This is a genomic window from Actibacterium mucosum KCTC 23349 (genome assembly GCF_000647975.1).
Taxonomy (GTDB): Bacteria; Pseudomonadota; Alphaproteobacteria; order Rhodobacterales; family Rhodobacteraceae; genus Actibacterium; species Actibacterium mucosum.
This window is the reverse complement of the sequence record NZ_JFKE01000002.1, coordinates 281,854-335,428: the sequence shown is the minus strand read 5'-3', so window position 1 is coordinate 335,428 and position 53,575 is coordinate 281,854. Positions and strand designations below refer to the sequence as shown.

Here is a 53,575-nt window from a genome sequence, read left to right as displayed (position 1 = left end):
CGCCCACGGAACGAAAGGGCGCTGGACATCCTCCGGCGCCCTTGCCAGTCTCCGCCCGGTAACGCAGGAGACCAAAATGCCCACCCCCCGCAAGATCATCATCGACACCGATCCCGGTCAGGACGACGCCGTTGCCATCCTTCTGGCGCTGGCCAGCCCGGATGAGATCGACGTGCTGGGCATCACCGCCGTGGCCGGCAATGTGCCGCTGTCGCTGACCCAGAAAAACGCGCGGATAATCTGCGAACTGGCCGGCAAACCCGACGTCAAGGTCTTCGCCGGCTGCGACGCGCCCATCGCCCGCAAACTGGTCACCGCCGAACATGTGCATGGCAAAACCGGGCTCGACGGCCCCACGCTGCCCGACCCCATGATGCCGTTGCAGGACGCCCATGCGGTTGATTTCATTATCGAAACCCTGCGAGCGCAAGAGACCGATACCGTCACGCTCTGCCCGTTGGGGCCGCTGACCAATATCGCCACCGCCTTCGCCAAGGCCCCCGATATCATCCCCCGCGTGCAGGAGATTGTCCTGATGGGCGGCGCGTATTTCGAGGTTGGCAACATCACACCCGCGGCCGAGTTCAACATCTTTGTCGACCCCGAGGCCGCCAAAGCCGTTTTTGCTGCGGGCGTGCCCATCGTGGTGATGCCGCTGGACGTCACCCACAAGGCGCTGGTCACCAAGCCGCGCAACGACGCCTTCCGCGCGCTGGGCACGCCGGTGGGCCATGCGGTGGCCGAGATGACGGATTTCTTCGAACGGTTCGACAAAGAGAAATACGGCTCGAACGGCGCACCGCTGCACGATCCTTGCGTGACCGCCTACCTGATCCGGCCCGAGCTATTCACCGGCCGCCATATCAATGTCGAGGTTGAGACCGGGTCCGAGCTGACCCTGGGCATGACCGTCGCCGATTGGTGGCGCGTGTCGGGCCGCACACCCAATGCCACCTTCATGGGGGATATCGACGCCGACGGCTTCTTTGCCCTGCTGACCGACCGTCTGGCGCGGCTATGAGCCTGATCCGCCTGGCCACGGTCGACGACATCCCCCGCCTTGCCCCGCTGGTCGCGGCCTTTCACGACCACCACCAGATCGAGCAATCCGACGATGACCGCATCGCGGTGCTGACCCAGATGCTGTCTGATGACATCCACGCGGCGATCTGGCTGATCGGCCCGCCGCGCGCGCCGGTGGGCTATATCGCCGTGGCCTTCGGCTTTTCCATCGAGTTGGGCGGGCGCGACGCGTTCATCGACGAGTTCTTCATCCGTCCCGCCGTGCGTGGCCGCGGCATGGGCAGCCAGACATTGATGGCCCTGCTGCCCATGTTGGCGCAGATGGGGGTCAAGGCGATCCACATGGAGGTTGAACGCGCCAACGACGCCGCCAAGCGCCTATATACCCGCATGGGGTTTAACGCCCGCGACACCTATCACCTGATGACCCGGATTCTTGCATGATTGCCTTCGACAACAGCTATGCCCAATTGCCCGAACGGTTCTTTACCCGCATGACGGCCACCCCGGTGGCCGCGCCCGGTCTGGTGGCGGTGAACGACGCTTTGGCCGCCGAACTGGGCATTGACGCGGCGTGGCTGCGCAGCGCCGATGGCGTTGCGGTTCTGGCCGGCAATGCGGTGCCCGATGGCGCCGCGCCCTTGGCGCAGGTTTATGCCGGGCATCAGTTCGGTGGCTGGTCGCCGCAGCTGGGCGACGGGCGCGCGTTGCTGCTGGGAGAGGTTATTGATACCAATGGCTTGCGCCGCGATCTTCAACTAAAGGGCTCTGGCCCCACACCCTATTCCCGCCGCGGTGACGGGCGCGCGGGGCTGGGTCCGGTTATTCGCGAATACGTCGTGTCCGAGGCCATGCATGCAATGGGCGTGCCCACGACACGCGCCTTGGCCGCGGTCACGACAGGCGAGGCAGTATATCGGGAAACCACCCTGCCCGGCGCGGTGCTGACCCGCGTTGCGGCCAGCCATATCCGGGTGGGAACGTTTCAGTATTTTGCCTCGCAGGGCGATACCGAGGCCCTGCAAGCCCTGACCGATCACGCCATCGCCCGGCACTATCCACAAGCCGACGGCGCGCTGGAGTTGCTGCGCGGTGTGGTCGCCGCCCAGGCGCAGCTGATCGCCCAATGGATGGCCCTTGGCTTCGTGCATGGGGTGATGAACACCGACAATATGACGATCTCGGGCGAGACCATCGACTATGGCCCCTGCGCCTTTCTGGACGGGTATGATCAGGGCAAGGTCTTCAGCTCGATCGACCATGGCGGGCGCTATGCCTATAACCGTCAACCCGATATCGCGTTGTGGAACCTGGCACAGCTGGCCTCGGCCCTGCTGCCGGTGATCGACGAGGATCAGAACACCGCCATTGCCGTCGCCGGGCCGGTGCTGAACGAGTTTGCCGGGCTGATGCAGGCGGCGTGGCTGCGCGCCTTTCGCGCCAAGCTGGGGCTGAACCGGGCCGAGGATGGGGATGAGGCGCTGATTGGTGGGCTGCTGAAGATCCTGCAAGCGGACCACGACGATTTCACCAATGTTTTCCGCGGGCTGGCCGATGGAACGGCGGCGGAATGGGTGACGAACCGGCCTGCCTTTGACGCTTGGGCAGCGGAATGGCAGGCGCGCCGCGACCGGGATGGGGCAACGGCGGATCAAGAGGCGCTGATGACCCGCGCCAACCCGGCCGTGATCCCGCGCAACCACCTGGTGGAACGTGCCATCACGCAGGCGACCGAGGGTGAACTGGATTTCTTCCATGACATGCTCAGGGCCGTAACACACCCGTTCACCAAACCCGATGATGCCCTGTGGACCACCCCGCCTGAACCCGGTGAAGAGGTGCGTCAGACCTTTTGCGGCACCTGAGGTTTGGGGCGGTTGATCAGGATGATCCCAACCGCCACCAGCACCAGCGCGATCAGCATCGACCAGCCCACCGGTTCGTCCAGCAACAGCCAGCCAAGCGCCACGCCGAAAACCGGGCTGAGGAAGGAAAAGCTGGCCACGCTGGCGACCGGATAAACCGAGATCAGCCACAGCCACAGCAGGAATGCGGCGGTCACCACCACGACGATCTGAAAGGCCAGTCCGGCATAATGGATTGGCTGCGGATCGCGCAAAAGCTCTCCGAAAGCGAGGGAAGCCAGCAACAGGATTGGTGCCGACACCGTCACCTGCCACAACAGTTGTTCGCGCGGGGATACGCGGGCCAGCGACGTACCGCGGGCGCACAGGGCGATACCGGCCCAGGTCAACGCACCGCCAAGCGCACAAAGGTCGCCAATCAGGCTGGCCTGCCCCTCTGCTCCGCCGCGCCCGACAATCGCCACGACAACTCCGGCAAATGCAGCCGCCAAGCCCGCGGCCTTAACCGGAGTGATCCGTTCGTCCGGCAAAAGAAAGTGCGAGATCAGCGCCAGCCACAAGGGCATGGTGTAGAAAATGACTGACGTGCGCACCACGGTGGTCAGATCCAACGCGATGAACAGAAAGATGAATTCCAACGCGAACACCGTGCCAATCAGCAGCCCCGCGGGCCATTGGCCGGGGCTGAACCACGTGCCGTCACGGCGCAACCGAAACCAGACGACCAGGCACAGCGCCCCGCCCAGCGACCGCAGCCCGGCCCAGAACACCGGCTGAAAGCCCTCGTTCACCACGCGGATCACAACTTGGTTGTAGGCCAGCAAAGCCGAAAACCCGATCAGCATCAGGGCGCCGGACAGGTCAATATGGGGTTTTCGCGCCATGGGGCCCTCTTTGCGAATTTCCGTGCCACGTTCTGCGCAAGCTGCGGCAACGTCAACGCCAATTCCCCTCTGGCCATGGCGACTTTGGTCGCGTTATACCGCCCGTGACCTTGCATACCGGAGGCCACATGGGCGACACGATCATTTCACGTTGCGAAGCCAAGGGGCTGCGCATGACAGGCCCGCGCCGTGTCATCGCGACGGTTATGCAGGAAAGTGACGACCATCCGGACGTGGAGCAGCTTTATAACAGGGCTGTGGCGCGCGACCCCAAGATCTCGATTGCGACGGTCTATCGAACGGTGAAACTGTTCGAAGAGGCCGGCATTCTGGACAAGCTGGAATTTGGCGATGGCCGCGCACGGTACGAAGATGCCGAGCGGGATCATCACGATCATCTGATTGACATGACCACCGGTGAGGTGATCGAATTTGTCGATGCCGAGATCGAGGCGCTGCAGGAAAAGATCGCGCAGAAGCTGGGGTTCGAGCTGAAGGACCACCGGTTGGAACTGTATGGTGTTCCGCTGAAACGCAAATAGAGCTTTTACCAAAGGGTAAAACCAGATACGGCGGTTTCCGAAGAAGGGATCGCCAATGGAAAACCTGCGCGGAATCACGATGATGGTGGCCTCGATGGCGCTGTTTGCCGTTGAAGACACATTCATCAAGATTCTGACAGCGCAGATGCCGATGGGACAGGTTCTGGTGATTCTGGGCGTTGGGGGCGCAGCGGTATTTGCGGCGCTGACGCGCCTCAGCGGCCGGCGTGTGTTCACGCGCGCGATGCTGCACCCCGCGCTGATTGCCCGAAACCTGGGCGAGATCTTTGGCACGCTTTGCTTCGTATCCGCCATTGCGCTGACGCCGCTGTCCACCGCCGCCTCGATCCTGCAGGCCATGCCATTGGTTGTGACCATGGGGGCCGCGATGTTTCTGGGGGAAACCGTGGGTTGGCGTCGTTGGACCGCGATTGGCACAGGTTTCGTTGGCGTCCTGATCATCCTGAAACCGGGGTTGGACGGGTTTGACGCCAATGCACTTTTTGCCGTCGGCGGCGTGCTGGGGCTGGCCGTACGCGACCTGGCCACGCGTGCGGCACCGCCAGAGGTTTCGGCAGTACAGATGTCAACCTTTGGCTTTGGTCTGATTGTACCCCCGTCGGCGATCCTGATGGTCGCGACGGGGCAGGATTACGTGGCAGTTACGCCCGATCTGGCTTTGCTTTTGTCGATCAGCGTGGTTGTCGGTGTTGCCGGGTATTATGCCATTGTCGCGGCGATGCGGCAGGGCGATGTCGCGGTGGTGACCCCGTTCCGTTACAGCCGCCTGTTGTTCGCGATGGCGCTGGGCATAATTGTTTTTGGCGAACGCCCGGACACCGCAACCTATCTTGGCGCGGCTGTCATCATCGGGTCGGGTCTGTACACGCTGGCACGCGAGAGGGCGCGGATCAGGCCTCGACCGGCCTGAAGTTCAGCGCTTTGCCGTTGATGCAGTGAATGACCATCAGGTTGATCATCAACGTGTGACCCAGATGCGAACCGCAGCGACGGCAATGGGTTTCGATCAGCGCACGTTGGGCATTGGGGTTGGCCATGCCGTTGCCACCATACGCGGGTGGGATCACCCGGTCGATCGCGGTCATCGTGGCATTGCCCTCGCTGTGACGAAAGAACACCCAGCCCTTCGATTTCCAGACCACTTTCCATTCCGACGAATAGACATGCAGGTCACACCCCTTGCAGTGATAGGTGCCATCGGGGTTGTCGGCCCAATAGAGGCTGGTACGAGGTTGCTCTGTCTGGCCTTCGCGCAGGATGCCATATTCCTCGTCGGTCAGCATCGCGCGCCATTCGGCATCTGATCGCTGAACCTCGTAGGAATAACCGGTTTCGGCGCTGGCCAGGGCCGGTGCAGCGCCGAGCCCGGCGGCGCCCATCGCCGCGCTGCCCAGAAAGGCCCGGCGCCCGAATTTGATATCTTCTGCCATTGGCCTTCCTCCATCCAAGGGCGGTTTAAGTGCTTGATGAAAAGGCTATCACGCGGCACATTCTGCGCCGACAAAACTCATTTCACGTCACTGTCAGCGCCCGTGTGCGCGCCGTCAGGCAGGAGCCACCATGACCGCCGATCAAATCATCGAAACGCTGCAGCTTGCCCCCCATCCCGAGGGCGGCCATTACCGCCAGACATGGGTGGCCGAGGGGCCGGGCCGTGCCGCGGGCACCTGCATCTATTTCCTGCTGAAAGGCGATGAGCGCAGCCATTGGCACCGCGTCGATGCCGCCGAGATCTGGCATTTCTATGCCGGTGCGCCGCTGATCCTGTCGATGGCCGAGACCGAGGCCGGCCCCGCCCGGGATCACCTTCTTGGCCCCGATCTGGCCGCCGGCCAGGCGCCGCAACGGGTTGTGCCGGTGGGCCATTGGCAGGCCGCGCGCAGCACCGGTGACTATACGCTGGTGGGCTGCACCGTCAGCCCCGGTTTTCAGTTTGAGGGGTTCGAACTGGCCGCTCCGGGGTTCGACATCCCGCGCAGCTAGGGGCGGCTGATCTGCCCGCCGCCAACGGCGGCCATCACGCCGGTTGTACCGGGGGCCGAGGTCGGCAGCCCCCGCAGCACCCGGATGGCGAGGAAGGCAAAGGCCTGCGCCTCTAACATATCGCCATCCAGCCCGGCCGCCTCGACCGGGTCCACCGGGCAATCCAGCCCCGCCGCGATCATCGCCATCATCACCTTGTTGTGCCGCCCACCGCCGGTGACCAGCAGCCGCGTGGGCGGGACGGGGCAATGGCTGATCCCCTGCATGACCGCGGCCGCCGCCATCGCCGTCAGCGTCGCCGCCGCGTCGGCATCATCCAGTTCGCGCACCAGGGCCATCATTTCGGAGAACGCGTCCCGGTCCAGCGATTTGGGCGGGATGCGGCCAAAATACGGATCCATCAGGAACAGCTCTAACGCGCTGTGGGCCACCTTGCCCGCTGCAGCCAGCGCGCCGTTCCTGTCCATGTCTGCGCCCAGCCGCGCCTGCACCAGATCGTTGATCGGCGCGTTGGCCGGTCCGGTGTCAAAGGCCAAAAGCGCCCCATCCGCCTCGGGCGCGGGTTTGGTTGGGTCCACCCATGTCAGGTTGCCCACGCCGCCCAGGTTCAGAAACGCGATGGGCGCCGTTGCCCCCATCCACTGCGCGCAGGCAAAGTGGTAAAACGGCGCAAGTGGCGCACCCTGCCCGCCCATCTGCACATCGTTGCTGCGAAAATCCCAGACAACCGGCCGGCCCAGCGAATGCGCCAGCAGCGCGCCATCGCCCACCTGATGGGTGCCGCGCCCGCCGGGATCATGCGCCAGGGTCTGGCCGTGAAACCCGATCAGATCGGGCGAGAACTGCGCCGCCAGATCGGCATGCGCCGCGTCGATCACCGCACCGGCCCCTGCCACGCCATCGTCGCCGGGCCAAAGGCCCAGACCCGCGCGCAGCGCGGCCCCCTCGGCCGCCGAATAGGCGCGATAGGCGCTGTCGCCGAACTCAAGAATGCGCGTGCCGTCACTCAGCAGCATCGCCGCATCCACCCCGTCCAGCGACGTGCCCGACATCATCCCCAACGCCCAAAGCGGTTCGTTGCCCTGCATCCTCTTTCCCTTCCACGCACACACCGCTATAGGAGTGTCCGAAACTGCGCCCGTGGACAAGAGACCGATGACCTATCACCCCAAATCAGATTTCATGCGTGTGATGATCGAACGCGGCTTTCTGGCCGACTGCACCGATTATCAGGCGCTCGATGACGCCCTGATTGCTGGCGTGGTCCCGGCCTATATCGGCTTTGACGCCACCGCGAAATCGCTGCATGTGGGCAGCCTGATCCAGATCATGATGCTGCGCTGGTTGCAGAAAACCGGGCACCAGCCGATCACCCTGATGGGCGGCGGCACCACCAAGGTGGGCGATCCCAGCTTTCGCGCCGATGAACGCCCGCTGCTGACGCCCGATGCGATTGACGCCAATATCGCCGGGATCAAGCAGGTCTTTGCCAAATACCTCGATTACGACACCGACGCGCCCAACCGCGCGCTGATGCTGAACAATGCCGAATGGCTGGACGAGTTGAACTATCTCGATTTCCTGCGCGACATTGGCCGCCATTTCAGCGTGAACCGGATGCTGAGCTTTGAATCGGTGAAGTCGCGGCTGGACCGCGAGCAATCGCTGAGCTTTCTTGAGTTCAACTATATGATCCTGCAAGCCTATGATTTTCTGGAGCTGAACCGCCGCTATGGCTGTCTGCTGCAGATGGGCGGCTCGGACCAGTGGGGCAATATCGTCAACGGGATCGACCTGACGCGCCGGGTGCTGGATCATGAGATCTTTGGCCTGACCTCGCCGCTGCTGACCACCAGCGACGGCAAGAAGATGGGCAAAAGCCAGGACGGCGCGGTGTGGCTGAACGCCGAGATGCGCAGCACCTACGAGTTCTGGCAGTTCTGGCGCAACACCACCGATGCCGATGTGGGCCGGTTCCTGAAGCTGTACACCGAACTGCCGGTTGACGAATGCAACCGTCTGGGCGCGCTTGAAGGGTCCGAGATCAACGCGGCCAAGGTGATCCTGGCCAACGAGATCACCACGCTGTGCCACGGGGCGGAGGCCGCGGCGGCGGCCGAGGCGACCGCGCGCGCGGTGTTCGAAAAGGGCGGTGTGGGCGATGATCTGCCCACGCTGGACCTGTCGGCCGCGGATCTGGGCGATGGCATTTCCATCGTGCAGCTGATCGTACGCTCGGGTCTGACCAAATCGGGCAAAGAGGCCAAGCGCCTGATCGCCGAAAACGGCGCGCGCCTGAACGACGCACCGTTGACCGAGGCCGGGCTGATCATCGACGCCGCCGCGCTGGCCGAGCCCATCAAGCTGAGCGCCGGCAAAAAGCGCCACGCGCTGGTGCGCCTAGCCGACTAAGGCCAGCACCGCCAGAAAAAGCACCGACAGCCCCGTCGCCAATAACAGCCCCGCCGCAAGGCTGGGCCGCGATGGCGGGGCGGTTATGCCCAAAACTTTGCTCTGATCCCGTTTCATCGCCCCATTAACCACGCCTTAGCTTGCGATAGGGTTAATGGGCGCCATGAGCACCGAGCTGATGCAGATGCCCGCCTTTGCCGCCGCGCTGAACACGCTGGGCGTGGCCACGCGCGCCCTGCCGCTGGGCGATTGGCCAGATGCGCAGATGGTGCTGCGTCGCGTGCCGGGGCTGGGCCGTATCGGGCTGATCTCGCGCTCTGACGCACCGCCCGAGGCGCTGCGTAACGCGGCCCGCCGCGCCGGCCAGCGCATGGTGCTGCTGAACCCAACCTTTCCGGCGCCGCAGGCCTGCCGCGATGCGGGGTTCTTCCCACTCTATACCCCTGCGCGCCGCGCAATGCTGGACCTGACGGGACCCGCGCAGGACCGTCTGGACGCGCTGCACCAGAAATGGCGCAACCGCCTGCGCCACGCGCAAAACGCGCCCCTGCGCGTCACCCGCCACCCCCTGCCTGACACCCGCGCCCAATGGCTCTTTCGGGCCGACACCGCGCAGGCCCGAACCCGCGGCTACCGCCCCCTGCCCCCGCAAGTGATCGAGGCGTATGCCCTTCAATCCCCCGGCGACGTGCAGCTGTTTCTTGCCACGCAGGCCCACACCACAGTCGCCGCCATGTTGTTCACCCTGCATGGCGACGGGGCCAGCTATCAGACCGGCCACATCACCGCCGCAGGCCGCGCCGCGTCGGCCCATAACCTGATCCTGTGGCAGGCGGCGGAATGGCTGTCGCAAAACGGCGTTTCAACCCTAGACCTGGGCCTGATCGACACGGAAAACACCCCCGGCCTGGCGCGGTTCAAACTGGGCACCGGGGCCAAGGTCGCATCGCTGGGCGGCAGTTGGGTCCGCGCTCCGGGCCTCAGCCTGATCGCCCGCAACCTGCCCCGCAGCCTGCTGATCTGACGCCACGGCTGCCCCGCGCGCCAATCAGAATGTCGTGCGGCCGCAGGCCGCTCAATTTGGTAACATCCACCTGCCGTCGGGCCAAAACGCGTGAAAGGCAAAGGCGAACATCACGTCATGGGGCACATCCGCCCCGCTGGCGTCCCGCACCCGGATTGTGCCCACATCCTTGCCCTGCCCGATCCGCGCGCTATCCAGCGCCGAGGCCTGGCCCGCCGCCCAGCTGATCACCAGCCCCGCCTCGGCCACCTCGCCCTCGTCGCGCAAACGGCCCAGCGTCCAGGCGCGATCACCCACGCGCACCACGCGCATCAGCGCCGGAATGTCGTGCGGTGGCGGCTCGCCATTGTAAAGAAATGGCCGGGTCGAGCCGTCATAGCCCACGTAAGGGTTGCGCCCATAGGCGCGCCGCCAGGCCGGTTCATCCATCACCAGCCCATCGGGGTTGCGGGTGCGAAACTCGTCCCAGCTTTCCATCCACGTGGCCAGCTGCACCAGTTCGCGCCCGGTGAAATGGCCAACGATTCCGGTGCCAATGGCCTGCTGCCACCAGCTGTCGGTTTGGCGGTCATACATCACCATGTCGGAATTGCGCAGCTTGCCCGAGACGCCAAATTCCAGCACCCCCTCGTCGACCCGCCGGTCAAACACCATGCCCGAGTTGCACAAGGGGCAAAAGGTCACCGCGACCGGCACGCCGTCCACCACATCGTTCACGATCTCGTGCCAGGTCAGATAGCGGATCGGATAGGCGCGCGGCACCCCGCCCAGTTCCAGCGTGATCACCGGCTCGCGCCCTTCCAGCCGTGTCTCGTCTGTCACCGAAATGAATCCCGGATCCGTCAGCGCCGGAATACCATCCTTGGGGGGGCCACCCGACAGGATCTCGCCCCAGTTTTCAATCGTGGTGGTTTCGAAATCGGTATTAGGCCATTCCTGCCGCCAGAAATCGGGGCTGGCCAGCGCCAGACCGGTCGACAGGATCAGGGCCAGGGCAGCCAAGATGATGCGCATGCGTTCCTCCTCAAAAGAGTCAAAGGCAGCATGACGCAGTAAGGCCCCCACCGCATAGGGGGCCTCACCATTCTGTGAGAGGTGTTTATTCGGTGACGGTGACCAGAACCATGCGGTCCGGCTCGCCCAGAACAGCGCCGTTCGGACCGGCACCGCGTTTGATCGCGTCCAGTACGTCCAGCCCCTCGGTCACACGGCCTACCACCGTGTACTGACCGTTCAGGAAATACCCTTCGTCAAACATGATAAAGAACTGGCTGTTGGCGGAATTGGGGTTCTGGCTGCGCGCCATACCAACCACGCCGCGGTCATAGGGCACGTCGGAAAACTCGGCCGGCAGATCGTCATAGGTCGAACCGCCACGGCCAGCCAAACGCATATCCTCGCCCAGCTTGCCAAATTCGACATCGCCGGTCTGCGCCATGAAGCCATCGATCACGCGGTGGAAGACCACGTTGTCATACTCACCCTCCGTTGCCAGCGTGGTGATACGCTCCACATGGGCGGGCGCAACATCTTCCAGCAGATCGATCTTGATCACACCATTGGCCTCGCCGGCCACGGTGATCTCGATCCCGGCGGCGTGCAGCGGGGTGGCGGCAATGGCCGCCAGCAGGGCCAGTTTACGCAACATCGGCGGCCACTTTCATGCTTATCATCTTGTCGGGGCTCGCGGGCGGCTCGCCACGCGTGATGGCATCGACATGGTCCATACCGTCCACCACACGACCGTAAACGGTATATTGGCGGTTCAGGAAGTGGTTGTCCTGGAAGTTGATGAAGAACTGGCTGTTGGCCGAGTTCGGGTTCTGGCTGCGCGCAGCACCCAACGTACCGCGATCATGCGGGATGCCCGAGAACTCGGCCGGCACGTCCTTCAGCTCGGACCCGCCGGTGCCCGCACGGCGCAGGTCAAAATCCTTGTCGGCATTGCCGTGCTGCACATCGCCGGTCTGGGCCATGAAACCGTCGATCACGCGGTGGAAGACCACACCATCATAAGCACCCGCACGAGCCAGCTCTTTGATCCGGTCGCAATGCATCGGCGCGATATCGGGCAGCAGTTCGATGGTCACCGTGCCATCCTTCAACTCGATCAGGATCGTGTTCTCGGGGTCTTTGATCTCGGCCATTTTGGGCTCCTGTTAATAACTCTTGGCGCGGACCCTAGTGCGACAGGAAGGTGAAGAAAAGGGGTGCAGGCGCAATCTCGGTTGACGATAGGGCGAGCGATAGCGTCTATAGGCGCGAAACTGCCAGCGGAGTACGCAAGATGTCGTGGAAAACCCTTGATGATCACGAATTGTCCGGCAAGGTCGTTCTGACCCGTGTGGACATCAACGTTCCTATGGCCGATGGCCAGGTTACTGATGCCACGCGCATCACCCGGATCGTGCCGACCATCAAGGATATCCTGGCCGGCGGCGGCAAACCGGTGCTACTGGCGCATTTTGGCCGGCCCAAGGGCAAGCCGGTGCCCGAGATGAGCCTGAGCCAGCTGGTGCCGGCCCTGGAAGAAGCGTTCGGCACAGCGGTTACATTCGTGGAACGTCCCAGCCGCGAGTTTATCGACGAACAACCCTTCGGCGCGGTGATCCTGGTGGAAAACACCCGCTTTACCACGATGGAAGAGGCCAACGACCCGCAGATGGCCGGGTTCCTTGCCACGCTGGGCGATATCTACTGCAATGATGCGTTTTCGGCCGCGCACCGTGCGCATGCCTCGACCGAAGGGGTTGCGCGCCTGCTGCCGAACTGCGCCGGCCGCCTGATGCAGGCCGAGCTGGAGGCGCTGGAGGCTGCGCTTGGCGCGCCTGAGCGTCCGGTTGTGGCGGTTGTCGGCGGCGCCAAGGTGTCCACCAAGCTGGAGCTTTTGGGGAACCTCGTGGAAAAGGTCGACTACCTTGTGATCGGCGGCGGCATGGCCAACACGTTCATCGCCGCGCATGACCTGCCGATCGGCAAATCGCTGGCCGAGCTGGACATGACCGACACGGCGCTGGCGATCATGGACAAGGCGGCGAATGCGGGTTGTAAGGTGGTTCTGCCAACCGACATCGTTGTGGCGCGCGAATTTGCGGCCAATGCGCCAAACGAGGTTCTACCCGCAGACAGCTGCCCCGAAGACGCAATGATTCTGGACGCTGGGCCTGCCACTGTGGCCTATTTCGCCGAGATTCTGGCCGACGCCAAAACGCTGATCTGGAATGGCCCGTTTGGTGCGTTCGAGATCGAACCATTCGACGCCGCCACCAACGCCGCGGCGCTGAAGGCCGCGGAACTGACGCGCGCCGGCAGACTGACCTCGGTCGCCGGTGGTGGTGACACTGTGGCGGCGCTGAACACCTCGGGCGCGGCGGGGGATTTCACCTATATCTCGTCGGCTGGCGGCGCATTCCTGGAATGGATGGAGGGCAAAACCCTGCCCGGCGTCGCGGCTCTGCAAGGTTAACCAAAGACCTTCTTTGAATTGCCAGTCTCGTGTTAGGCTCCCCCTGAAATTCATTTTAGGGGGAGCTTTTTCATGAGACATACCGCATCCATTTTAGCGGCTGCCACGATCAGTCTTGGCGCCGTGCCATCCCAAGCCGACAGTTGGGGCGAGTGGCTGGACCTGATCACGCCCGAGCAACTGATGCAGCGCATGCTGCAAACCGGTATCATGGCAGCGCGTACGCAGCTGGACATTCAATATGGCGACATGGTGGTTTCGCCCCTGTCCGGCACCGTCTCGATCAGCGACGTTGCCATGTGGCCGCTTCCCGACTGGGACGACAACGGTGACTGTTTCATCGGGCTGGACAAGCTGGCGCTGCGCACTGCCCCGCCACAAGACCCCTCGCAGATCCGCTTGAAGGTGCAGGCCAGCGGGTTGTCGGTGCACGGCGCCTGCCTGCCACCGGATGCGCGCCAACCGCTGCAAATGGCCGGACTGACCGAGGTCTTTGTACCCCGTGCAACCATCGACATGGATTATGACATCGCCAGCGCCGGAGCCTTCGTTCACGTGTTCGCCGAGATCGACGATGTGGCGGCCGTGTCTGCCAGCGGCGACTTCACCTATGTGTGGTTTGACGGCCGTGACGACATGGACAATCCCGACCCTGTCGTTTTCATGTCCTCGGCCACGCTGTCGCTTGAAAACTTGGGCATCTGGGAGCAGCTGAAGGCCTTTGCGCCCGAACCCCTGACCAACCCGGAAACCGCAAGCGGCATGGTCAATGGCATGTTGAGCCAAGCCATGATGGGCATTAACGCCGATGCCGCACCCGAAGGTGGTCAGCCCGAACCCATCAGCGAGGCGCAGGCGGCTTTTGTGAATTCGACCGTCGAAGCTTGGCAGGGCTTTCTGGCCAATCCGAACCGGCTGGTTCTGGAAACCGGGTACGACAGCGACAGCGATATTTATGTAGACTTCATCGGCTACGAAGATGACCCGCTGCTGATGTTCGAAGATTTGCAGCCGCGCGTCGCGCTGGCACCGGCGGCCGCGCGTGGCGCATTGCCGGTGGCGTTGCTTCAGGCCGCGCTGAACGATGCCGCATCGCTGTCAGCAGATGATGCGCTTACTGTGGGCGAGGCCCTGGTGTCGGGTAACGGAGTGCCACGGAACATGGCTGCCGGCACCGCGATCCTTGAGGGGCTGGCACGCAACGGAGACCCGGACGCCGCCGTTATCCTTGCCGAAGCAATGGAAGATCGTGCCCCGGAACAGGCCTATTTCTGGGCCCTGCTGGCAGGGTCGGGCGGCGTAGCGTCTGCGCAGGCGCAACTGGACCGTTTGGAACTCGAATTGCCGGTTGAACGTATTCTTGCCCTTCAGGCAGATGCCGAGGCGAACGCGCAATTGCCTGTTTCAGCGCTTGCAAACGTCAACCTGATCCGGATGCAGGCCGCAGAACGGCTGAGCGGTCTTGGCCAAACCCGGTCCTACGGCACGGCTGCGGTCTGGGCGATGCTGGCTGCCGCCGCAGGCGATCCGGAAGGCGCCGACATTCTGGCCGAGATCGATGCGCGCATGTCGGGTGCATCGGGCGATCCGTCGGCCTGGGCAGCGCGCGAAGCCGAGGCAAGCGCCCTTGCAACCGAAGCATGGATTGGTCGCAATTTGGCCGATGCGCTGTCAAAATAACTTTGACGACTAAATAAATGTAATCTTTCAGTAAGTTAGCGCCAACAAAGTTGCACGAACCCCGGGGCCGCTCTAAGCCCCGGGGTAAGTTATTGCAGACAAGGGATTGCGCTTATGAGAGCCACCGAAACCGTTCAGAAAATCCTCGCCAATTACGAAGGCGAAACGCCGGGCGTAAAGGCCAACCTCTGCCGCATCCTGATGCACGGCAAGCTGGGCGGAACCGGCAAGATGATCATCCTGCCGGTGGACCAGGGGTTCGAACATGGGCCTGCGCGCAGCTTTGCCCCCAATCCCGGCGGCTATGACCCGCATTACCACTATCAACTGGCAATCGACGCCGGCATGAACGCCTATGCCGCCCCCTTGGGCATGATCGAGGCCGGGGCCGACACGTTCGCCGGTCAGGTCCCTACGATCCTGAAAGTGAACTCGGCCAACTCGCTGATGTCGGACACCGCGGGCAAGAACCAGGCCATCACCGCCAGCGTCGATGACGCGCTGCGCCTTGGTTGTTCGGCCATCGGGTTCACCATCTATCCCGGTTCGGACGCTGCACTGGACATGTTCGAAGAGATCGTCGAGATGCGCAAGGAAGCCGCGGCCAAAGGGATTGCCACGGTGATCTGGTCGTACCCGCGCGGCGAGGCGATCACAAAAGAGGGTGAAACCGCCATCGACGTGGCGGCCTATGCGGCGCAGATTGCCGCCCTGATCGGCGCGCATATCATCAAGATCAAGCTGAGCACCGATCACCTGATGCTGGGCGCGGCCAAGACCGTGTACGAAGACCAGGGGATCGACATCGCCACCCAGGCCGCACGGGTGCGCCATTGCATGGATGCCGCCTTTGGCGGGCGTCGGATCATGGTGTTCTCGGGCGGTGCCAAGAAGGGCGCCGACAGCGTCTATGACGATGCGCGCGCCATTCGCGATGGCGGCGGCAACGGGTCGATCATCGGACGCAACAGCTTCCAACGTTCGCGCGAGGACGCGTTGGAAATGTTGGGCAAGCTGGTCGATATCTACAAGGGCGCCGAATAAGGCAGGCCCATTCATCGCCCTGCCGCGGCTTGCGCCTTGGCGGGGCTTTTCATGGCGCTCCGGCGGCGCGTTCAGCCGCGGAACGCGCGCCCCTGCACCACCATCATCGACGCGCTGAGGCGGGCGATTTCCGTGTGCACGCCCTGGCCGTCTTCGGCCATGGCGGTGGCCTCGGTAAAGATGATGGTGCGGCCCGGTTTGACCACCTGACCGGTGATGTGGAACCGCACCCCCGCGGCGGGCCGCAGAAGCGAGGATTTCAGTTCAACCGTCAGCACCGCCGCATCCTCGGGCATCAGCGTATAGGCGGCAAAGCCGGCGGCCGTGTCGAGCACCGAGGTGATCGCGCCGGCATGCATAAACCCGTGCTGTTGGGTCAGATCGGGGTTGAAGGGCAGCGTCAGGCGCACCTGCCCCGGTGCCACATCGGCGATCTGCGCCCCAAGCGTGGTCATCATCGCTTGCCTGGCAAAACTCGCGCGGGCGCGTGTCGCGTAATCGCCATGGGTCTTAAACGTCATTGCCGATCCTTTCCAAAATCGCGGCGTGGTTCAGCCCGGCCACCGCGCCGGTCACCCGGCCATGCCGACCGGCCACGCGGGTGGCGACATAACCGTCAGCCACCGCGCCCGGCGACTGCCGGATCAGGACCGAGGCGGTCAAAAGCACGGCCAACCGTTCGGCAAACCAGCGCGCCTGATCTTCGGCCGGCAGGCCGGGCCAGCGGGTTTGGTGGTCGTGCAGGGCGGTGTCGTAGTGGCGGTCGGCGCCTTTGGCTGCCTCAAGTTCGCCTTGCAAGGCATTGGCAGCAATGGGATCTTTGGCCAAGGTCCGCAGGATATCCAGACAGATCACATTGCCCGAACCCTCCCAGATCGAGTTCAGCGGCGCTTCGCGATAGAGCATCGGCAGGGGCGTGTCTTCGACATATCCCATACCCCCCAATACCTCCATGCATTCATAGGTGAAATTGGGGGCCAGCTTGTTGTTCAGGAACTTGGCCAATGCCACGGAAATCCGCGCAAAGCCGGCCTGGTTGGGGTCGTCAAATGCGGCGGCTACCCGCATGCCCAAGGCCGTTGCCCCCTCCCAATCCAGCACAAGGTCCGCCAACACGGCGCGCATCAGCGGGGCATCGATAAGGTTGCGCTGAAAGGCACGGCGATGGGTGGCCCAATAGTGCGCATGACACAGGGCGGCGCGCATCAACCCGGCAGGCGCCACCGCCGTGTCCAGCCGTGTGTGGTGCACCATCCGAATGATGGTGCGCACACCGTCACCCTCGTCGCCGATGCGTTCTGCAAAGGCGTTTTGGTACTCTATCTCGGCGGACCCGTTGGACCGGTTGCCCAATTTGTCCTTCAGACGCATCAAGTGGATGGCATTGCGTCCGTCTTCCAACCATCGCGGCACAAGGAAACAGGTCAGCCCCCCAGGTGCTTGAGCAAGGGTCAGGAAACCGTCCGACATTGGGGCCGAGCAAAACCACTTGTGCCCGGTCAGGCGATAGCCTTCGCCGTCGGGCACCGCCAGTGTGCTGTTTGCCCGGACATCCGATCCCCCCTGTTTCTCGGTCATGGCCATTCCCAACGTTGCGGCGCGTTTTTGGCCAATGGGAAGGATGCGGGGATCATAGTCAGGGGCGGTTACGCGGCTCCTCCAAACAGGAACGTCGTTCAGAACCGGGGCCGCGGCATATGTCATGGTCATCGGGCAGCAAATGCCGGGTTCTACCTGGCTGAACAGATACACCATCGCCGCATGAGACAAATGGCTGCCGCCGGTCCACGGCGCGACTGCATAACCGGCCTGCAAGCCGAGCGTCATCAGGTCGTGATACGCCGGGTGAAACCGCACTTCGTCCAGACGCCGCCCTGCGGCATCAAACAGAACCAGTTCAGGCGGATGGCGCTGTGCTTCGCGGGCGGTTTGCCGCCAACGCGCCTGTCCAAGCGTGCGTGCCAAACTGTTGACCGACACGCGATCAACAGCGGCCAGATGGGACTGCAATACCGGATCCGATTGCAAAAGATCGATATCCCCGCGAACCGGTGGTTGGTTTTCAACCTGATGCGTGGGCAGATCACTGCGTGGTTCTGACATGTCTGACCCCTCCTCCACATGCAATTAGAGCACGTCCCCGCTGTTTTTTCTGCGAAATTCTGCATTGTAGGGATTCACAGGCGAATCAAAATATGCCACTGTGTTTGCACCCGCCCACCAAAGAGGCGGACAGAGGCGAGAAAATGAGCGGTTCTCAGAAACGACCCAGGTTTGGTGTTTTGGTGTATTTTTGTCTGGCGTTCCTGCTGGGCATCTATTTCACCTTTGCCGCTGTGCAGGGCGACTATGGACTGTTTCGCCGCATTCAGGCCGAGGCACAGATACGCACCCTGGAGGTGGAGCGCGATCACTTGCAGGCGCAGCTGGCCGTGATGTCGAACAAGACACGTCGCCTGTCGGATGATTTTCTTGATCTTGATCTTCTGGATCAGCAAGCGCGCGAGGTTCTTGGCCTGTTGCGCGCCGATGAAATTGTGATCCGCTAATTCCTGTTAAATTGAGTGCCTTGCGGCACAAGATATATCTCACTTCACCGCCTTTGGGCGGCTTGCTCGGGTTTGGCGCGTGGGGCTGCCGGATTTCTGGGTGCAAAGCGATTGCGGCTTTGCTAGGGTTTGTTTAATATTAAACAATCACGTCATTCCGGGGGAGGCCGACGCATGGCAGCGCGCAAAAGCACACGCAAGCCAAACACGTCCAAAGACGAACTTCTGCATTATTACCGCGAGATGCTTTTGATCCGCCGGTTCGAAGAAAAAGCCGGCCAGCTTTATGGCATGGGTCTGATCGGCGGGTTTTGTCACCTGTATATCGGGCAAGAGGCCGTGGTGGTCGGGCTTGAAGCTGCTGCGAAAGACGGCGACAGCCGCGTGACATCCTATCGCGATCACGGCCACATGTTGGCTTGTGGCATGGATCCCGGCGGCGTGATGGCCGAGCTGACGGGCCGCGAGGGCGGATTGTCCAAGGGCAAGGGCGGCTCGATGCATATGTTCTCGAAAGAGAAGGATTTTTACGGCGGTCACGGCATTGTTGCCGCCCAGGTACCGATTGGTGCGGGGCTGGCCTTTGCGGCGAAATACCGGGGCAGCGACAATGTCTGCTTTACCTATTTCGGCGACGGCGCGGCCAACCAGGGCCAGGTTTACGAGACCTATAACATGGCGCGCCTGTGGGACCTGCCGGTAGTTTTTGTCATTGAAAACAATCAATACGCCATGGGCACCTCGGTGCAGCGGTCAACCAAATCGCCCAGCCTTTGGGAACGCGGCGTGGCCTATGGCATTCCGGGTGAAGAGGTTGACGGTATGGATGTGCTGGCGGTTAAGGCGGCCGGTGACAAGGCCGTGGCGCACTGCCGCGCGGGCAAGGGGCCCTATATCCTGGAGGTAAAGACTTATCGGTATCGCGGCCACTCCATGTCGGACCCGGCCAAGTACCGTACCCGCGAAGAGGTGCAGAAGATGCGCGAGGAACGCGACGCCATCGAACATGTGCGCGAGCTGCTGATCTCGGGCAAACATGCCTCCGATGACGATCTCAAAGCCATCGACAAAGAGATCAAATCGGTGGTGAACGCCGCGGCCGATTTCGCCAAGGAAAGCCCCGAACCGGCGCTTTCCGAGCTTTACACCGACATCTACGCGTAAGGGAGGTCAGACCATGGCAACCGAACTGCTTATGCCCGCCCTGTCGCCCACGATGGAGGAAGGCACGCTGGCCAAATGGCTGGTCAAGGAAGGCGACCCGATCAATTCGGGCGACGTGATCGCAGAGATTGAAACCGACAAGGCGACGATGGAGTTTGAGGCCGTGGATGAGGGCATCCTGGGCCGCATCCTGATCGCCGAGGGCACCGAAGGGGTGACCGTCAACACCCCCATCGCGGTGATCGTGGAAGAGGGTGAAGACGCGTCAACCATCCCAGAGGCCGCAAGTGCCGACGCGGTCGCCGAGGTGTCCCCGCAAGGGGCCGCCGAGGCGCCCGCCCCCGCTGCTCCCGTCGCACCCGCCAACCTCGAGCCCGACTACCCCGCCGGCACCGAAATGCGCGCCACGACCGTGCGCGAGGCCCTGCGCGACGCCATGGCCGAAGAAATGCGCGCCGACGAAGATGTCTATCTGATGGGCGAGGAAGTCGCTGAATACCAAGGCGCCTATAAGATCAGCCAGGGCCTGCTGGACGAATTCGGCGCCCGCCGCGTGATCGACACCCCCATCACCGAGCACGGCTTTGCCGGCATCGCCGTGGGGGCGGCCTTTGGCGGCCTGAAACCCATCGTCGAGTTCATGACCTTCAACTTCGCCATGCAGGCAATGGATCAGATCATCAACTCGGCCGCCAAAACCCTGTATATGTCGGGTGGCCAGATGGGCGCACCCATGGTCTTTCGCGGCCCCAATGGCGCCGCGGCCCGCGTGGCCGCCCAGCACAGCCAGGACTACGCCGCCTGGTACGCCCATATACCCGGCCTCAAGGTCGCCATGCCCTATTCGGCCGCTGACGCCAAAGGCCTGCTGAAAACGGCCATCCGCGACCCCAACCCGGTGATTTTCCTGGAAAACGAAATCCTCTATGGCCGCAGCTTCGAGGTGCCGGTGATGGATGATTTCACCATCCCCTTTGGCAAGGCCCGCATCTGGCGCGAAGGTTCCGACGTCACCATCGTAAGCTTCGGCATCGGCATGCACTACGCGCTGGAAGCCGCCGACAAGCTGGCCGCCGACGGTATCTCGGCCGAGGTAATCGATCTGCGCACCCTGCGCCCCATCGACTACGCCACCCTGATCGCAAGCGTGCAAAAAACCAACCGCTGCGTGACGGTCGAAGAAGGCTTTCCCGTCGGCGCCATTGGCAACCACCTTTCGGCCTATATCATGGAAAACGCGTTCGATTATCTCGATGCACCGGTGATCAACTGCACCGGCAAAGACGTGCCCATGCCCTATGCGGCCAACCTCGAAAAACTGGCGCTGACCACCACGGATGAGGTGATCGCGGCGGTGAAAAAAGTAACCTATCGGTAAGGAGCGCGCGACATGCCAACCCAGATTCTGATGCCCGCGCTGTCCCCCACGATGGAAGAAGGCACGCTGGCCAAATGGCTGGTCAAAGAAGGGGATGAGGTCGCCTCAGGCGACCTTCTGGCCGAGATCGAGACCGACAAGGCCACCATGGAATTCGAAGCCGTCGACGATGGCAAGATCGGCAAGATCCTTGTCGCCGAAGGCACCGAAGGGGTCACCGTGAACACCCCTATCGCGGTGCTGCTCGACGATGGCGAAACCGCCGGCGACATCACGGCCCTTGCGCAACCCGCACCCGAGGCCCCAAAGGCCGACGCGGCCGCCGAGGTGTCCCCGCTAGGGGCCGCCGAGACGGCCGCCCCCCCCGCGCCAACAGCCGCTGGCGGCGCGCGCGTCTTTGCCACCCCGCTGGCCCGGCGCATCGCCGCCGACAAGGGGCTGGACCTTGCCACCATCAAAGGCTCCGGCCCCCATGGGCGCATCATCAAGGCCGATGTGGAACACGCCACCGCCGCCCCGAAACCGGCCCCAATCGCGGCCAAAACCCCCGACCCCGCCCCGGCGGGCCCAACCGCCGATGCCATCGCCAAGATGTACGAGGGCCGCGCCTACGAAGACATCCCGCTCGACGGCATGCGCAAAACCATCGCCGCTCGCCTGACCGAGGCCAAGCAGACCATCCCGCATTTCTACCTGCGGCGCGACATCACTCTTGATGCGCTGCTGGCCTTCCGGTCGCAGCTGAACAAGCAACTGGAACCGCGCGGCGTGAAACTGTCGGTGAATGATTTCATCATCAAAGCCTGCGCGCTGGCGCTGCAATCGGTGCCCGCCGCCAACGCGGTCTGGGCCGGTGACCGGGTGCTGCAGATGCGCGCCTCGGACGTGGCAGTGGCCGTCGCCATCGAGGGCGGCCTCTTCACCCCCGTCCTGCAAGACGCTGAAATGAAATCGCTTTCCGCGCTGTCGGCCGAGATGAAAGACCTCGCCGCCCGCGCCCGCGACCGCAAGCTTGCGCCGCATGAATACCAGGGCGGCAGCTTCGCGATCTCGAACCTGGGCATGTTCGGCATCGACAATTTCGATGCGGTGATCAACCCGCCGCACGGTGCTATCCTGGCCGTTGGCGCGGGCGTCAAGAAACCGGTGGTCAATGCCGATGGCGACCTGGCCGTGGCGACAGTCATGTCGGTGACGCTCAGCGTCGATCACCGGGTCATCGACGGCGCTTTGGGGGCTGAACTTCTGTCAGCCATCAAGGACAATCTGGAAAACCCGATGGTTATGCTGGCCTAAATTTCCGCAAAGACAAAAACGCCCCCGACGCGGTGCAGCGTCGGGGGCGTTTTTAGTGACGTCAATCTTTTGAACCGATTACCTGATCCATGGAGACCGCTGGCTGATCGCAACCCGCTTCGCCCACAATCCGGGCTGGCACGCCTGCAACGGTTTTCATCGGAGGCACTTCGTTCAACACAACCGACCCTGCTGCAATCCGGCTGCAATGGCCGACCTTGATGTTGCCCAGAACCTTGGCGCCGGCCCCGATCAACACCCCATCGCCGATCTTGGGGTGGCGGTCACCCTCTTCCTTGCCAGTCCCGCCCAGCGTCACCGATTGCAGGATGGAGACATTGTCGCCCACCACCGCCGTGCCACCGATCACAATGGAATGGGCGTGGTCGATCATGATCCCCTTGCCGATCCGCGCGCCGGGGTGAATGTCGACGCCAAACACTTCCGAGATCCGCATCTGCACGAAATAGGCCAGATCAAACCGTTCTTCCCGCCACAGCCAATGCGCCACGCGGTAGGCCTGAATGGCCTGAAACCCTTTGAAATATAGCAAGGCCTGCAAATACCGGTGGCAGGCCGGGTCGCGATCCATCACCGCCGTCAGGTCGGCGCGCGCGTCATTGGCCAATGTCGGATCTTCGCGATGCGCTTCATCAGCAATCTCGCGCAGCATTTGCTCGGGCATTTCCGGCGAGGCCAGCTTCATCGAAATACGGAATGTCAGCGCCGCCGACAGCGAGTCATGGTGCAGAACAGTTGAATGCACCAATCCACCCAAAAGCGGCTCATGCGCAATTGCTTCGCGCGCCTCCTGCCGCAAACGGTCCCAAACAGGATCAACGCTTTTGACCTTAGGTTGGACTTCCGCCATGCCCTATCCTCCACAATCTTCTTGAGGATAGTACAAAGGCTCTGTGCGACGCAAATTCAAGTCAAAACCGACCCTTGGCGGAATCACGCCAGAGATTGTGACCGTAGTGACAAGCCTGAAACCATGTCAAACACCATGGCAAGGCACCGGCAATAGTCGGTGTCATCCAGCGGTGGCTCGCTGCCTTTAACGTCCCGCAAGACCACCCCCATCAGCGACCCGTTGCCCCACAACGGGTGTGGACGGCCGGTTTGTTTGCGGTGTGTGTCGGCGGCATCGGCCAACGCTATAACCTGCAACATCCGGGTCCGGCGCGCGGCGGCGGGCAAGCCGCGCAGCAACCGCGCCACCGCAACCACGTCACCATGCAGAACGGGCCGCATGGGCTTAGAGTGCCGGCAGTTCGAACTGCGCCATGTGCACCGCGATCCGCACCGTTCCGCCTGCAAAGTCGCCACCTGTGGCAGTCAGATCAATTGGCAGGCTTGAATAGCTGGTCAGCGGGCTGCCCAGAACACCCCGCGCAAATGACCCCTGCCCCAGCCCCAGACCGCTGCCGAACCTATCCGCCGAACCGTCCATGCCAAGCTGCCAGGACGTCAACGTTCCGGTTATCGTCTGCGTCACGCGCGCGGTCACCGCAAACACCATTGAATGTGAGGGCACCAAGAAGCTGCTGGCATTTGTTGTCCCGGCGGTGATCGTGTGATCGAACTCTTCCACCTTCCAAACCGTTGCCGTTCCGTTCACCGACGTTGCCAAGGCACCGGCTTGCCATGTCGCTCCGTCAAAGACCAACTCGGACGCTGCCGCCACGTCCCATGCGCGCCAGCCGCTTTTGGGCGCCACAAACAGCCAGCCACCGTTCGATGCAATGGCCAGGTTTCCCGCCTGTCCGGCCCATGCGTTTACCGCTCCGCCGGGAACCTCATAGGTTTCGCCATCGTCGGCCGTTGCCGGGGGATTGGTCAGCGTCCGGTCGATCAGGCGCAGTTGTACCATGCCGTCCAGACGGCTCAGGGCCTCGTTCACGGTGACATGTTTTTGTGCCTGCGACGCCTCCACCAAAGGCAGATCCAGTTGCGTAGTGTTAGCCATCGATATCGATCCTTTTGAAAAGCCCCGGGCCGAAACTGTCGGAAAGTTGTGCCACCTCAATGGCATAAGGGGCGGTCACCCCATCCGCCGCGATCATTGCAGCGGTATAGTTAAAGAGCGGTTGGAGCACCGACTGCGTGCGCACGACCTGATCTGCACCATTGCGCACCCGCAGCTGGTAGGCTTCGGTCGCCTCGCCCAAGGGCACGTCGAATCCTGCCCAACTGTCGCCATCCACCCGCGTGCGTCGGATCCAGCTGAGCGATTTACCTCCTGCCCCGTCACTAGTCGCCCGCAGATGCGCGGGCGCGTAAGGGCGCAGCCCGATACCATCAAATGCTTCAACCGTGTGAACATAAGACGGGTCGTCGAAAGGACGCCCCGCAGGTCCAATGCGATAGTTTCGCGCCAGTCCGCGTTCGCTTAGCAATAGATTGATCTGCTGTGGCACCCCGTTCAGCAACACAACCGTGCTGCCCGCGGGCCAGACATCGGGCATTACGCCATCCGTGCCCGCCTGTCCGCGCAGTCGCAAGCTGACTTCGTAAGTGTCATCTCCAACCATCGTTACTTCGGCGAATTGGAAGACTTCCCAATTGTTGGCCGAGCCATCCCCGATTGCCATTGCATTTGCACCGTTTAGTACAGCGTCCTGGCTGACCGGCTTAAGCGTGCCACCGTAAACCCGCATCCGCAGCGGTTGCCCCCGGTCCCACAAGCCGGGCGTGGCGCGGAACAAGGGGGTTTCAGTCGTCCCAATGACCGAGGTCTGCGCCACGGTCGTGTTCAGCGTGTATCCGCTGTCTTGCGGCGCGCTCAGCACCGAAACCGTACCGGGCCATGGGGTCGCCGTCACCGCAATATGCGGGGCGTGGGGCACCTCTTGCCCGGTCAGCAACGGCAGGTCCAAGAACTGCGGAAACACCGGCACCGGTGCCACAAAAGGCTTCAGACTGATCGCGCCTTCAACCGCATCGGCAGGCACGTAAACCTCGGGTTCGATCCGCACGGCTTCCACATCGCGTGTCGTGCTATGCGCGACGCGGTCGAGGCGGTAGAGCAACGTCTCATCGCCGTCCTGTACTTCGACCACGTCCCCGGCGCCTACGTTCAGCCGCGATATAGGCAGCGCGAACCGTGCCCTGTCCCGCGCCACCCGAGATTCCGCCAGCCAACGCTCCGAGATCACCCGCCCCTCGGCTTGTGTCAGCACAAGCGGCAAATCCGAAACCGTCACCAACCGGCTTTCCTCATCCGGAAAAATAGCCTCAACAGTACGGCCTTCGAAATCGGCGTCCGCTTCGACAAAATTCACCCGGACACGGCCTGCCGTTTCCGCCTGTGGGCTGCGTGAAAGCTCCAGATCGGGATCGTTGCCACCAGCAGCGACCAACAAGGGCGGCTGAACCGTAGCATCCACTTTCCCATCCCGGTTGGCGAAGATCATCTTGCCGTCGCGCTCGACAGCATCGAACCCATAAGCCAGCATCAGCGGCTGCAATGCCGCCCTTGCACCGTTGATATCCTCCAGAGCATAGCCGCGGACAACACCAAAAAGCGCGCTCACATCCACATCCGAAACGCCAGATGCGGCGCAAATACTCTCAACCACCGCTGCCAAGGACTGTCCCGTTGCCCGCCCGTTCAACCAGTGCCCGCGAGCATAATTCTCGCCATCGCTCCAAAGCGCTGTATTTGCGGGAAAGTACGGATAGGGCCGCGTGTCCCAAGCCCACACATGCGCGTGCGACATGTCAATCATTGCCGCGCCGGTCAGTTCCGAGACGGGATTGTTTGCGGGATCATTCCAATACTGATTCATCGCACGCAGGTATTGCGCTTGGATGGTGTCGTCGCGTGCCCCGGTGGAATAATGCGGGAGCGAGCTTTCCGAGGATTTGGGATCCAGAAACTTGTTGGGCTGATTGGTCCCTTTCTCGATCGCTGCGCAGCCATATTCGGTGAACCAAACTGGCTTCGACTGAGGAACCCAAGCGGTGGGCGTCGGCTGCCTGGACCCTGCAACGCGATCGTGGTGCGGGTTTCTCCACCAATTCCGGATATCCTTGTAGCGAAACACCCAGGGCTCATCATGTGCCTCATCCGTAATGGGTGTGCGCCGCTGCGCATCGCGCGCCTGGATCGAGTCGTAGTACCAGTCGTACCCTTCACCGCCCTCGATATTGCCTTTCAGGTACTGAAGATTGTGGATCGCTCCGGCATCAGCATCGGCGTGCTTGAACCCGTCCCGCCAATCGGACAAAGGCATATAATTGTCTATACCTATGACATCGATATTCTCGTCCGCCCAAAGCGGATCCAAGTGGAAATACACATCACCCGAGCCATCTTGGGGATGGTATCCAAAGTACTCGGACCAGTCAGCGGCATAGGTGATCTTGGTGCTTTGCCCCAAGATGTCCCGCACATCCGCCGCCAATTGGATCAGCGCCTCAACCGCGGGGAAGCTGCCCCCTGTGCCGCGAATCTGCGTCATTCCCCGCATTTCCGACCCAATGCAAAACGCGTCAACGCCACCCGCCATCGCGCAGAGATTGGCATAGTGCAGGATGAAGCGCCGATAAGACCATTCGGCCGGTCCCGTGTAAATCACCGTGGAACCAGCCTGCGTGAAATCGCTGGGTTGTGCTGCACCCATGAAATCGGCAACGGCGTCAGCCGCCGCCTGCGTGCCGTCTGGCGAACCGGCGACACCGGGCGCCTTCTCCGAAGTGATGCGCCCGCGCCAAGGCAACACAGCCTGACCAACGCCGACCGAATAGGGATCCGGAAGTGTATTGTCCTCTAACTGTTCCATCAGGATGAACGGATAAAAGACCACGTCTTTGCCGCGCTCCCGCAACGTCGAGATTGCGTCAATCATGGCCGCATCGTTTGGCGTGCCCCCATAGACCGGTTTGTCATCGACACGCGGGATTACCCCGGCCGTGGCACGGGTTTCACCCGAAACAATCCAGGGCGTCACTTCGCCATAAGTCTCGTTTTGTTCAACCTTGGGCCGCAGCGTGCAATTCCCAATTCGAAGGTCATCCCCAAACCAGCAAGACACCAGCAACGCCGAACCACAGTTCGGCAAATCACCTTCCAGATTGTCCAGGGATGTCAGAAAGTCTGTCTTGCCCGACGGGCTGTTTACATTGGCCGACTGGTTAACACCGATGCCGGCGCCATAATGCTCGGGCTGTGTCGCAAGCGCATATTCACCCGTGCCGGGGATCAGGGCCACGGCCTCGATCATCTCTGCCACGTTTTCCGAGTTCGGATCGCGACCAGACACCGGCCGGATCACCTCGAACGAAAATTGGGGAACACGGTTGCCGAATTTCCCCAAGGGCAAATCTTCGATCACGACATACGCCAAACCACGATAGGCCGGTACGTTACCGGTGCCTTCAATTGCCTCCATCCTGGGATCAGGAAGCTGGTCCTGCGACCCGTTATAGACCGAGATGTTCAGCCCATCGCGTCCAACTTCCAAACCGTCTGCCCAGATCCGCCCTACACGTGAAATCTCACCTTCACAAAGGGCCACCGCCAAACTGACCGAATAGCTGAACTCCGTCACTTCCGGCGCACCCTTGCCCAGATCGGTGGTGCTGGAACTTTCGAGGAAACGCGAGCTCCAGATCACTTGACCGGACACGCGCACCCGTCCCATGACCTGCCCGATAGGCCGGCCCTCGCTGGCACCAGTTAATCGAAACTGGTCGACCCGGCCCGTTTCCACCGCTTGCGAGCCGGTGCCAAGCAGTTTCTGGTCGATCACCCGGCCCAGCGTGGCGCCGATCGCCCGGCCAATGACCGCGCTGGACACGCCCAGCACCGACCCACCAATCGCCGAGCCCGCCGCTGCCCCCACAGCCGAAAGAATTAGCGTTGCCATCAGACCCTCCTGTCGGGAAATTCAAACCGCGCGACGATCCGCCGCCGCCACGGCAGGCTCAGCGCGCTTTCCACCACGCCATGCCCGAAATACGCGTGCACGAACCGACCCTCGGGGCCGGTCTCGGTCTGCACACCCACATGTTTCGCAATCCCCGCCTCGCGCATCCGCATCAGGATCACGTCGCCGGGCGCGGCATCGTCCAACGGTTTGGCGCGCAGATGACGCGCCAGACCGTCCCACAGAAACTCCTGCCCGCTGGCCTCGCTCCAATCGGGCGAATAGGGCGGCAGGATCTCGGGCACGGTGCCATAGAACTCGTGCCACAACCCGCAGATCAGGCCCAGGCAATCCGCGCCCGCGCCCCGCGCCGCCGCGCGATGGCGATAGGGCGTGCCCACCCATCCGCGCGCCGCGGCCGCGATATCCGTCGGGCTCGGCATCACTGCAAGCTGCCCCCGTCATTGGGCCCACCCGACACCGGATAGCTGATCAGCCAGTCTTCACCCGGAATGTGAGGAAATCCCTGGAAGTTGATGAAATTGTTGAACTTCACCTTGCAGGTTTCGGCACGCTTGTCGCACCCGGCCTCCAGCCGGATCGTGTCGCCAACCGCCACGCCAACCTTCAGCGCCTCCCACAGTTCGATCCGCCGCTGGCCGTCCACGGTGCGGTCATTCTTGATCACACCGATCACCCCCGCACCGTCGCCGGTCAGCACGCGCAGACGCCCGGCCTCGAACCAGCGTTCTTCGAAACTGGGTTGGGCGGTGAACAAAAACACGCGGCCATCCTCAGAGCTTTCCACAGGTATTTCAGCAGCATAACCGGCAGTGTTAAGATTAAACTTGCACCGGCCATCCCCCAGAACCGCCGGGCAAGGGCGCTGATACGCCTTGCCCTGCGCCTGGTTCAGCGCCTCGGCCAACCCGCGCAGTTCGGCCTGAAAGGCCCCACCGCCCCGGGTGATCTCGCCCAGCGTGCCGGTGAACAGTTTCAGCCGGTCTTCCACATTCGACCAGTTCACCAACCACGCCTCGACCACCGCATCATCATAGCGCCCGGCCAGAATGTCGGCCTCGGTCACCGCATCCGAGGTCAGCGCGCCCACAGCTTCGGAATTGTCCACCGACAGGCCGGTGGTTTGGCTAAGCGCCCGCGCCGTCAGGCCGGTTTCGGCGTTAAACGTGATCCCACCGAACTGAACTGCGCCGTCATGATCGGTGAACCCCAAAACCACGCCATCGGTCCGCCGCACCGCCCAGGCGCGGCACAACGTGGTTGCACCGCTGTCCAGATGCGTTTGAAATTGCTGAGAAATCGCCATCAGACCCGCACCTCGACAATCGGCACGCGCGGCACGTCTCCGGCCCGGAAGGACGCAACCGAGGTCTGAATCGTGTCAGTGTCAAACCGCACCGGCACGTCAAACTCGAACCCCGCGGTCACTTCGGCGCCTTCCTCGGGCGCGTCGGGCAAGGTCACGACGCCGGTTTCCAGATCAACGGTGAAATGGATGCTCTCGCGCTGCTCGTCATTGGCCACACCGATCCGCACGGTCGAAAACACCGGCTTGGTGATCGGTCGCGTATAGGTCACATCGCCCGAGCTGTAATCCTTGGTCAGCTGAAAGGTGTTTGTCTCACCATCGCCGATGCCAATGATCTGATCGTCAAACGAGATATCTGCGTTCGGGCGGCAGGATTTGTAATCGGACCAGTCTTTCCAGCGAAACCCGAACAGCTGCCCGCGCCGCGCCTCGAAAAACGCCACCAGCGCGTCGATGTCATCCAACGAGCGCATGCCAACGCCCGCGTCGTAGCGGCGGCGCGCATGTTCCCACGGCGTATTGCGCTCTTCGAACCCATTGGCCAGGGTCACGATCTCGGTCCGCCGTTCCGGGCCACCGACCGACCCAAAGCTGAGCGTTGGCGGAAAGCGTATTTCGTGGAAATTCATGGCGTTACCCTCAGTTGTTACGCTGGCCGCGGCTCAACGCGCGGCTCAAGTCATTGGCGATCTGGCTTTGGCTGCGGCGGAACCCCTGCACGTCGGGGGTTGAGATATTCATGGTCACGTGCACCGCGCGTCCACCCCCGTGGCTCTGCACGCCCAGCCGACCATCGGCACCACGGGTCAGCGGCATGATCGCCTCGGGGCCTGCTTCGCCCATCAGGCCCGTGCCGCCGCGCATCGGAAACATCGTGGGCCCCGACACCACGCCGCCATTGGCAAAGGGCATCACGCGGCCTTGGGTGAACGGCGCACCCTTGGCAAACGGCACGCCAACCCCCACCAGAGCCTCGATCCCTTGGGTCAGGAACCCGCCCACCGCGTTCTGCACCGGGGTGATCGCGGCGTTATAGGCCGCGTCCACCACCGATTGCCCCACCTGGCGCAGCGCGTCCGACAGGCGCAACCCGTCAAAGACCAACCCGTCAAAGGCCGACCGCAACCCGCGCCCCACCGCGCGCGACAGCTTGCCCACCTCGGCACTGGTCAGCGTGGCGCTCTCGCGCATCCGCACCAGTTCGCGGTCAAACGTGCCCATAACGGCGCTGGTCTGGCCGATGCTCTGTTGCAACGCGTCGACCTGATCTTCGAAACTGTCCAGTTCTTCCATGCGTCACATCTCCTGCGGTGTGTCGGGGTAAGCGCGGGCCAGCTCGTCCAGCCTCGCGCGGTTCAAAGGGGGCGGGCCCGAGCCATGCCCCAGCATCATCAGCAATTCGGCCGGCGTCAGCGCCCAGAACTCGGCCGGGCGCAGATGCAGCCCGGTCAGCCCGGCCCGCATCAGGGCCGGCCAGTCAAACCGGCTCATCGCCCATGCCCGGTACGGTGAAAGCCCGCGCCAGCAGCGCCGCGGCCACCCGCGCCGCCTCAACCGGGCCGCCGGCGATCTCGGCCATAGCCAGATCCGCCGCGCTGCCCTGCCAGCCGCCGCCGCGCAGCCCCGCCAGTAGCAACGCCAGCACATCGCGGGTGCCATAGCCGCCGCCCTCGAACCGTTCGATTAGGCTGACCAGAGTGTCGGCCTTCAGCGCGGTTTCAAGCTCGGCCAGCGCGCCCAGCGTCAGCTTCAGCACGTGGCGCTGCCCGTCCAGGCTCAGCGCCACTTCACCGGCATAGGGATTCACCATCAGGCTGCCGTAAACGTCATTGCGCCGGCCGAGGCCATCGACAGCTCGTACGATGCCTCGCCATTATGGCTGCCAGCATATTCGATGGCGGTGATCTGGAACGCGCCTTCGACGGTGCCGAAATCCGGGATGATCACCTGGAAATTCGGGGTCTCGCCGTCGAAAAAGATTTGCCGCGCGCGTTCGTCGGTATTGGCATCCTTAAAGATCCCCGAACCGCTCATGCCTGCCGATTTCACGCCTGCACCGGCCAGCAACTCGCGCCACCCGCCCTGGCTTTCCAGGCTGGTCACATCGACCTGCTCGGCGTTGAAGGTGATGCGCGTTGCGCGCAAACCGGCGATGGTTTCGAACTGCCCGCTGCCGGTCATGTCCAGTTTGATCAGAAGGTCCTTGCCGCTTTGGGCCACCATGTCCGTTCTCCGTGTTTTGCGCGTGGGCTGCCCCTTGCGCGGGTCTCAATCAGCGCTGCGCCCGGCATCACGCCGGAGGCAGGGTTCAGGTGTCGTCGATCATTGCGCGAAAGCTCAGGTCGATCCGGCGGCTTTGGCCCGACTGCACCCGCCGGGCGCGGGCCCGATCAAAGCGCAGGAATACCAACGTGCCGCGCGTCAGTGTCAGGCTGGCATCCACCAACGCATCAGACACAGCCGCGGACACCGCCTTGGCACGCGCAAAGCCCGCACCGTTTTCGACGACACTGATCGTGAAAACATGCAAAGCTCCACCGCCCGTGGCATCGGACCTGTCGCGTACATCTTCGGGTCCGATCGAGACGTAGAGCTCGGGCAGCGTACCGCCCGGCACCGCGTCATAAATCGCGCCCGAAACCAGCGCGTCCAAAGGCGCGTCCGCAACAAGGTGCTGATACACGGCGGCCTGCAAAGCCGCGGCGCTGCCATAACTCATGGCGAGACCTCCTCTTCCGCGAAACATGTCAAAAAGCGCGCCAAAGGGTCGGCCTCGGTCACCGCCAGCACCGCAAACTCGCGAGTGCCATCGCGAAACCGCTGCCCCGCTTTGGGCCGGGACGGGGCACCAACCGGCGCGCCATGCACGGTGATCCGGTAAGGCACGCGCGAAACAGATGTCACCGGCCCACTGGTTTCACGTCCTGTCCCGGGTTTCATTTCGGCCCACAGCGTGCCCAGCACCACCCAGGTCTCGGTAAACCCGCCGGCCCCGTCGGCCACGCGCTGCGGGTCCAGCAGTTGCAGCTGCCGGGTCAGGTTGGGCGCCGTCTTCATGCCGGCGCCCCGCCCAGAATGCGCACCGTGCGCCACGGTTCCAGCAAAGCTTGCACGCCGAAGGGCATGCTCGCCTCGTCGGGGCCCGTGGCCGCGCGGTGTTCGTGGTAATGCGCGGCCAGCAGCATCACCGCCTGCGCCATATCGGCCGGCATCTCGGCCCAGGTGGCCCCGAATCCAGCGTCAAACACGACCTCGGCCCGCCCTCCGATAGGGATCAGCGGCAGGTTCGCACCCGCAGATACCAGATGCGGGCGGTGTGTATCCGGCTCCAGCCCATAGGCGCTGGTGTCCACAGTTGCGATCATCCCATCGCGGTCGACCACGCGAAACGCCGTGATCGCGGCCACCGGGGCCACCGGCATTGCCTGCCGGCACCCGTCGCGCCATGCGGTGATCGTCCAGGACACGCTGCGGGTCAGCAGCGCCTTACCCGTCCGCCCTTCGACGGCGGCCATTGCGGCGCGCAGCAGCGCCTCAAGCAACGCATCCTGCGCCCCGTCATCGGCAAACCCGGTGCCCAGCCGCATGTGATCCTTGAATTCAGCAACCGGCAGTGCCGTTGCCGGCACGGTGGTCTGCTCGATCAGCATCATGTAACCTTCTCCAATTCGGCCCCCGGATCTGATTGACGGCGCGCGCCCCATGAATTGCTCGGACGGAGGGAAACAGCTGGACAACCCATGGTTCTCACCCGGCGCGCGCCGATGGCCGCCGCACACGCATCCGGCGCGGCGGGCATTCGGCTGTTGGCTTAGGAAACCGCGAATTTCAGCAGCTTGATCGCTGCGAAATCGCTGACGTCACCGCCCACGCGCTTGGTGGCATAGAACAGCACATGCGGCTTGGCCGAGAACGGATCGCGCAGCACGCGCAGGTCGGGGCGTTCGGCCACTGTGTAACCGGCGGCAAAGTCGCCAAACGCGATGGCGTCGGCACCGGTGCCAATATCGGGCATGTCCTCGGCGATCAGCACCGGATAGCCCAGCAGGCGTGCGGGCTCACCGGCCTGCAGACCATCGGTCCACAGGAAGCGGCCATCGGCGTCCTTCATCTTGCGCACCACACCGGCGGTTTTCGAGTTCATCACGAAGGTTGCGTTGGCGCGGTATTGCGCACCCAGCGAATAAACCAGGTCCAAAATTGCATCCGACGGGGCGGTCGCATCAAAATCGCCATCCGTACCGGTGGCGATGTAACCCAGGTTGCCCCAGCTCCAGCTGGCTTCGGCCACATTGGTGTGGTTCAGAATGCCGCGCGGCTTGTCGACACCGTCACCGTTGATGAAGGCATCCGCCTCGGCGCGCGAGAACTTGTCGGCGATGCGCGATGCCAGCCAACCTTCGATGTCAAAGGCGCTGTCATCCAGCAGTCGCTGGCTGGCCTTCGGCATGGCGCTCAGCTCGTGCAGCGGGATGGCAATGCGGTCGATGGTCGGCGTTGCGGTCTCGGTGATGGTCGAGGTTTCCGACGCCCAGCCCGAACCCACATCGGTGTGGTCGACCAGAACGTCGTACGACACGGCATCCACGGCCACAACCTGCGCAATCGAACGGATCGACGCGGTCGAGTTCAGCACCGATTTGATGGTGTCCGAGGTCTGCGGATCCACCAGGTAACCGCCATCGGCAGCCACGGCCGTCGACAGCGCTTTTTCTTCCATCTCCAGCCCGCGCAGACCGTCATCCTCGCCCGAACGCAGATAGGCGGCAAAGGCCTTCTTGTGGGGCACATCAGCCTCGGCAGCGGTGGCAAGGGCAGGACGCCCGGCAAAGTTCGATTTGCGATCAAGCATGGTAACGCGCTCTTCCTGTTGTTTCAGCTTCATGGTCACATTGTCCTGAAAGCCTTTGAAATCACTCACAAAGCTTGCCAGGGCAGATTTCAGCTCCGCCGCGGGGGTCTCGGCCGCGCCGGACTTGGTCTCGGTCTTCGTCATGTCTCAATCCTGTTTGAGAGAGGTCATCCGACCAGAGAGATCTCCGGCCATCGCGCGGCGGGCGCCCTCGAAGGCTTCCGCCATGTCACGCAGGATCAGGTCTGCCGGATCTTCCGACTTGGCCCCAACCCGCGCATCAGGAAGCATCGGAAAGGTCACAAGCGAGACCTCCCAAAGCTCCAGCTCGTTCAGCAGGCGGCGCCCGCTGGTATCTTTCTCGGCCTTCTTGGTGCGGTATCCGATCGACAGCCCGTCAATGGCACCCGCCTGGATCAGCGCCGCAGCCTCGGCCCCGCGCGCCACATCGGTCAGCAGCCGGCCTTTGACGTAAAGGCCGTGGGCGTCCTCGCGCACCTCGTCCCAAATGCCGATCGGTTGCGCCGGGTCGTGCTGCCACAGCATCTTCACGTTGCGTCCCTCGGCGGTCAGCTTGGTCAGCGAGGCCGCATAGGCCCCCTTCTGCACCACGTCGCCGCCCTGATCCGCCTTGCCAAAAAGCGAGGCATACCCTTCCACCAACGTGCCATCCGTCACGGTCAACACGCTGTCGGCGCTGCAAAACTTCGTTTCCAACCCGGTCAGGGCCGCTGTCTGAGTCATCGTCTGATCCCCTTTCACGGCGCCACCGACATCAGTGATGTCGCCCCTTGCGCCAAAATCACGGCCACCACGCCGTACACCGCCAACCAAAGGCGCTTTTCCACCCGTTCCTGGCTGGCTTCGATAAGTGACAGCCGGTGTTCCAGCGCCGACCAGCGTTCCTTGGCCACGCGCTCGTTGGCGTCGATGCGGGCATTGGCCACTTCGAACGGCGCATAAAGGAACTTGGACCCGCTGCGTTCCGGCTCGCTCATTCGTCCTCCGCCAGTTTCGGCAGACCCAGCAGCAAGCGTTTCTCGGCATCCGTCAGGAAATCGGCGTCGCCGATACGCTTCCACTGGGTTTCACGTTCGGCGGACAGCGCGGGCACCTGATCCAGATCGGGTTTCAGCACCACGCGCTCGCCGATGAACCCGCCCAGATACTCGGCCACCGTCGCCGCAACCCGTGCGGCCAGCGGCAGCACCGTCAGCCGGTAAAAGGCGCGGTTGGCCTCCTGATAATTCGAGTAAGTCGCGTCGCCGGGGATCCCCAACATCATCGGCGGCACGCCGAAGGCCGTGGCGATCTCGCGCGCGGCGGCTTCCTTGGTCTTCTGGAATTCCATATCCGAGGGCGAGAAGCCCATCTGCTTCCAGTCCAGCCCACCTTCCAGCAGCATCGGCCGGCCCGCATTGGCCGCGCCCATGTGATAGGTCGCCATCTCGTCCTGCAGGCGCTGGTATTGCTCTTCGCTCATCTGGCCCTGGCCGTCGACACCGCGGTAAACAATCGCGCCCGACGGTCGCGCCGCGTTGTCCAGCAGCGCCTTGGACCAGCGCGAGGCGGCATTGTGCACATCCACCGCCGTGGCCGCGGCCTGCATCGGGCTCAGACCATAATGGTCGTCCTGCGGGTGGAAGGATTTCAGGTGCAGGATCGGGGTAAAATCGCCGCGCATTTCGAATCGGTGCTTGCGGCCACCCACCGCGTATTCATAGGCCACCGGCCAGCCATCGGTGCCGGGAACAACGTTTATGCGGTCCGACCGCAGCACGTGCAACTCCAGCGGCATACCCTCTTCACCGCCACCCACGGCCTCCAGATAGCCATTGCCCGACAACAGGATCTGACCGTACAGCGCCTCGAACAGCTCGGCCCGGCCCTGCCCCGGATTGGGGTTGCGGATCAGTTCCAGCACCGGGTGCATGTCATAGCGACGCTCGGCATCCTGCAGCACCAGCGGCAGCGCTGCGGCGGCCTCGGCGATCAGCTTGACCGCGCGGAACCCAACCGGGTTGCCGGCAAAGCCGGACTTGGTCAGCGACACCGTATCGCGCGGCGACCACGCCACCCGACCCGCCCCGTGAAAGGCCACCACAGGGCCTGTCGCGCTCGCCTTTTTCTCAGGCGCCGCGGGGGCCGCGCGCCGAAACATGCTCAAAACCATGTTGCCTATGCTCCTCGGTGATCTGTTGGGGCCCGGGCAAAACCCGGACCGCCCTGCGCGGTGCTGACCGCCGCACAAGGGGAAGATTTTCATAAAATCCTAAGCGAATGCTAAAGGCTGCGTACGCGGGGTCGGCGCCAATGGGCGACCGGGGCGATCATCAACTCATGCAGCGCCCAGACCAGCGCATCGACGCGGTCCGGGCTGCCTTTGCCAATATAGCCTTGCGCGGTCATCTGGCACATCTGGTCCTCCAGCGCGCCCATATCGCGCATATGCGCCACCCGGCCCTGTTCATACAGGGCGGCCACCGGCTCGGCCCGGGCGACCTTGCCCTTTGCGGCGCGCACGGCACGGAAGGGCACCGTCGGGTCCACCTGCCGCAACACGCTTTCTACCAGGTCGCCGCCCTGGTTCACCTCGGCCACAAGCCGGTCGGCGCCATTGCGTTCCATGGCCTGGATCGCTGCCTCGGCCCAGGTGGTGGGCGAGGCGCTGGCCACGCTGGCATCTTCCAGCACAACGGCGCGCCAGTCCTGCGGGTCGCCCTGCGCCCGCACGCCCACCACCACGATCCCGCATTCGTCCGAACCTGCATTGCCCGTCACCGGCGGGTCGACCGCCACAACGATCCGGTCCAGCTGTGGACGATGATCCAGCCGCCCGGCCTCCAACGCGGCCTGCGACCACATCGCGCCCTCGGCATCTTCCAGCAACTCGCCCGCCAATTCCTGCCGGCCCAGCCGGGTCCCGGCATAGCGCGCCTGCACCTCTTCCAGAAATGACGCCGCCAGATAGGCCTTGTTGGCCTCGGTCGGCGCGTGGGTCACCACGGTGGAGGGGTTGGACAGGATGGTTTTCAGAACCGAGACATTGCGCGGCGTGGTTGTCACGCATTGGCGCGGCGCCGGGCCCAGTCGTAACCCGAATTGCAACATGTCCCACGCCGCCTCGGCCCGCTTCCACTTGGCCAGCTCGTCCACCCAGGCCGCATCAAATTGCGGCCCACGCAGCCCTTCGGGTTCATGCGCCGAAAACACCTGCGCCACCGCCCCATTTGGCCAAACCAACCGTTTCCGGCTGGCCTCCCATTTCGGGCGGCGGTCGGGTGGCGAGCAGGCCAGAATGCCGCTATCGCCGAACACCATGACCTCGCGCGCCTGCTCGATGGTTTCGCCCACCAGCGCCACCCGGCGCGACCGACCGACCTCTAGCGGACGCGAGCCCTCCACCTCGCTGCGCACCCATTCAGATCCAGCCCGCGTCTTGCCGGCCCCGCGCCCGCCCATGATGACCCATGTGCGCCAATCGCCCGCCGGCGGGATCTGGTGCGGCAGAGCCCAGAATTCAAACAGGTATGGCAGGGCCAGCAGCGCGTTTTCACTCAGGCTGTCCAGAAACGCCGTCTGCGCGCTCGGCGTCTTGGAGGCAAGCCAGTCGGCGCCCGATCTCATCGCGTGCTCGGGCGAAATCGAGGGCATAGTCATAGGCTGTGCCGGATTCTGCTTTGATACGCTTTTCAACTCGCGACCTTTCGTCAAATGCCGTCTGGGCCGCTTTGCCCAGATCGGACAGCGCCCCTTTCAGCTCTTTGGCCCGGGCCGAATGGCCCAGAGCGATATCCTCGATGATGTTGTTCAACGCCGCGATGGTGCGCTGATAGTGGCGTTCAGCCGCTTCCAGCACGGCCTTTGCCGCGTCTTCCCCTGTTGGAGAAACCAGTGTCATTCGATAAGTATCCGCCTCTCGTGCCTAACCGTACGAGAGAATGAAAAAGCGGCCGAACGGGTCACCCCGCGGCCGCTTGCCCAGTTCTTCCAGCTTGACAAAAGTGGTACCCCGGACCGTCCCGAAAGTCAAGAATTATAGTGTTAACAGTACCTTACAGGACCGCGCCGCGCCCCCACCCGAACCCTGCAATTCTTGGAACCACGGTCGCCCGCTGCCTTATTGGTTCGCCCGCTCGGCCTCGATCCGGCGCCATGCGGCGACGTTGCGATTATGCTCGGCCAATGTCACCGCAAAAGCGTGCCCACCGGTGCCATCCGCCACGAAGAAGATGAACGGAGTGCTGTCGGGGTTCAGCGCCGCTTCGATCGCGGCCCGTCCGGGGTTGGCGATAGGAGTGGGCGGCAACCCGTCGATGACATAGGTGTTATAGGGAGTCTCGCGCCGCAATTCCGACTGACGCAGCCCACGGCCCAGCGTGCCCTGCCCGTTGGTGACACCATAGATCACCGTCGGGTCTGTCTGCAGACGAATGCCTTGGTTCAATCGGTTTACAAAGACACTGGCCACCTGACGGCGTTCATCCGGCAGACCTGTTTCCTTTTCGACGATCGAGGCCAGGATCAGCGCCTCTTCGGGCGTATCAATCGGCAGATCGGCGGCTCGCGCCTGCCAAAGATCTGCAAGGATACGCGACTGGTTATCCTGCATACGCTGCACCAGAACAGCGCGGTCGGCACCGCGCCCAACCTCATAGCTGTCCGGTGCCAGCGATCCTTCCGATGGCAATTCCACCTCGCCCGTCAGGAAGTCTGCGGCCTTCAGCATCTCGGTCACTTGCCAGCTGGTCACGCCTTCGGCCACCGTGACGCGATAGCGGATGTCGGGGGCGCCGGCGGCCTCGGTATAGGCGGCGGGTACCTCGCCGGCGACCGGATCAAAGGCGGCGATTTCCACATAGCGGTTGGTGGCGGGGTCCAGCTCGTTCAGCTGCAGCTCGGCCCGCGTTACACCGATGCGAAAGTTCACTTCGGTGCCACAGGTCGACCGGCCGGTGCCTGTGATGGTTCCCAGAATGCCCTCCATCGAGGTGCCCGGTTCCACCAGGTAACTGCCGGCTTTCAGCTGCCCTGCCCGGCCCGAATAGTCCGAGCCCATGCGAAAGATCGCCACGCTGGACACCGCGCCGCGGTCGCCCAGTCCGGCCGACACATCGCGCATATTGCTGCCCGGGGCCACGCGGAAACAGATCGCCTCGGCCAGGGGGCCCGGCCCGCTGAACTGCTCTTTGCCCCAAATCGCCACGCCGCCCGCAAGCAGCAAAAGCACCACAAAGAACGACAGCGCGTTCGAGGCCAGATGCCGCCACATGTCAGGTTATACCTTTCCCATCACCAGCGACGCGTTGGTGCCGCCAAAGCCAAAGCTGTTGGACAGCGCCACGTTGATCTCGCGCGGTTGTGCCTCGTGCGGGGCCAGGTTCAGAACCGGCTCGACCTCGGGGTTGTCCAGGTTGATCGTCGGTGGCGCCACCTGATCGCGGATCGCCAGGATCGAGAATATCGCCTCGATCGCACCAGCCGCGCCCAACAGGTGCCCGGTGGCCGATTTGGTTGACGACATCGTTGCCTTGGCCGCCGCGTTGCCCATCATACGCTCCACCGCGCCCAGCTCGATCGTGTCGGCCATGGTCGAGGTGCCGTGCGCGTTGATGTAATCCACATCTCCCGGTTCCAGCCCGGCGCGTTTCAGCGCCGCGCGCATCGACCGTTCACCGCCATTACCGTCCGAGGCCGGCGCGGTGATGTGATAGGCATCGCCCGACATGCCATAGCCCAGGATCTCGGCATAAATCTTGGCCCCGCGCGCCTTGGCGTGCTCGTATTCTTCCAGAACCACCACACCGGCGCCCTCGCCCATCACGAACCCGTCGCGGTCGGCGTCATAGGGGCGGCTGGCCTTGGTGGGATCGTCGGCCCATTTGCTCGACAGCGCTTTCGAGGCGTTGAACCCCGCCACCCCGATCTCGCAGATCGGGCTTTCGGCGCCGCCGGCCAGCATCACGTCGGCATCGTCCAGCGCGATCATCCGCGCCGCATCGCCAATGGCGTGCGCGCCGGTGGAACAGGCGGTGACGGCGGCGTGGTTGGGGCCCTTGAACCCGTACCGGATCGACACCTGACCCGAGACCAGGTTGATCAGCGCCGAGGGGATAAAGAATGGCGACACGCGCCGCGGGCCGCGCTCTTGCAACAAAACGGCTGTGTCGGCGATGGTCGACAACCCGCCAATACCCGACCCGATCATCACACCCGTGCGTTCCTGGCTTTCCAGATTTTCAGGTGTCCAGCCGGAATCCTTCACGGCCTGATCCGCTGCCGCCATTCCGTACAGAATGAAATCATCCACCTTGCGCCGGTCCTTGGGCGCCATCCAGTCATCGGCATTGAACGTGCCGTCGCTGCCATCACCCAAAGGCACTTCGCAGGCGTATTTCGTCGTGACGCGTTCCGCGTCGAAGCGTTGAATCAGGCCAGCACCCGATTGACCCGCCAAAAGCCGGGTCCAAGTTTCATCTACCCCGCAGGCCAGCGGTGTCACCATGCCAAGGCCGGTCACAACTACTCGACGCATTGTCTGCTCCTATCGCCTCAAATGTTGTCGCTCCTGATACAGCGGTTTCCGCTATCAGGGCAAGGGCTGCCGGCATGGCGCTGTGTTTCGGAAAAGACTTGCTTAACCATTCTCACTTAACCTTTGGGTAGGATTTGTACCTTTGCGAGTTTTTTCATGACTTTTCTCCTCCCCAAAGCCAAATTGGCGCTTAGTTTCCTTGTGGTTCTGACCATTTCCCTGTTGATGGAACTGACCGGCTCCGCCGCACTTGCCAGCGAACTTGCGCCCAGTTCCGAGGCGACGCTGCTGGCCTTTCGCCTGCAATTGCCATGCGCCACCGACACAACCACCTGCGTGGTCCCACCTGTAACCGCGCAACCCGCACGTACCAAGACCACCGCCACACCGGCATCCGGTCCGCCCTTTCGCATGAATTGGGACGGGACCCTGCCCCTTTATGCCCGCCTGTCTGCCGCGATCACGCTGGTCGGCGCAGGGATATGGATAATGACGACAAACCGCTTGCCCGGTGCGCGCAGGAAAGCGTCAGCGCTGGCCGGCGTGCGGCATTGCAACCTCCGCGCTCAAACCATCGTTGGCGGGCACATCATGGGTGGGTTTGTCAAAAAGGTCGGGCGAAACGGGTGCGAAATGGTTCTGTCCAAAACCGCGCAACCCGTGTGGCCCAATACCTCGGCCCTTGAGGGGCAAAAGGCACATATTCGTCTGGGCGGCTTCGTTCTGGCCGGCACATGTATCGGGGCCGCATCGTCCACACTTCAGTTTCAGTTCAACAATCGGCTTGCCACGCGCAAGCTTGACCGCATTCTGACGGCAATGCCCGCACCCGGCTCAGAAGATACGGCAAAACAAAAGGGCCGCGGCAAAGGCCCGGCCCCTTCTATAGTCACGTAAGCGCGGGCCTGATTAGGCCGATGCCTCGGTGATGAATTTCACGGCGTCACCGAAGGTCTGGATGGTCTCGGCGGCGTCATCGGGGATCTCGATGCCGAACTCTTCTTCGAAAGCCATAACCAGCTCAACCGTGTCCAGGCTGTCTGCGCCCAGATCGTCGATGAACGAAGCGGTTTCGGTAACTTTGCCCTCGTCGACCGTCAGGTGCTCGACAACAATTTTCTTAACGCGATCTGCGATGTCGCTCATGTCTTTTCCTCATCTGTGTGGGAGGCACGCTCCCAAGTTTTTCAGCCTTCTGACCGGCCGACTTTTGCAATCGGGCCCGGCCCGCGGCGAAATCTGGGCCGCCTATAGCATAACATTCCCGCGAGGCAAACGTTTTCGCCTACCCTATTCGGCCAGCAATAACCCGTTATACACTTGCACCACATAGTGATCCGCCGCATTGGGCACCACCCGTTCCGGCAGATAAAACCGCACAACCTGCAAGGGAAGTTCAAAAACCGCCAATCGGGCACGGTCCGAATCACACCCGATCGAGGTTGCAAATGCCTCGATTGCCGCGTCGAACCTGGCAACCTGTTGCAAGATGTCGTTCAGCGCCGCAGAGTCTGTTCCCATGGCTGACAGGCCCGACGGGCTGTTGCACAATAACACCTGCGCGCGGCCCTGACCTTCGCCGCCCATGTCTTTGTTGGCGGCCCGAAAAACGCCGCGCCTGTGTTGACGCAGCCCAACCTGCCGCTGGGCCCCAAGACCACGATGCAATTCAGCTGGAACGCCGCAAGCCTTTTGTTGCTGTCGATTGCCGCGGGCTTTGCGCTGGCAGCGCTGCGCGGCGAGGTGGATACGCTGGTCTGGTTCCTGACGGTGCTTTGCGGGTTGCACGCGGTTTTGGGCGTTGTCACAACGCAGCGCGCACAGATCACAACCATTGGCTTTCCGCCGACGGTTCTGTTTGCCGCCATCATCGTGTTCGGCGTGCTGGCCCTGACCACCGCCTAGACCAAAAAGGGGCCGAGATTTCCCTCGGCCGCTTAGATCACAACATCGCCATTCCGCCATTAACGTGCAGCGTTGCCCCCGTCAGGTACGACGCCTCGGCGCTGGCCAGAAACGCCACCGTCGCGCCAATCTCGGCCGGATCGCCCATGCGGCCCGCCGGAACCTGCGTCAGGATCTTCGATTTCTGATCATCGTTCAGCTTGTCGGTCATCGCCGTGGTGATGAACCCGGGCGCCACGCAGTTCACGGTGATGCCGCGGCTGGCGACCTCGTAGGCCAGCGATTTCGACATGCCCACAAGGCCCGCCTTGGCCGCGGCATAGTTGCCCTGCCCCGGGTTGCCGGTCGCACCAACCACCGAGGTGATGTTGATGATGCGCCCCCAACGGGCCTTCATCATCGGGCGCAGCACCGCCTGGCTCAGACGCATGGCCGCGGTCAGGTTCACGTTCAGAACCGTCTGCCATTCCTCGTCGCTCATCCGCATGAACAGGTTGTCGCGCGTCACGCCTGCGTTGTTCACCAGAATGTCCAGACTGCCCATGGCTTCGATTGCCCGCTTGGGCAGCTCTTTCAGCGCCTCGGCGTCCGAAAGGTTGCACGGCAGCACATGCGCGCATTCCCCCAGTTCCGCCGCCAGCGCCTGCAACGGCTCTTCACGCGTGCCCGAAAGACCCACAACGGCGCCTTGCGCATGCAGCGCCTTGGCAATCTCGCCGCCGATGCCGCCCGATGCGCCGGTCACCAGCGCGGTTTTTCCTGTCAGATCAAACATCTTATTCCTCTGCCATGCTTTCGATTGCGGCTTTCACGTCGTCGGGTGTGCCCACCGGGCGCGTCGCTGCCGACCGGTCAATCCGGCGGATCATACCACTCAGCGCCTTGCCGGCACCGATCTCCCAAAACTCGGTGACACCTTGGCCAATCATCCACGACACGGATTCACGCCAACGCACCGAACCGGTGACCTGATCGACCAAAAGCGACCGCACCGTCGCCGGGTCCGAGATACCAGCCGCCAGAACATTCGCCACCAGAGGTACGGCAGGCCGTTCCAGATCAACATGCGACAATGCCTCGGCCATCTGTTCGGCCGCCGGGCCCATCAATTCGCAATGGAAAGGGGCAGAAACCGGCAGCATCACGGCTCGCTTGGCCCCGGCTTCGCGCGCCTTTTCGACTGCGTGCTGCACGGCACCCACATGGCCCGAGATCACAACCTGCCCCGGATCGTTGTCATTGGCGGCCTGGCACACACCGCCCGTGTCGGCGGCGGCTTGCTTGGCCAATTTGTCAGCCGTGGCAAAATCCAGCCCCAGCAATGCGGCCATCGCACCTTCGCCCACCGGCACGGCCTCTTGCATCGCGGTGCCCCGCAACCGCAAAAGCTTGGCAGTATCGGCGATGCTCAGCGCGCCGGCAGCCGCCAGAGCCGAATACTCGCCCAACGAGTGCCCGGCCACGAATGTGGCGGCGTCAATGCTCAGCCCCTCGGCCTCCAGCGCGCGAAACGCTGCCAGCGAGGTCGCCATCAGCGCCGGCTGTGCATTCTGCGTCAGGGTCAGCGTCTCGGCATCGCCCTCCCAAATCAGCGCCGACAGCTTTTCGCCCAACGCCGTGTCCACCTCGTCGAACACAGCTTGCGCGGCCGGATAGGCCTCGGCCAAGGCTTTGCCCATGCCGATGGTTTGCGCCCCTTGGCCTGGAAATACGAATGCCCGGCTCATTGATCCCTCCGATTGGTTTTGCGCGGAGATAGCGCGCGAAAGGCCGCGGTGCAAACGAAATGGCAATTAGCGCGGGGATTGACCGACGCGGGCAAGGAAATCCAGCGCCAGCAGGTCCTCAACCACCTCGGCCTCGATATTTGCAACATTGCGACGAACACGTGCGGCATGTTTGGCGGCCTCAACCGATCGGTTCGACCCGCGCGCGATCTTTGCCTCAAGCTCGGCATTGGAACGGGCATAGTAATGGTTCAACTGAATCCGTGTCGCAGCATAGAATTGGCGTTCGCTGCGGCCCTTGTTCGTCGCCGCCTCGCCCCGGTCATTCCACGTGACCGGTTTGCCATCGATCTCATAGCTGTGCACCCGCAACGCCGTCACATGGCACGGATCGACAATGGTCTTGAAGTTGCTGACCCCCCGCGCGCCGGACGCAGGATCAGCCGCCCGCGTGGTATAGTTGCGGACCACCCCGCCCTCAGGGATTGCGTCATGGCCATTGCGACCAAAATTGTGCCATGGCAGCGTGATCGACCGGACATCTGCCAATGGCGCCAAAGCGTCGGCCAAAGACGCATCTGCAACGGGTACCAGAAACTCATCCGCGTCAATCGCCGCCATCCACCGCCACCTGGCACCAAAATTGCGGATCGCATGGGCATAGGCGAGCACCTGATTGTGCAGCTCGCGCCCCGATTGGCCATCAAACAGCTTCTGGTCCCACGGGATCACGGTCAACGCTTCGCCCAGCTCGGCCCGCAAGATGTCCATGGTGCCGTCTGTGCAGCCATTGTCATAGGCATAGACATGCCCCACCCCGGCCACCAAATGGAACGCGGCCCATTCGCCGATATGGCGCGCCTCGTTTCGAACAATCAGGATCAACGCCAGCCCGGCACGGTCCGGGGCAGCAACAGGCGGATCGAACCGCAGCTTGGTAACCGGTTTGCCAGAGAACAACGCGCGCAACATGAAAGCCCCTTCGTCTGAGGGGCTTTTCTAGGCGGAATAGCGAATTTTGGCCAGTGGCTTAGTCGACAACAACCGGCTTTAACCGGCGGCCCACACGTTCCCACCCGCGCAGCATGATCCGCTGCGGGCGCAATTCATAAGACAGGCGTTCGTGCAACACGCGCATGGTGCTCTCGCGACCCGACGCCACTTCGACCACGCCACCCTTGCCCTGCAACCGCAGGAACAAGCGGGCATTGGCACCGTGATTGGACGCACGCTTGATATAAGCTGAACCCACCTGGTCAAACGGGATCTGCTTCAAAACACGGGCCCGGCCGGCACGATTGCAAACGCTCAGTCGAATCTCGGACTTGCGCAGATCCACCTCGAAATCCTGCGCCATGCCGCGCTCGGCGATCCAAAGGAACATCAATGCCGGAATGGCCAACGTCGCCGTCGACGCCATCCGCACAGAAGTATCCGAAAGACCCGCGGCCTGAACCTCGGGAATCAGCCAGCTGCCAAAGGCCATGGACATAAAGGCCAGCCCGGTCATGGCCGACACACGCTCAATCAAAGCGGCGCGTTGGGACACACGTGAATCCGATCGGATCACGTATCCCCATTTTGTTTCTGTTACACAAACCAGCGGGACTTTGCCCACAATCGTCACGCCACTATCGGTCGTTACCAGCGCATTCATCGCGCACCTCCAAAGGCATGTTCGCCGCCGAAACTGCACGTCAAACGTGTTCAGAATGCGACATCGCCCGTTCCATTTCGCGGCAATTTCCCCCGGTTGCCCCTCTTGCAAACCAGTGTTTTCTGGGTATAAGGGCGCTTCCTTCCGCGACTTTGCAAACCGGTGCAGTCTCTCGTGGGCGCGTGCGGAAGGTTACGCGGGCCCTTTGAAATGCACCTTGAAATGAAATGGAGAGCACATGCCCCTTTACGAGCATGTCTTTATCTCGCGTCAGGACTTGTCCAACGCGCAGGCCGAGGGCCTGGTAGAGCATTTTTCCACCGTATTGGCCGACAATGGCGGCAAGGTTGTTGATCAGGAATACTGGGGCGTCAAAACGATGGCCTACAAGATCAACAAGAACCGCAAGGGTCACTATGCCTTCCTGCGTACCGACGCCCCGTCGGATGCCGTTCAGGAGATGGAGCGCCTGATGCGCCTGCATGACGACGTGATGCGCGTTCTGACCATCAAGGTCGACGAGCACGCCGAAGGCCCGTCCATCCAGATGCAGAAACGCGACGAACGTGGCGACCGCCGCGAACGCCGCAACTGATCACCTGAAGGAAAGGACATAAACCATGGCGAATAAACCGTTTTTCCGCCGCCGCAAGGTCTGCCCCTTCTCGGGCGACAACGCGCCGAAGATCGACTATAAAGACAGCCGCCTGCTGCAGCGCTACGTGTCAGAGCGCGGCAAGATCGTGCCGTCGCGCATCACCGCCGTGTCGGCCAAGAAGCAGCGTGAGCTGGCCCGCGCCATCAAACGCGCCCGCTTCCTTGCCCTGCTGCCCTACGCTGTGAAGTAAGGAGAAAGCGCAATGCAAGTTATCCTTCTTGAACGTGTGGCCAAGCTGGGCCAGATGGGTGATGTGGTCGCTGTCAAAGACGGCTATGCCCGCAACTTCCTGCTGCCTCAGGGCAAAGCCCTGCGCGCCAGCGACGCCAATATCGCCTCGTTCGAAAACCAGAAAGCGCAGCTGGAAGCGCGCAACCTGGAAACCAAGAAAGAGGCCGACGCCCTGGCTGAAAAGCTGGACGGTCAGCAGTTCATCGTGATTCGTTCCGCTTCGGATGCGGGTTCGCTTTACGGCTCGGTCACCCCACGTGACGCTGCCGAAGCCGCCACCGCCGAGGGCTTCAGTGTTGATCGCAAACAGGTACGCCTGATCGCGCCGATCAAGGAACTGGGCCTGCACAACGTGTCGGTCGTTCTGCACCCCGAAGTCGACGCCACCATTCAACTGAACGTGGCCCGCTCGGAAGAAGAAGCCGAACTGCAGGCATCGGGCAAGTCGATCCAGGAACTGGCCGCCGAGGCCGAGGCCGAAGCTGAATTCGAAATCGCCGAACTGTTCGACGATATCGGGTCGGCTGCGGACGACGAAGAGCTGGGTGTGGAAGCCGCCCCCGCCACCGAAGAAGAGGCCCCCGCAGAAGAGGAATAATCCTCTCTTACATCGGCAAAAGTTTAAAACCACGGCGGATTTCCGCCGTGGTTTTTTAATGTTCGGGCCACAAAGCATTTAAACTTTCCCCCAAGTTAACCGGGGGTTAAGGCCTGAAGATTGACAAAGGGAATTGTTAAAGTAATTATCTAAGGCTCTATGGACGAACCAAGGACATCACATGCCTACAACAATAAATCTGGATGCCCTCTCTTTGGCCGAACTAAAAGATCTGCAAAAAGACGTGGCCAAAGCAATTACGAGTTTTGAAGACCGCAAACGCAAAGAAGCGCTTTCCGTATTGGAAGAGAAAGCGCGCGAAATGGGGTTTTCGCTTAATGATTTAACCAAAGGTGGAAAGAAGAGTGCGCTTCCGCCGAAATACCGCAATCCCGAAAACCCGGATCAAACCTGGAGCGGCCGTGGCCGCAAACCACTTTGGTTCTCGCAAGCCATGGCCGCAGGTCGCGACGTGGCCGAATTCGAGATCTAGTCGCGGTAGCGATACAGACCAATGGCCGCCAGTCCGCTGGCGGCCAATATGAACAAAGCTATGCCAGGTCCTTGATTTGGAAATGAAATTCCGTGGTCGATAAGGTACCCTGTCACCCCCGGCCCAATGGCCGAACCAAACACCATCAATGCCGAGGCCAGCGCTTTTATTCCACCAAGATGAGCTGTGCCATACAGCTCGGCCCAGATGGAAGACGTCAACGTCGCCCCTCCGCCCTGCATAAGACCAAACAAAACAAACGCGCCGGCCAGCGCCATTTGGCTGTCTCCGATCCACAAAGCCAGCATCGCCAACGCAAATGGGATTTGATAAAGCGCAATCAAGCGCCGTGATCCAAATTGATCAATTGCCCAACCAAAAGCCATCATTGAAAACAGGGATACAACCGTAAAGATAGGCAGCATTGCCACGAAATCGAATTGCGTCCAATCTTTAACCTCGGCCATATGAACTTGGTGAAACAGCACGGCCGTCCCAAAGGCCGGCGGCCCCAATAGCAACGGCACCAACATCCAGAACAACCCGTGCCGCAACATCTGCGCGCGCGTCCAATGGCGCCCTCGCATCCCCGCGGCGTCAGAATTTTGTGCGTCGGATTGAGGCGTACGCTCTTGTTTTAAAAGGGAAAGAAGCAGCGGAACAAAGGCCACGATCACGATCGCCGCGCCAACCCAAACCACCCGCCATCCAATCAATGTTGTCAGCGTCAGCGCCGATATTGGCAGCAATGCCTCGCCCGCTGAAAAGCCCAGCGTTACTAAGGCCAACGCCCTGCCCCGGGTGGCCACAAACCAGCGAGCCATGGCCACACGTGCCACGTGGCTGGCCATCCCCTGACCAAAAAAACGCAGGGCAAAGATGACAACGACCAGCCCCCAAACGGCTCTGTTCCCGGCCATAGCGACGCATGCAAGCGCCAGACCGATCAAAACAATCGTGCCGAGCCCCCGCATTCTGTAGCGATCCGACAACGCCCCAGCCCAAACCATCACCGCAGCCGAGGCCAAGGTGCCCGCGGCATAAACCGCCCCCCAGCCTGCATGGGTTAATTCGAATTCAGCCCGAATTTCCCCGGCAAAAACAGATATGAAGAAGGTTTGTCCAAAGCCTGACAGAAAGGTCAGAATAATTCCGCCACCAATCCAACGCAGATTGTCCCGCAAAAACGAAAGTGTAGAAGGCGGCCGTGACATAATGATCCGATCTGAAAGGTGCAAAAGAAAAAGGCGCCACAAGGGCGCCCTTTGTCAATTGTTTTTGCGGCTGAATTATTCGTCGTCCAGCGCTTCAACAGCTTTCTGCAGATCGTCCTTGGAGACTTCTTTCTCGGAAACCTCTGCCAGTTCGAACAGGTAGTCGACAACCTTGTCTTCGAAAATCGGCGCGCGCAGCTGTTGCTGCATCTGCTGGTTTTGCTGAATGAATTCAAAGAACTGTCGTTCCTGGCCCGGGTATTGGCGGGCCTGAGCCATGATCGCTTGGGTCATCTCGGCATCCGAAACTTCAACCTTGGCTTTCTGACCAACCTCAGCCAGCAAAAGGCCCAGGCGCACACGACGTTCTGCCAGCTTGTTGGCTTCGTCGGTCACCTCGATCTCGGGGTGGTCATGGCCTTCGGCGTCCGGGTTTTCCTCGTGCCACAGCTGATGCGCGATCTGCTTGGCCTCGGCTTCCTGCAGGCTGGGCGGCAGATCAAAGGCCACTTTGTCGTCCAGCACGTCCAGCAAAGCACGCTTCATAACTGCGCGCGAAGCGCCCGCGAATTCCGCTTCCAGACGCTCGGTGACCTGCGCCTTAAGACCGTCCAGATCTTCGGCGCCGAATTGCTTGGCCAGCTCGTCGTCGATCTCGGCCGGGACGGGTTCTTTGACTTCTTTAACGGTGCACTCGAACACCGCGTCTTTGCCGGCCAGGTTCTCGGCCTGATACTCGGCCGGGAAGGTCACTTTCACTTCAATTTCTTCTTCGGCTTTGGCGCCCACCAGCTGCTCTTCAAAGCCCGGGATGAACGAGTTCGAACCCAGCGTCAGCGGATAATCTTCGGCGGCACCACCGTCGAAGGCTTCGCCGTCAACTTTGCCAAGGAAGTCGATCACAACTTGATCACCGTCCTTGGCTTTCGAACCCTTGCGGCGCGCTTTGAAGTTCTGCGCGGTACCGGCCAGGTTACCCAAAGCTTCTTCGATATCCGCTTCGGCGGCTTTGACAACCATCTTCTCCAGCGTCACGCCCTTCATGTCGACCTCGGGGATCTCGGGCAGTGCTTCGTAGGACATCTCGACGACAACATCGTCGCCTTCTTTCCAGTCCTCGTTGGTCATCTTGACTTCGGGCTGCAACGCCGGGCGCTCGCCGCTTTGTTCGAAATGGTCGTTCATGGCGCCGTCGATGGTTTCCTGCATGGCTTCGCCCAGAACGCGGGGGCCGAACTGCTTTTTCAGCAGCGCCAGAGGCACTTTGCCTTTGCGGAAACCCTTCATTTCTACGTCGGGTTGGGCTTCGACCAGCTTTTGTTCAACTTTGTTGTCCAGCTCGTCTGCCGTCAGGGTGATCTGGTAGCTGCGCTTCAGCCCTTCGTTCAGTGTCTCGGTGACCTGCATCGTCGTGTTCCTACGGTTTCGCGCCTCACGTCGAATGTCCCGGCGCATGTCAGATTCCCGCTCTTTTATTGAGCGCTGATGGCAGGTGCAAGAGGCAACGGGGATTTGGACACTGTCGGGCGGTCGTTATTCGCCCGTGGTCGCCACTGCGTAACCAAACGCCAAACGTATGCGGGTCTGCGGCGTTAAGTTATCGACGAACAAGTCAGACGCCGCACAGTCCCCAACGACGGGTTCATTGAAACGCTTGTGAACTGCAAAGTGTTTTCAAAGACGCGCCCATTCATTCACCGCGGGGATCAAGGAGCATCTGGGCTTAAAGGTCGGTTCCCTGCTCAACCTGCGCGTCAAGAAACCGTCTTTCGGGCAGCCAAGGGTTCATTTCCAGGGCACGTCGCAGCGTGTCCTGTCCCAGTTCTACCGCCCCCTCACCCAGCTGCGCCAAAGCCAATCCTGTCAAAGCAGCGAAGTGATCGGGGGCCAGCTCGACCGCACGCTCCAAATCCGGGATGGCCGAGGAATGTTGCCCTTGCATAAAGGCCAAAAAGGCGCGTTGGTTATATCCTTCGGCGTAGTTGGGGCAATAGTCGATCAAGGCGTCAAAGGCGACACGTGCACCGGCCAGATCACCGTAAGACCGCCGCTGCAGGCCCTCGTCCAGAATGTCCTGCGCATGGTCATCCGGCGCATTGGCCCAGATTTCCCACAATTGGTTGGTCAGCAGTCGCGCCTCGTCATTGCTTTGGGCAACACGTACCTGATCCATCAACACGGCACGGCGTGGATCTTCGGGCGTTTCGGCGGGGCAAGCGGCAAGGGCCGGATGGGCCAGCGCCGCGGTCAGCAAGGCAAGCAAGTGTTTCATGGCCGTCAATGGTGGCAGGCTTACGCCGCAGGTCAACACACGTTTGCGAAAGGACCGGTTGACCACCCCGGTGCAGATAGTAGCCTGCGCCCCATGTTTCCGATCCGCGACCATAACCCGTCAGAACGCGCGCCCTATGTGGCCTACGCTTTGATGGCTGCCAATATCCTGATCTTCCTTAGCTATTGGGGCATCATGGATGAACCGCGCAATATTAAATTGTTCTATGATACTTGGGCGCTGGTGCCCGCGCAGATCAGCGAAGGGGTAAATTACCACGGCCTGATCACCTCGATGTTCTTACATGGCGGCCTGATGCATCTGGCCGGCAACATGCTGTTTCTATGGATTTTCGGCGACAATCTGGAGGACGAGCTGGGCCATGTCGGCTTTGCCCTGTTCTACTTTGCCGGTGGTTTGGCCGCCGGTTTGGCACAATACCTGGCGGAGCCATTATCGCCTGTACCAGTGGTCGGCGCATCGGGTGCAATTGCAGCCGTTATGGGCGGTTACCTTTTGCTGTTTCCCCGGGCCCGTGTGGATGTTCTTTTCATCTTCATCATCATTTTCAAGGTTTTCCCCCTGCCCGCCTGGGTGATGTTAGGGGGATGGTTCATCTGGCAAATCATCAGCGGGTCGTTGGCCGACAGCACAGGCGGCGGCGTTGCCTATTGGGCCCATGCAGGTGGGTTTCTGGCGGGTCTGGTTCTGATGGCACCCATTTGGCTGCATCGGGGCGGCACGGCCTATTGGGATCGGACCGAAGGCCACCCCCCGCATCCCGAGGCACAATACAGCCGCAGCTCGATCCCGCAGGTGCGGCGCAAACGCTGACTTAACGGCGCCGTTGCCGCATCATCCCCGGACGGAGGATGCAAATTTCTCGAAGATCGGTTCCGCTGCGGCAATCACTTCGCCGACTTCCAGCGGATCGGTGTTGGGTGTCACGCCGTCAATCAGCCCGCCGGCCTCGCGCACCAGCAACAGGCCCGCGGCAATGTCCCAAGCGTTCAGGCTGCGTTCCCAGAACCCTTCATAGCGCCCGGCGGCCACATAGGCCAGGTCCAGCGCCGCGGCCCCCCAACGGCGAATACCGGCACATTGCGGGGCGATCCGGGCAATGTCCTGCAGTGTCATTGGCAAATCGGCGCGCCCGCCGAATGGCACGCCGGTGGCAAAAATGCTCTCGATCATACGATGACGGCCCGATACGCGCAGGCGCAGACCATTCATCCATGCCCCGCCCCCTTTTTCGGCAGTGTACATCTCGTCCTTGGCGGCGTCGAAGACCACGGCGGCAACAATCTCGCCCTTGTGTTCCAGCGCGATGGACACCGCCCAATGCGGCAGCCCATGCAGGAAATTCGTGGTGCCATCCAGCGGGTCCACGATCCAGCGGCGAGTGGGGTCGTCACCTTCCACCGGCGCGCTTTCCTCGCCAACCCAGCCATAGGTCGGACGGGCCTCTGTCAGGATCTCGCGGATGATCTTTTCCGCAGCCAGATCGGCCTTGGATACGAAATCCCCCGGCCCTTTGGCGGAAACCTGCAGGTTCTCCACCTCGCGGAAATCTTTCACCAGCGACCGGCCAGCGATCCGGGCCGCTTTGACCATGACATTCAGATTTGCGCTGCCTTGCATCGGGGGCTTGCTCCTTGGGATTACAAGCCGCGCGTATACGCCGCGGGAACGGCTTTGCCAAGGTCCGTTGCACAGGATTTGGGTATGCCAGCCATGCGACAGATGCAGGGCATCAAACGCTGTTTGCAATCCACTCCTGCAGGGCGCGTTTGGACGCGATGCCGGTTCGGTTGGCAACCACCTGACCACCATGAAACAGGAACAGCGCGGGGATACCCCGAACACCAAGAGACTGTGCAACTTCGGGCATTCTGTCCA

The 53,575-nt window shown here is 62.3% G+C and carries 63 protein-coding genes (1 of these 63 cut by a window edge); 22 read left to right on the top strand and 41 right to left on the bottom strand.

Annotation, left to right across the window (positions count from 1 at the left end):
- Positions 1–76 precede the first annotated feature (76 nt).
- Genes ACMU_RS04990 through ACMU_RS04980 form a run of 3 tightly spaced genes read left to right on the top strand, consistent with a single transcriptional unit; the run spans position 77 to position 2,888 of the window.
- Positions 77–1,021 (top strand): nucleoside hydrolase, encoded by a 945-nt coding sequence (locus tag ACMU_RS04990; protein ID WP_035256814.1) that lies wholly within the window; start codon positions 77–79, stop codon positions 1,019–1,021.
- A complete protein-coding gene (locus ACMU_RS04985) occupies positions 1,018–1,467 on the top strand; it encodes a GNAT family N-acetyltransferase (protein ID WP_035256812.1) in 450 nt (149 codons plus the stop codon). The genes ACMU_RS04990 and ACMU_RS04985 overlap by 4 nt, the downstream gene beginning before the upstream one ends.
- Positions 1,464–2,888, top strand: a complete 1,425-nt coding sequence (locus ACMU_RS04980) for a protein adenylyltransferase SelO (protein WP_035256810.1) — start codon at positions 1,464–1,466, stop codon at positions 2,886–2,888. Before ACMU_RS04985 ends, ACMU_RS04980 begins: the two co-directional genes overlap by 4 nt.
- Here the strand turns inward: ACMU_RS04980 and ACMU_RS04975 are convergent.
- Entirely contained in the window at positions 2,867–3,772 is a 906-nt protein-coding gene (locus tag ACMU_RS04975; RefSeq protein ID WP_035256809.1) for a DMT family transporter, read from the bottom strand. The two genes, ACMU_RS04980 and ACMU_RS04975, sit on opposite strands and share 22 nt — an antisense overlap.
- 128 nt (positions 3,773–3,900) lie before the next feature.
- Between ACMU_RS04975 and ACMU_RS04970 the strand changes: the two genes are divergently transcribed.
- Complete coding sequence (locus ACMU_RS04970; protein ID WP_035256807.1) at positions 3,901–4,314, top strand: Fur family transcriptional regulator; 414 nt, start codon at positions 3,901–3,903, stop codon at positions 4,312–4,314.
- 55 nt (positions 4,315–4,369) lie between these two features.
- Complete coding sequence (locus ACMU_RS04965) at positions 4,370–5,245, top strand: DMT family transporter (protein ID WP_035256805.1); 876 nt, start codon at positions 4,370–4,372, stop codon at positions 5,243–5,245.
- On the opposite strand, the gene ACMU_RS04960 is transcribed toward ACMU_RS04965, so the two are convergent.
- A complete protein-coding gene (locus ACMU_RS04960) occupies positions 5,226–5,765 on the bottom strand; it encodes a peptide-methionine (R)-S-oxide reductase (RefSeq protein WP_035256803.1) in 540 nt (179 codons plus the stop codon). The two genes, ACMU_RS04965 and ACMU_RS04960, sit on opposite strands and share 20 nt — an antisense overlap.
- Positions 5,766–5,895: 130 nt before the next feature.
- On the opposite strand from ACMU_RS04960, the gene ACMU_RS04955 reads away from it, so the two are divergent.
- Entirely contained in the window at positions 5,896–6,318 is a 423-nt protein-coding gene (locus ACMU_RS04955) for a cupin domain-containing protein (RefSeq protein ID WP_035256801.1), read from the top strand.
- Here the strand turns inward: ACMU_RS04955 and ACMU_RS04950 are convergent.
- On the bottom strand, positions 6,315–7,406 hold the full coding sequence (locus ACMU_RS04950; protein WP_035256795.1) for an anhydro-N-acetylmuramic acid kinase: 1,092 nt from the start codon (positions 7,404–7,406) through the stop codon (positions 6,315–6,317). The two genes, ACMU_RS04955 and ACMU_RS04950, sit on opposite strands and share 4 nt — an antisense overlap.
- Before the next feature lie 67 nt (positions 7,407–7,473).
- On the opposite strand from ACMU_RS04950, the gene tyrS reads away from it, so the two are divergent.
- Both tyrS and ACMU_RS04940 read left to right on the top strand, forming a co-directional pair.
- Positions 7,474–8,730, top strand: coding sequence for a tyrosine--tRNA ligase (gene tyrS / locus ACMU_RS04945; RefSeq protein ID WP_035256793.1), 1,257 nt, complete (start codon positions 7,474–7,476; stop codon positions 8,728–8,730).
- Between the two features lie 163 nt (positions 8,731–8,893).
- Positions 8,894–9,754 carry a GNAT family N-acetyltransferase gene (locus ACMU_RS04940; protein WP_161635624.1) on the top strand — a complete coding sequence of 287 codons (861 nt, stop codon included), beginning with the start codon at positions 8,894–8,896 and terminating at the stop codon, positions 9,752–9,754.
- A gap of 51 nt (positions 9,755–9,805) precedes the next feature.
- On the opposite strand, the gene ACMU_RS04935 is transcribed toward ACMU_RS04940, so the two are convergent.
- From ACMU_RS04935 to ACMU_RS04925, 3 genes are all read right to left on the bottom strand, one after another.
- Positions 9,806–10,768 (bottom strand): DUF3179 domain-containing protein, encoded by a 963-nt coding sequence (locus ACMU_RS04935; RefSeq protein WP_035256791.1) that lies wholly within the window; start codon positions 10,766–10,768, stop codon positions 9,806–9,808.
- Between the two features lie 85 nt (positions 10,769–10,853).
- The gene (locus ACMU_RS04930; protein ID WP_035256790.1) at positions 10,854–11,402 is read right to left on the bottom strand and encodes a peptidylprolyl isomerase; all 549 of its coding nucleotides are present in this window, start codon (positions 11,400–11,402) and stop codon (positions 10,854–10,856) included.
- Positions 11,392–11,901, bottom strand: a complete 510-nt coding sequence (locus ACMU_RS04925) for a peptidylprolyl isomerase (protein WP_035256787.1) — start codon at positions 11,899–11,901, stop codon at positions 11,392–11,394. Before ACMU_RS04925 ends, ACMU_RS04930 begins: the two co-directional genes overlap by 11 nt.
- A 140-nt stretch (positions 11,902–12,041) precedes the next feature.
- Between ACMU_RS04925 and ACMU_RS04920 the strand changes: the two genes are divergently transcribed.
- From ACMU_RS04920 to ACMU_RS04910, 3 genes are all read left to right on the top strand, one after another.
- Positions 12,042–13,220 (top strand): phosphoglycerate kinase, encoded by a 1,179-nt coding sequence (locus ACMU_RS04920; protein ID WP_035256784.1) that lies wholly within the window; start codon positions 12,042–12,044, stop codon positions 13,218–13,220.
- 72 nt (positions 13,221–13,292) lie between these two features.
- Complete coding sequence (locus ACMU_RS04915) at positions 13,293–14,900, top strand: SEL1-like repeat protein (RefSeq protein ID WP_035256781.1); 1,608 nt, start codon at positions 13,293–13,295, stop codon at positions 14,898–14,900.
- A gap of 114 nt (positions 14,901–15,014) precedes the next feature.
- Positions 15,015–15,944, top strand: coding sequence for a class I fructose-bisphosphate aldolase (locus ACMU_RS04910; protein WP_035256777.1), 930 nt, complete (start codon positions 15,015–15,017; stop codon positions 15,942–15,944).
- A 71-nt stretch (positions 15,945–16,015) separates the two neighbouring features.
- On the opposite strand, the gene ACMU_RS04905 is transcribed toward ACMU_RS04910, so the two are convergent.
- Positions 16,016–16,465, bottom strand: coding sequence for a PaaI family thioesterase (locus ACMU_RS04905; RefSeq protein WP_035256775.1), 450 nt, complete (start codon positions 16,463–16,465; stop codon positions 16,016–16,018).
- Entirely contained in the window at positions 16,455–18,047 is a 1,593-nt protein-coding gene (locus tag ACMU_RS04900; RefSeq protein WP_035256772.1) for an acyl-CoA dehydrogenase family protein, read from the bottom strand. Before ACMU_RS04900 ends, ACMU_RS04905 begins: the two co-directional genes overlap by 11 nt.
- Before the next feature lie 143 nt (positions 18,048–18,190).
- Between ACMU_RS04900 and ACMU_RS04895 the strand changes: the two genes are divergently transcribed.
- From ACMU_RS04895 to ACMU_RS04880, 4 genes are all read left to right on the top strand, one after another.
- On the top strand, positions 18,191–18,493 hold the full coding sequence (locus tag ACMU_RS04895) for an FtsB family cell division protein (protein ID WP_035257517.1): 303 nt from the start codon (positions 18,191–18,193) through the stop codon (positions 18,491–18,493).
- Between the two features lie 174 nt (positions 18,494–18,667).
- Positions 18,668–19,657, top strand: a complete 990-nt coding sequence (gene pdhA, locus ACMU_RS04890) for a pyruvate dehydrogenase (acetyl-transferring) E1 component subunit alpha (RefSeq protein WP_035256770.1) — start codon at positions 18,668–18,670, stop codon at positions 19,655–19,657.
- 13 nt (positions 19,658–19,670) lie between these two features.
- On the top strand, positions 19,671–21,035 hold the full coding sequence (locus ACMU_RS04885; protein WP_035256767.1) for a pyruvate dehydrogenase complex E1 component subunit beta: 1,365 nt from the start codon (positions 19,671–19,673) through the stop codon (positions 21,033–21,035).
- A gap of 12 nt (positions 21,036–21,047) precedes the next feature.
- On the top strand, positions 21,048–22,331 hold the full coding sequence (locus tag ACMU_RS04880; protein ID WP_035256764.1) for a pyruvate dehydrogenase complex dihydrolipoamide acetyltransferase: 1,284 nt from the start codon (positions 21,048–21,050) through the stop codon (positions 22,329–22,331).
- Positions 22,332–22,392: 61 nt separating this feature from the next.
- Here ACMU_RS04880 and cysE read toward each other — a convergent pair whose 3' ends face one another.
- From cysE to fabF, 22 genes are all read right to left on the bottom strand, one after another.
- Positions 22,393–23,202: a serine O-acetyltransferase gene (gene cysE / locus ACMU_RS04875; RefSeq protein WP_035256762.1), complete on the bottom strand. Its 810-nt coding sequence runs from the start codon at positions 23,200–23,202 to the stop codon at positions 22,393–22,395.
- An 83-nt stretch (positions 23,203–23,285) separates the two neighbouring features.
- Positions 23,286–23,585 carry a DUF7742 family protein gene (locus tag ACMU_RS04870; protein ID WP_051587987.1) on the bottom strand — a complete coding sequence of 100 codons (300 nt, stop codon included), beginning with the start codon at positions 23,583–23,585 and terminating at the stop codon, positions 23,286–23,288.
- Between the two features lie 4 nt (positions 23,586–23,589).
- The gene (locus ACMU_RS04865; protein WP_035256759.1) at positions 23,590–24,300 is read right to left on the bottom strand and encodes a DUF2793 domain-containing protein; all 711 of its coding nucleotides are present in this window, start codon (positions 24,298–24,300) and stop codon (positions 23,590–23,592) included.
- Positions 24,293–28,204: a baseplate multidomain protein megatron gene (locus ACMU_RS04860; RefSeq protein WP_035256758.1), complete on the bottom strand. Its 3,912-nt coding sequence runs from the start codon at positions 28,202–28,204 to the stop codon at positions 24,293–24,295. The genes ACMU_RS04865 and ACMU_RS04860 overlap by 8 nt, the downstream gene beginning before the upstream one ends.
- The gene (locus tag ACMU_RS04855; RefSeq protein ID WP_035256755.1) at positions 28,204–28,647 is read right to left on the bottom strand and encodes an NlpC/P60 family protein; all 444 of its coding nucleotides are present in this window, start codon (positions 28,645–28,647) and stop codon (positions 28,204–28,206) included. Before ACMU_RS04855 ends, ACMU_RS04860 begins: the two co-directional genes overlap by 1 nt.
- Positions 28,647–29,531, bottom strand: a complete 885-nt coding sequence (locus ACMU_RS04850; protein ID WP_035256753.1) for a DUF2163 domain-containing protein — start codon at positions 29,529–29,531, stop codon at positions 28,647–28,649. Before ACMU_RS04850 ends, ACMU_RS04855 begins: the two co-directional genes overlap by 1 nt.
- On the bottom strand, positions 29,531–30,163 hold the full coding sequence (locus ACMU_RS04845; RefSeq protein ID WP_035256751.1) for a DUF2460 domain-containing protein: 633 nt from the start codon (positions 30,161–30,163) through the stop codon (positions 29,531–29,533). Before ACMU_RS04845 ends, ACMU_RS04850 begins: the two co-directional genes overlap by 1 nt.
- Before the next feature lie 10 nt (positions 30,164–30,173).
- Positions 30,174–30,827 (bottom strand): phage tail tape measure protein, encoded by a 654-nt coding sequence (locus tag ACMU_RS04840; protein WP_035256748.1) that lies wholly within the window; start codon positions 30,825–30,827, stop codon positions 30,174–30,176.
- A gap of 3 nt (positions 30,828–30,830) precedes the next feature.
- Positions 30,831–31,025, bottom strand: coding sequence for a rcc01693 family protein (locus tag ACMU_RS04835; RefSeq protein ID WP_035256746.1), 195 nt, complete (start codon positions 31,023–31,025; stop codon positions 30,831–30,833).
- The gene (locus ACMU_RS04830) at positions 31,012–31,344 is read right to left on the bottom strand and encodes a gene transfer agent family protein (RefSeq protein ID WP_035256744.1); all 333 of its coding nucleotides are present in this window, start codon (positions 31,342–31,344) and stop codon (positions 31,012–31,014) included. The genes ACMU_RS04835 and ACMU_RS04830 overlap by 14 nt, the downstream gene beginning before the upstream one ends.
- On the bottom strand, positions 31,344–31,757 hold the full coding sequence (locus ACMU_RS04825) for a phage major tail protein, TP901-1 family (RefSeq protein WP_035256742.1): 414 nt from the start codon (positions 31,755–31,757) through the stop codon (positions 31,344–31,346). The genes ACMU_RS04830 and ACMU_RS04825 overlap by 1 nt, the downstream gene beginning before the upstream one ends.
- Before the next feature lie 85 nt (positions 31,758–31,842).
- Complete coding sequence (locus ACMU_RS04820) at positions 31,843–32,253, bottom strand: DUF3168 domain-containing protein (protein ID WP_035256740.1); 411 nt, start codon at positions 32,251–32,253, stop codon at positions 31,843–31,845.
- Positions 32,250–32,591, bottom strand: coding sequence for a head-tail adaptor protein (locus tag ACMU_RS04815; protein ID WP_035256738.1), 342 nt, complete (start codon positions 32,589–32,591; stop codon positions 32,250–32,252). The genes ACMU_RS04820 and ACMU_RS04815 overlap by 4 nt, the downstream gene beginning before the upstream one ends.
- Complete coding sequence (locus ACMU_RS04810) at positions 32,588–33,187, bottom strand: head-tail connector protein (RefSeq protein WP_035256736.1); 600 nt, start codon at positions 33,185–33,187, stop codon at positions 32,588–32,590. The genes ACMU_RS04815 and ACMU_RS04810 overlap by 4 nt, the downstream gene beginning before the upstream one ends.
- A 158-nt stretch (positions 33,188–33,345) precedes the next feature.
- Positions 33,346–34,530, bottom strand: a complete 1,185-nt coding sequence (locus ACMU_RS04805) for a phage major capsid protein (RefSeq protein WP_035256734.1) — start codon at positions 34,528–34,530, stop codon at positions 33,346–33,348.
- A gap of 3 nt (positions 34,531–34,533) precedes the next feature.
- Positions 34,534–35,130 (bottom strand): HK97 family phage prohead protease, encoded by a 597-nt coding sequence (locus ACMU_RS04800; RefSeq protein WP_035257512.1) that lies wholly within the window; start codon positions 35,128–35,130, stop codon positions 34,534–34,536.
- A 14-nt stretch (positions 35,131–35,144) separates the two neighbouring features.
- The gene (locus tag ACMU_RS04795) at positions 35,145–35,384 is read right to left on the bottom strand and encodes a GTA head formation protein, RCAP_rcc01685 family (protein WP_035256733.1); all 240 of its coding nucleotides are present in this window, start codon (positions 35,382–35,384) and stop codon (positions 35,145–35,147) included.
- Positions 35,381–36,559 carry a phage portal protein gene (locus tag ACMU_RS04790; RefSeq protein WP_035256731.1) on the bottom strand — a complete coding sequence of 393 codons (1,179 nt, stop codon included), beginning with the start codon at positions 36,557–36,559 and terminating at the stop codon, positions 35,381–35,383. The genes ACMU_RS04795 and ACMU_RS04790 overlap by 4 nt, the downstream gene beginning before the upstream one ends.
- Before the next feature lie 110 nt (positions 36,560–36,669).
- A complete protein-coding gene (locus tag ACMU_RS04785; RefSeq protein WP_051587985.1) occupies positions 36,670–38,013 on the bottom strand; it encodes a DNA-packaging protein in 1,344 nt (447 codons plus the stop codon).
- Positions 37,940–38,287: a hypothetical protein gene (locus ACMU_RS18645; protein WP_051587984.1), complete on the bottom strand. Its 348-nt coding sequence runs from the start codon at positions 38,285–38,287 to the stop codon at positions 37,940–37,942. The genes ACMU_RS04785 and ACMU_RS18645 overlap by 74 nt, the downstream gene beginning before the upstream one ends.
- Before the next feature lie 219 nt (positions 38,288–38,506).
- Positions 38,507–39,658: an endolytic transglycosylase MltG gene (gene mltG / locus ACMU_RS04775; RefSeq protein WP_035256730.1), complete on the bottom strand. Its 1,152-nt coding sequence runs from the start codon at positions 39,656–39,658 to the stop codon at positions 38,507–38,509.
- A 6-nt stretch (positions 39,659–39,664) separates the two neighbouring features.
- Entirely contained in the window at positions 39,665–40,921 is a 1,257-nt protein-coding gene (fabF, locus tag ACMU_RS04770; RefSeq protein ID WP_035256728.1) for a beta-ketoacyl-ACP synthase II, read from the bottom strand.
- 156 nt (positions 40,922–41,077) lie between these two features.
- Here fabF and ACMU_RS04765 point away from each other — a divergent pair, with 156 nt between their 5' ends.
- Entirely contained in the window at positions 41,078–41,818 is a 741-nt protein-coding gene (locus tag ACMU_RS04765) for a hypothetical protein (protein ID WP_035256726.1), read from the top strand.
- A gap of 12 nt (positions 41,819–41,830) precedes the next feature.
- On the opposite strand, the gene ACMU_RS04760 is transcribed toward ACMU_RS04765, so the two are convergent.
- Together ACMU_RS04760 and ACMU_RS04755 are read right to left on the bottom strand one after the other, a co-directional pair.
- Positions 41,831–42,067, bottom strand: a complete 237-nt coding sequence (locus tag ACMU_RS04760; protein WP_035256725.1) for an acyl carrier protein — start codon at positions 42,065–42,067, stop codon at positions 41,831–41,833.
- A 144-nt stretch (positions 42,068–42,211) separates the two neighbouring features.
- Positions 42,212–42,442 (bottom strand): hypothetical protein, encoded by a 231-nt coding sequence (locus ACMU_RS04755; protein ID WP_152544511.1) that lies wholly within the window; start codon positions 42,440–42,442, stop codon positions 42,212–42,214.
- Positions 42,443–42,544: 102 nt separating this feature from the next.
- On the opposite strand from ACMU_RS04755, the gene ACMU_RS04750 reads away from it, so the two are divergent.
- On the top strand, positions 42,545–42,826 hold the full coding sequence (locus ACMU_RS04750) for a hypothetical protein (protein ID WP_152544510.1): 282 nt from the start codon (positions 42,545–42,547) through the stop codon (positions 42,824–42,826).
- Positions 42,827–42,863: 37 nt separating this feature from the next.
- Here the strand turns inward: ACMU_RS04750 and fabG are convergent, their stop codons facing one another.
- The 4 genes from fabG to ACMU_RS04730 all read right to left on the bottom strand — a co-directional run bounded on the left by fabG (position 42,864) and on the right by ACMU_RS04730 (position 46,210).
- Positions 42,864–43,601 (bottom strand): 3-oxoacyl-ACP reductase FabG, encoded by a 738-nt coding sequence (gene fabG, locus ACMU_RS04745; protein WP_035256718.1) that lies wholly within the window; start codon positions 43,599–43,601, stop codon positions 42,864–42,866.
- 1 nt (position 43,602) lies between these two features.
- Complete coding sequence (fabD, locus tag ACMU_RS04740; RefSeq protein ID WP_035257504.1) at positions 43,603–44,553, bottom strand: ACP S-malonyltransferase; 951 nt, start codon at positions 44,551–44,553, stop codon at positions 43,603–43,605.
- Between the two features lie 66 nt (positions 44,554–44,619).
- Positions 44,620–45,525, bottom strand: coding sequence for a glycosyltransferase family 2 protein (locus ACMU_RS04735; RefSeq protein WP_035256716.1), 906 nt, complete (start codon positions 45,523–45,525; stop codon positions 44,620–44,622).
- Between the two features lie 58 nt (positions 45,526–45,583).
- Positions 45,584–46,210 carry a hypothetical protein gene (locus tag ACMU_RS04730; protein WP_035256713.1) on the bottom strand — a complete coding sequence of 209 codons (627 nt, stop codon included), beginning with the start codon at positions 46,208–46,210 and terminating at the stop codon, positions 45,584–45,586.
- A gap of 238 nt (positions 46,211–46,448) precedes the next feature.
- Here ACMU_RS04730 and rpsF point away from each other — a divergent pair, with 238 nt between their 5' ends.
- The 4 genes from rpsF (at position 46,449) to ACMU_RS04710 (ending at position 48,190) form a co-directional block, all read left to right on the top strand.
- Positions 46,449–46,805 carry a 30S ribosomal protein S6 gene (gene rpsF, locus ACMU_RS04725; protein WP_035256710.1) on the top strand — a complete coding sequence of 119 codons (357 nt, stop codon included), beginning with the start codon at positions 46,449–46,451 and terminating at the stop codon, positions 46,803–46,805.
- A 25-nt stretch (positions 46,806–46,830) separates the two neighbouring features.
- Complete coding sequence (gene rpsR / locus ACMU_RS04720) at positions 46,831–47,058, top strand: 30S ribosomal protein S18 (protein ID WP_035256708.1); 228 nt, start codon at positions 46,831–46,833, stop codon at positions 47,056–47,058.
- A gap of 12 nt (positions 47,059–47,070) precedes the next feature.
- Positions 47,071–47,697 carry a 50S ribosomal protein L9 gene (gene rplI, locus ACMU_RS04715; RefSeq protein WP_035256705.1) on the top strand — a complete coding sequence of 209 codons (627 nt, stop codon included), beginning with the start codon at positions 47,071–47,073 and terminating at the stop codon, positions 47,695–47,697.
- 181 nt (positions 47,698–47,878) lie between these two features.
- Positions 47,879–48,190, top strand: a complete 312-nt coding sequence (locus tag ACMU_RS04710; RefSeq protein WP_035256702.1) for an H-NS histone family protein — start codon at positions 47,879–47,881, stop codon at positions 48,188–48,190.
- Here ACMU_RS04710 and ACMU_RS04705 read toward each other — a convergent pair.
- The 3 genes from ACMU_RS04705 to ACMU_RS04695 all read right to left on the bottom strand — a co-directional run bounded on the left by ACMU_RS04705 (position 48,187) and on the right by ACMU_RS04695 (position 51,676).
- A complete protein-coding gene (locus ACMU_RS04705) occupies positions 48,187–49,404 on the bottom strand; it encodes an MFS transporter (RefSeq protein WP_035256699.1) in 1,218 nt (405 codons plus the stop codon). The two genes, ACMU_RS04710 and ACMU_RS04705, sit on opposite strands and share 4 nt — an antisense overlap.
- A gap of 75 nt (positions 49,405–49,479) precedes the next feature.
- Positions 49,480–50,811, bottom strand: coding sequence for a trigger factor (gene tig / locus ACMU_RS04700; protein WP_035256696.1), 1,332 nt, complete (start codon positions 50,809–50,811; stop codon positions 49,480–49,482).
- Between the two features lie 316 nt (positions 50,812–51,127).
- Positions 51,128–51,676: a tetratricopeptide repeat protein gene (locus ACMU_RS04695; protein WP_035256694.1), complete on the bottom strand. Its 549-nt coding sequence runs from the start codon at positions 51,674–51,676 to the stop codon at positions 51,128–51,130.
- Positions 51,677–51,769: 93 nt separating this feature from the next.
- On the opposite strand from ACMU_RS04695, the gene ACMU_RS04690 reads away from it, so the two are divergent.
- Complete coding sequence (locus ACMU_RS04690) at positions 51,770–52,510, top strand: rhomboid family intramembrane serine protease (RefSeq protein ID WP_035256691.1); 741 nt, start codon at positions 51,770–51,772, stop codon at positions 52,508–52,510.
- A 21-nt stretch (positions 52,511–52,531) separates the two neighbouring features.
- Here the strand turns inward: ACMU_RS04690 and ACMU_RS04685 are convergent, their stop codons facing one another.
- Together ACMU_RS04685 and trxA are read right to left on the bottom strand one after the other, a co-directional pair.
- A complete protein-coding gene (locus ACMU_RS04685; protein ID WP_035256688.1) occupies positions 52,532–53,317 on the bottom strand; it encodes an inositol monophosphatase family protein in 786 nt (261 codons plus the stop codon).
- Positions 53,318–53,429: 112 nt separating this feature from the next.
- Positions 53,430–53,575, bottom strand: partial view of a thioredoxin gene (gene trxA, locus ACMU_RS04680; protein ID WP_035256686.1) — the 3' portion only. Its footprint extends 175 nt past the window's final position; 146 of the gene's 321 nt are visible here — the last part of the coding sequence; its start codon lies off the right edge, out of view — the gene reads right to left on this strand; it ends in the stop codon at positions 53,430–53,432.

Coding starts and splice junctions, on each gene's coding strand:
- ACMU_RS04990 (WP_035256814.1), top strand. CDS start 77: ATGCCCACCCCCCGCAAGATCATCATCGACACCGATCCCGGTCAGGAC.
- ACMU_RS04985 (WP_035256812.1), top strand. CDS start 1,018: ATGAGCCTGATCCGCCTGGCCACGGTCGACGACATCCCCCGCCTTGCC.
- ACMU_RS04980 (WP_035256810.1), top strand. CDS start 1,464: ATGATTGCCTTCGACAACAGCTATGCCCAATTGCCCGAACGGTTCTTT.
- ACMU_RS04975 (WP_035256809.1), bottom strand. CDS start 3,772: ATGGCGCGAAAACCCCATATTGACCTGTCCGGCGCCCTGATGCTGATC.
- ACMU_RS04970 (WP_035256807.1), top strand. CDS start 3,901: ATGGGCGACACGATCATTTCACGTTGCGAAGCCAAGGGGCTGCGCATG.
- ACMU_RS04965 (WP_035256805.1), top strand. CDS start 4,370: ATGGAAAACCTGCGCGGAATCACGATGATGGTGGCCTCGATGGCGCTG.
- ACMU_RS04960 (WP_035256803.1), bottom strand. CDS start 5,765: ATGGCAGAAGATATCAAATTCGGGCGCCGGGCCTTTCTGGGCAGCGCG.
- ACMU_RS04955 (WP_035256801.1), top strand. CDS start 5,896: ATGACCGCCGATCAAATCATCGAAACGCTGCAGCTTGCCCCCCATCCC.
- ACMU_RS04950 (WP_035256795.1), bottom strand. CDS start 7,406: ATGCAGGGCAACGAACCGCTTTGGGCGTTGGGGATGATGTCGGGCACG.
- tyrS (WP_035256793.1), top strand. CDS start 7,474: ATGACCTATCACCCCAAATCAGATTTCATGCGTGTGATGATCGAACGC.
- ACMU_RS04940 (WP_161635624.1), top strand. CDS start 8,894: ATGAGCACCGAGCTGATGCAGATGCCCGCCTTTGCCGCCGCGCTGAAC.
- ACMU_RS04935 (WP_035256791.1), bottom strand. CDS start 10,768: ATGCGCATCATCTTGGCTGCCCTGGCCCTGATCCTGTCGACCGGTCTG.
- ACMU_RS04930 (WP_035256790.1), bottom strand. CDS start 11,402: ATGTTGCGTAAACTGGCCCTGCTGGCGGCCATTGCCGCCACCCCGCTG.
- ACMU_RS04925 (WP_035256787.1), bottom strand. CDS start 11,901: ATGGCCGAGATCAAAGACCCCGAGAACACGATCCTGATCGAGTTGAAG.
- ACMU_RS04920 (WP_035256784.1), top strand. CDS start 12,042: ATGTCGTGGAAAACCCTTGATGATCACGAATTGTCCGGCAAGGTCGTT.
- ACMU_RS04915 (WP_035256781.1), top strand. CDS start 13,293: ATGAGACATACCGCATCCATTTTAGCGGCTGCCACGATCAGTCTTGGC.
- ACMU_RS04910 (WP_035256777.1), top strand. CDS start 15,015: ATGAGAGCCACCGAAACCGTTCAGAAAATCCTCGCCAATTACGAAGGC.
- ACMU_RS04905 (WP_035256775.1), bottom strand. CDS start 16,465: ATGACGTTTAAGACCCATGGCGATTACGCGACACGCGCCCGCGCGAGT.
- ACMU_RS04900 (WP_035256772.1), bottom strand. CDS start 18,047: ATGTCAGAACCACGCAGTGATCTGCCCACGCATCAGGTTGAAAACCAA.
- ACMU_RS04895 (WP_035257517.1), top strand. CDS start 18,191: ATGAGCGGTTCTCAGAAACGACCCAGGTTTGGTGTTTTGGTGTATTTT.
- pdhA (WP_035256770.1), top strand. CDS start 18,668: ATGGCAGCGCGCAAAAGCACACGCAAGCCAAACACGTCCAAAGACGAA.
- ACMU_RS04885 (WP_035256767.1), top strand. CDS start 19,671: ATGGCAACCGAACTGCTTATGCCCGCCCTGTCGCCCACGATGGAGGAA.
- ACMU_RS04880 (WP_035256764.1), top strand. CDS start 21,048: ATGCCAACCCAGATTCTGATGCCCGCGCTGTCCCCCACGATGGAAGAA.
- cysE (WP_035256762.1), bottom strand. CDS start 23,202: ATGGCGGAAGTCCAACCTAAGGTCAAAAGCGTTGATCCTGTTTGGGAC.
- ACMU_RS04870 (WP_051587987.1), bottom strand. CDS start 23,585: ATGCGGCCCGTTCTGCATGGTGACGTGGTTGCGGTGGCGCGGTTGCTG.
- ACMU_RS04865 (WP_035256759.1), bottom strand. CDS start 24,300: ATGGCTAACACTACGCAACTGGATCTGCCTTTGGTGGAGGCGTCGCAG.
- ACMU_RS04860 (WP_035256758.1), bottom strand. CDS start 28,204: ATGGCAACGCTAATTCTTTCGGCTGTGGGGGCAGCGGCGGGCTCGGCG.
- ACMU_RS04855 (WP_035256755.1), bottom strand. CDS start 28,647: ATGCCGAGCCCGACGGATATCGCGGCCGCGGCGCGCGGATGGGTGGGC.
- ACMU_RS04850 (WP_035256753.1), bottom strand. CDS start 29,531: ATGGCGATTTCTCAGCAATTTCAAACGCATCTGGACAGCGGTGCAACC.
- ACMU_RS04845 (WP_035256751.1), bottom strand. CDS start 30,163: ATGAATTTCCACGAAATACGCTTTCCGCCAACGCTCAGCTTTGGGTCG.
- ACMU_RS04840 (WP_035256748.1), bottom strand. CDS start 30,827: ATGGAAGAACTGGACAGTTTCGAAGATCAGGTCGACGCGTTGCAACAG.
- ACMU_RS04835 (WP_035256746.1), bottom strand. CDS start 31,025: ATGAGCCGGTTTGACTGGCCGGCCCTGATGCGGGCCGGGCTGACCGGG.
- ACMU_RS04830 (WP_035256744.1), bottom strand. CDS start 31,344: ATGGTGAATCCCTATGCCGGTGAAGTGGCGCTGAGCCTGGACGGGCAG.
- ACMU_RS04825 (WP_035256742.1), bottom strand. CDS start 31,757: ATGGTGGCCCAAAGCGGCAAGGACCTTCTGATCAAACTGGACATGACC.
- ACMU_RS04820 (WP_035256740.1), bottom strand. CDS start 32,253: ATGAGTTATGGCAGCGCCGCGGCTTTGCAGGCCGCCGTGTATCAGCAC.
- ACMU_RS04815 (WP_035256738.1), bottom strand. CDS start 32,591: ATGAAGACGGCGCCCAACCTGACCCGGCAGCTGCAACTGCTGGACCCG.
- ACMU_RS04810 (WP_035256736.1), bottom strand. CDS start 33,187: ATGATGCTGATCGAGCAGACCACCGTGCCGGCAACGGCACTGCCGGTT.
- ACMU_RS04805 (WP_035256734.1), bottom strand. CDS start 34,530: ATGACGAAGACCGAGACCAAGTCCGGCGCGGCCGAGACCCCCGCGGCG.
- ACMU_RS04800 (WP_035257512.1), bottom strand. CDS start 35,130: ATGACTCAGACAGCGGCCCTGACCGGGTTGGAAACGAAGTTTTGCAGC.
- ACMU_RS04795 (WP_035256733.1), bottom strand. CDS start 35,384: ATGAGCGAGCCGGAACGCAGCGGGTCCAAGTTCCTTTATGCGCCGTTC.
- ACMU_RS04790 (WP_035256731.1), bottom strand. CDS start 36,559: ATGGTTTTGAGCATGTTTCGGCGCGCGGCCCCCGCGGCGCCTGAGAAA.
- ACMU_RS04785 (WP_051587985.1), bottom strand. CDS start 38,013: ATGAGATCGGGCGCCGACTGGCTTGCCTCCAAGACGCCGAGCGCGCAG.
- ACMU_RS18645 (WP_051587984.1), bottom strand. CDS start 38,287: ATGACACTGGTTTCTCCAACAGGGGAAGACGCGGCAAAGGCCGTGCTG.
- mltG (WP_035256730.1), bottom strand. CDS start 39,658: ATGTGGCGGCATCTGGCCTCGAACGCGCTGTCGTTCTTTGTGGTGCTT.
- fabF (WP_035256728.1), bottom strand. CDS start 40,921: ATGCGTCGAGTAGTTGTGACCGGCCTTGGCATGGTGACACCGCTGGCC.
- ACMU_RS04765 (WP_035256726.1), top strand. CDS start 41,078: ATGACTTTTCTCCTCCCCAAAGCCAAATTGGCGCTTAGTTTCCTTGTG.
- ACMU_RS04760 (WP_035256725.1), bottom strand. CDS start 42,067: ATGAGCGACATCGCAGATCGCGTTAAGAAAATTGTTGTCGAGCACCTG.
- ACMU_RS04755 (WP_152544511.1), bottom strand. CDS start 42,442: ATGGGAACAGACTCTGCGGCGCTGAACGACATCTTGCAACAGGTTGCC.
- fabG (WP_035256718.1), bottom strand. CDS start 43,601: ATGTTTGATCTGACAGGAAAAACCGCGCTGGTGACCGGCGCATCGGGC.
- fabD (WP_035257504.1), bottom strand. CDS start 44,553: ATGAGCCGGGCATTCGTATTTCCAGGCCAAGGGGCGCAAACCATCGGC.
- ACMU_RS04735 (WP_035256716.1), bottom strand. CDS start 45,525: ATGTTGCGCGCGTTGTTCTCTGGCAAACCGGTTACCAAGCTGCGGTTC.
- ACMU_RS04730 (WP_035256713.1), bottom strand. CDS start 46,210: ATGAATGCGCTGGTAACGACCGATAGTGGCGTGACGATTGTGGGCAAA.
- rpsF (WP_035256710.1), top strand. CDS start 46,449: ATGCCCCTTTACGAGCATGTCTTTATCTCGCGTCAGGACTTGTCCAAC.
- rpsR (WP_035256708.1), top strand. CDS start 46,831: ATGGCGAATAAACCGTTTTTCCGCCGCCGCAAGGTCTGCCCCTTCTCG.
- rplI (WP_035256705.1), top strand. CDS start 47,071: ATGCAAGTTATCCTTCTTGAACGTGTGGCCAAGCTGGGCCAGATGGGT.
- ACMU_RS04710 (WP_035256702.1), top strand. CDS start 47,879: ATGCCTACAACAATAAATCTGGATGCCCTCTCTTTGGCCGAACTAAAA.
- ACMU_RS04705 (WP_035256699.1), bottom strand. CDS start 49,404: ATGTCACGGCCGCCTTCTACACTTTCGTTTTTGCGGGACAATCTGCGT.
- tig (WP_035256696.1), bottom strand. CDS start 50,811: ATGCAGGTCACCGAGACACTGAACGAAGGGCTGAAGCGCAGCTACCAG.
- ACMU_RS04695 (WP_035256694.1), bottom strand. CDS start 51,676: ATGAAACACTTGCTTGCCTTGCTGACCGCGGCGCTGGCCCATCCGGCC.
- ACMU_RS04690 (WP_035256691.1), top strand. CDS start 51,770: ATGTTTCCGATCCGCGACCATAACCCGTCAGAACGCGCGCCCTATGTG.
- ACMU_RS04685 (WP_035256688.1), bottom strand. CDS start 53,317: ATGCAAGGCAGCGCAAATCTGAATGTCATGGTCAAAGCGGCCCGGATC.